This is a genomic window from Rhodanobacter sp. C06, from assembly GCF_002001105.1.
Lineage (GTDB): Bacteria > Pseudomonadota > Gammaproteobacteria > Xanthomonadales > Rhodanobacteraceae > Rhodanobacter_A.
Genome location: NZ_MUNP01000067.1, coordinates 1 through 56671 on the forward strand (window position 1 = coordinate 1; position 56671 = coordinate 56671).

At 68.2% G+C, this 56671-nt stretch carries 51 protein-coding genes (1 of these 51 cut by a window edge); 30 read left to right on the forward strand and 21 right to left on the reverse strand.

From position 1 onward, the window contains the following. Positions 1 to 327 precede the first annotated feature (327 nt). The 4 genes from B0E52_RS14255 to B0E52_RS14270 form a co-directional block, all read right to left on the reverse strand. Positions 328 to 612: an addiction module antidote protein gene (locus tag B0E52_RS14255; RefSeq protein ID WP_077484876.1), complete on the reverse strand. Its 285-nt coding sequence runs from the start codon at positions 610 to 612 to the stop codon at positions 328 to 330. A 255-nt stretch (positions 613 to 867) separates the two neighbouring features. Beyond that, entirely contained in the window at positions 868 to 2073 is a 1206-nt protein-coding gene (locus B0E52_RS14260) for an acetyl-CoA C-acyltransferase (RefSeq protein WP_077484878.1), read from the reverse strand. A 118-nt stretch (positions 2074 to 2191) separates the two neighbouring features. Beyond that, the gene (locus tag B0E52_RS14265; RefSeq protein ID WP_077484881.1) at positions 2192 to 4579 is read right to left on the reverse strand and encodes a 3-hydroxyacyl-CoA dehydrogenase/enoyl-CoA hydratase family protein; all 2388 of its coding nucleotides are present in this window, start codon (positions 4577 to 4579) and stop codon (positions 2192 to 2194) included. A gap of 85 nt (positions 4580 to 4664) precedes the next feature. Continuing rightward, on the reverse strand, positions 4665 to 5282 hold the full coding sequence (locus B0E52_RS14270; protein WP_254426809.1) for a TetR/AcrR family transcriptional regulator: 618 nt from the start codon (positions 5280 to 5282) through the stop codon (positions 4665 to 4667). Positions 5283 to 5508: 226 nt separating this feature from the next. Between B0E52_RS14270 and ndk the strand changes: the two genes are divergently transcribed. From ndk to moeB, 8 genes are all read left to right on the forward strand, one after another. Further along, a complete protein-coding gene (ndk, locus tag B0E52_RS14275; protein ID WP_077484885.1) occupies positions 5509 to 5934 on the forward strand; it encodes a nucleoside-diphosphate kinase in 426 nt (141 codons plus the stop codon). A 75-nt stretch (positions 5935 to 6009) separates the two neighbouring features. After that, complete coding sequence (gene rlmN / locus B0E52_RS14280) at positions 6010 to 7161, forward strand: 23S rRNA (adenine(2503)-C(2))-methyltransferase RlmN (RefSeq protein ID WP_077484887.1); 1152 nt, start codon at positions 6010 to 6012, stop codon at positions 7159 to 7161. Positions 7162 to 7192: 31 nt separating this feature from the next. Beyond that, on the forward strand, positions 7193 to 7963 hold the full coding sequence (gene pilW / locus B0E52_RS14285; protein WP_254426820.1) for a type IV pilus biogenesis/stability protein PilW: 771 nt from the start codon (positions 7193 to 7195) through the stop codon (positions 7961 to 7963). Further along, on the forward strand, positions 7960 to 8979 hold the full coding sequence (locus B0E52_RS14290) for a helix-turn-helix domain-containing protein (RefSeq protein ID WP_254426810.1): 1020 nt from the start codon (positions 7960 to 7962) through the stop codon (positions 8977 to 8979). Before pilW ends, B0E52_RS14290 begins: the two co-directional genes overlap by 4 nt. A 160-nt stretch (positions 8980 to 9139) precedes the next feature. Then, positions 9140 to 9790, forward strand: a complete 651-nt coding sequence (locus B0E52_RS14295; RefSeq protein ID WP_077484890.1) for a tetratricopeptide repeat protein — start codon at positions 9140 to 9142, stop codon at positions 9788 to 9790. Positions 9791 to 9795: 5 nt separating this feature from the next. Then, entirely contained in the window at positions 9796 to 11001 is a 1206-nt protein-coding gene (bamB, locus tag B0E52_RS14300) for an outer membrane protein assembly factor BamB (RefSeq protein ID WP_077484946.1), read from the forward strand. A 22-nt stretch (positions 11002 to 11023) separates the two neighbouring features. After that, a complete protein-coding gene (gene der, locus B0E52_RS14305) occupies positions 11024 to 12424 on the forward strand; it encodes a ribosome biogenesis GTPase Der (RefSeq protein ID WP_077484892.1) in 1401 nt (466 codons plus the stop codon). Positions 12425 to 12656: 232 nt separating this feature from the next. Next, a complete protein-coding gene (moeB, locus tag B0E52_RS14310; RefSeq protein WP_077484894.1) occupies positions 12657 to 13826 on the forward strand; it encodes a molybdopterin-synthase adenylyltransferase MoeB in 1170 nt (389 codons plus the stop codon). Here the strand turns inward: moeB and B0E52_RS14315 are convergent. Beyond that, entirely contained in the window at positions 13787 to 14389 is a 603-nt protein-coding gene (locus B0E52_RS14315; protein WP_254426811.1) for a GNAT family protein, read from the reverse strand. The genes moeB and B0E52_RS14315 overlap by 40 nt on opposite strands. 65 nt (positions 14390 to 14454) lie before the next feature. Between B0E52_RS14315 and folD the strand changes: the two genes are divergently transcribed. The 5 genes from folD to B0E52_RS14340 all read left to right on the forward strand — a co-directional run bounded on the left by folD (position 14455) and on the right by B0E52_RS14340 (position 20536). Further along, positions 14455 to 15303, forward strand: a complete 849-nt coding sequence (gene folD, locus B0E52_RS14320) for a bifunctional methylenetetrahydrofolate dehydrogenase/methenyltetrahydrofolate cyclohydrolase FolD (RefSeq protein ID WP_077484898.1) — start codon at positions 14455 to 14457, stop codon at positions 15301 to 15303. 69 nt (positions 15304 to 15372) lie between these two features. Further along, positions 15373 to 16833, forward strand: a complete 1461-nt coding sequence (gene guaB / locus B0E52_RS14325) for an IMP dehydrogenase (protein ID WP_077484900.1) — start codon at positions 15373 to 15375, stop codon at positions 16831 to 16833. 195 nt (positions 16834 to 17028) lie between these two features. After that, positions 17029 to 18612, forward strand: a complete 1584-nt coding sequence (gene guaA, locus B0E52_RS14330; protein WP_077484948.1) for a glutamine-hydrolyzing GMP synthase — start codon at positions 17029 to 17031, stop codon at positions 18610 to 18612. A 70-nt stretch (positions 18613 to 18682) separates the two neighbouring features. After that, positions 18683 to 19159, forward strand: coding sequence for a tRNA adenosine(34) deaminase TadA (gene tadA / locus B0E52_RS14335; protein WP_077484902.1), 477 nt, complete (start codon positions 18683 to 18685; stop codon positions 19157 to 19159). A 66-nt stretch (positions 19160 to 19225) separates the two neighbouring features. After that, positions 19226 to 20536 carry a divalent metal cation transporter gene (locus B0E52_RS14340; RefSeq protein WP_254426812.1) on the forward strand — a complete coding sequence of 437 codons (1311 nt, stop codon included), beginning with the start codon at positions 19226 to 19228 and terminating at the stop codon, positions 20534 to 20536. Positions 20537 to 20563: 27 nt separating this feature from the next. Here the strand turns inward: B0E52_RS14340 and B0E52_RS14345 are convergent, their stop codons facing one another. The 12 genes from B0E52_RS14345 to B0E52_RS14400 form a co-directional block, all read right to left on the reverse strand. Next, positions 20564 to 23686, reverse strand: coding sequence for a CusA/CzcA family heavy metal efflux RND transporter (locus tag B0E52_RS14345; RefSeq protein WP_077484903.1), 3123 nt, complete (start codon positions 23684 to 23686; stop codon positions 20564 to 20566). Beyond that, on the reverse strand, positions 23683 to 24849 hold the full coding sequence (locus tag B0E52_RS14350; protein ID WP_139351702.1) for an efflux RND transporter periplasmic adaptor subunit: 1167 nt from the start codon (positions 24847 to 24849) through the stop codon (positions 23683 to 23685). Before B0E52_RS14350 ends, B0E52_RS14345 begins: the two co-directional genes overlap by 4 nt. Before the next feature lie 2 nt (positions 24850 to 24851). Further along, complete coding sequence (locus B0E52_RS14355) at positions 24852 to 26300, reverse strand: efflux transporter outer membrane subunit (protein WP_217316699.1); 1449 nt, start codon at positions 26298 to 26300, stop codon at positions 24852 to 24854. A gap of 413 nt (positions 26301 to 26713) precedes the next feature. Continuing rightward, positions 26714 to 27712: a GTP cyclohydrolase FolE2 gene (gene folE2 / locus B0E52_RS14360; RefSeq protein WP_254426813.1), complete on the reverse strand. Its 999-nt coding sequence runs from the start codon at positions 27710 to 27712 to the stop codon at positions 26714 to 26716. 22 nt (positions 27713 to 27734) lie between these two features. Beyond that, positions 27735 to 29033 carry a S8 family serine peptidase gene (locus tag B0E52_RS14365; protein ID WP_077484906.1) on the reverse strand — a complete coding sequence of 433 codons (1299 nt, stop codon included), beginning with the start codon at positions 29031 to 29033 and terminating at the stop codon, positions 27735 to 27737. Further along, positions 29030 to 29662, reverse strand: coding sequence for a zf-HC2 domain-containing protein (locus B0E52_RS14370; RefSeq protein ID WP_077484908.1), 633 nt, complete (start codon positions 29660 to 29662; stop codon positions 29030 to 29032). The genes B0E52_RS14365 and B0E52_RS14370 overlap by 4 nt, the downstream gene beginning before the upstream one ends. Continuing rightward, on the reverse strand, positions 29659 to 30243 hold the full coding sequence (locus B0E52_RS14375) for a sigma-70 family RNA polymerase sigma factor (RefSeq protein ID WP_077484910.1): 585 nt from the start codon (positions 30241 to 30243) through the stop codon (positions 29659 to 29661). Before B0E52_RS14375 ends, B0E52_RS14370 begins: the two co-directional genes overlap by 4 nt. A gap of 47 nt (positions 30244 to 30290) precedes the next feature. Further along, positions 30291 to 31049: a hypothetical protein gene (locus B0E52_RS14380; RefSeq protein ID WP_254426814.1), complete on the reverse strand. Its 759-nt coding sequence runs from the start codon at positions 31047 to 31049 to the stop codon at positions 30291 to 30293. A 91-nt stretch (positions 31050 to 31140) separates the two neighbouring features. Next, positions 31141 to 31575 carry a nuclear transport factor 2 family protein gene (locus B0E52_RS14385; RefSeq protein WP_077484911.1) on the reverse strand — a complete coding sequence of 145 codons (435 nt, stop codon included), beginning with the start codon at positions 31573 to 31575 and terminating at the stop codon, positions 31141 to 31143. 304 nt (positions 31576 to 31879) lie between these two features. Beyond that, the gene (locus B0E52_RS14390) at positions 31880 to 32587 is read right to left on the reverse strand and encodes a c-type cytochrome (RefSeq protein WP_254426815.1); all 708 of its coding nucleotides are present in this window, start codon (positions 32585 to 32587) and stop codon (positions 31880 to 31882) included. Between the two features lie 13 nt (positions 32588 to 32600). Next, on the reverse strand, positions 32601 to 35231 hold the full coding sequence (locus tag B0E52_RS14395; protein WP_077484914.1) for an MtrB/PioB family outer membrane beta-barrel protein: 2631 nt from the start codon (positions 35229 to 35231) through the stop codon (positions 32601 to 32603). Between the two features lie 27 nt (positions 35232 to 35258). After that, a complete protein-coding gene (locus tag B0E52_RS14400) occupies positions 35259 to 36446 on the reverse strand; it encodes a DmsE family decaheme c-type cytochrome (protein ID WP_254426816.1) in 1188 nt (395 codons plus the stop codon). 336 nt (positions 36447 to 36782) lie between these two features. Between B0E52_RS14400 and B0E52_RS14405 the strand changes: the two genes are divergently transcribed. From B0E52_RS14405 to B0E52_RS14445, 9 genes are read left to right on the forward strand one after another with little or no spacing between them, the layout of a single operon-like run. Further along, positions 36783 to 37220, forward strand: coding sequence for an FdtA/QdtA family cupin domain-containing protein (locus B0E52_RS14405; protein WP_077484915.1), 438 nt, complete (start codon positions 36783 to 36785; stop codon positions 37218 to 37220). Then, entirely contained in the window at positions 37205 to 37870 is a 666-nt protein-coding gene (locus tag B0E52_RS14410; RefSeq protein WP_077484916.1) for an acetyltransferase, read from the forward strand. The genes B0E52_RS14405 and B0E52_RS14410 overlap by 16 nt, the downstream gene beginning before the upstream one ends. A gap of 7 nt (positions 37871 to 37877) precedes the next feature. Continuing rightward, entirely contained in the window at positions 37878 to 38831 is a 954-nt protein-coding gene (locus B0E52_RS14415; RefSeq protein ID WP_077484918.1) for a hypothetical protein, read from the forward strand. Continuing rightward, positions 38818 to 39750: a GNAT family N-acetyltransferase gene (locus B0E52_RS14420; protein ID WP_077484961.1), complete on the forward strand. Its 933-nt coding sequence runs from the start codon at positions 38818 to 38820 to the stop codon at positions 39748 to 39750. The genes B0E52_RS14415 and B0E52_RS14420 overlap by 14 nt, the downstream gene beginning before the upstream one ends. After that, positions 39750 to 40877, forward strand: coding sequence for a DegT/DnrJ/EryC1/StrS family aminotransferase (locus B0E52_RS14425; protein ID WP_077484920.1), 1128 nt, complete (start codon positions 39750 to 39752; stop codon positions 40875 to 40877). Before B0E52_RS14420 ends, B0E52_RS14425 begins: the two co-directional genes overlap by 1 nt. Further along, entirely contained in the window at positions 40874 to 42127 is a 1254-nt protein-coding gene (locus B0E52_RS14430; RefSeq protein WP_077484921.1) for an O-antigen translocase, read from the forward strand. Before B0E52_RS14425 ends, B0E52_RS14430 begins: the two co-directional genes overlap by 4 nt. Continuing rightward, complete coding sequence (locus tag B0E52_RS14435) at positions 42124 to 43065, forward strand: glycosyltransferase family 2 protein (protein WP_174575574.1); 942 nt, start codon at positions 42124 to 42126, stop codon at positions 43063 to 43065. The genes B0E52_RS14430 and B0E52_RS14435 overlap by 4 nt, the downstream gene beginning before the upstream one ends. Next, positions 43062 to 44249 (forward strand): hypothetical protein, encoded by a 1188-nt coding sequence (locus tag B0E52_RS14440; protein WP_254426817.1) that lies wholly within the window; start codon positions 43062 to 43064, stop codon positions 44247 to 44249. The genes B0E52_RS14435 and B0E52_RS14440 overlap by 4 nt, the downstream gene beginning before the upstream one ends. Continuing rightward, positions 44236 to 45072 (forward strand): Wzz/FepE/Etk N-terminal domain-containing protein, encoded by an 837-nt coding sequence (locus tag B0E52_RS14445; RefSeq protein WP_077484923.1) that lies wholly within the window; start codon positions 44236 to 44238, stop codon positions 45070 to 45072. The genes B0E52_RS14440 and B0E52_RS14445 overlap by 14 nt, the downstream gene beginning before the upstream one ends. A gap of 182 nt (positions 45073 to 45254) precedes the next feature. On the opposite strand, the gene B0E52_RS14450 is transcribed toward B0E52_RS14445, so the two are convergent. Further along, positions 45255 to 45785, reverse strand: coding sequence for a nuclear transport factor 2 family protein (locus B0E52_RS14450; RefSeq protein WP_077484924.1), 531 nt, complete (start codon positions 45783 to 45785; stop codon positions 45255 to 45257). Positions 45786 to 46172: 387 nt separating this feature from the next. On the opposite strand from B0E52_RS14450, the gene B0E52_RS14455 reads away from it, so the two are divergent. The 8 genes from B0E52_RS14455 (at position 46173) to B0E52_RS14490 (ending at position 54915) form a co-directional block, all read left to right on the forward strand. Next, a complete protein-coding gene (locus tag B0E52_RS14455; RefSeq protein WP_254426818.1) occupies positions 46173 to 46976 on the forward strand; it encodes a class I SAM-dependent methyltransferase in 804 nt (267 codons plus the stop codon). Between the two features lie 267 nt (positions 46977 to 47243). Continuing rightward, a complete protein-coding gene (locus B0E52_RS14460) occupies positions 47244 to 48470 on the forward strand; it encodes an amidohydrolase family protein (RefSeq protein WP_077484927.1) in 1227 nt (408 codons plus the stop codon). Positions 48471 to 48475: 5 nt separating this feature from the next. Then, positions 48476 to 49216: a class I SAM-dependent methyltransferase gene (locus B0E52_RS14465; RefSeq protein WP_077484965.1), complete on the forward strand. Its 741-nt coding sequence runs from the start codon at positions 48476 to 48478 to the stop codon at positions 49214 to 49216. Beyond that, the gene (locus tag B0E52_RS14470) at positions 49213 to 50721 is read left to right on the forward strand and encodes a cobalamin-dependent protein (protein ID WP_077484929.1); all 1509 of its coding nucleotides are present in this window, start codon (positions 49213 to 49215) and stop codon (positions 50719 to 50721) included. The genes B0E52_RS14465 and B0E52_RS14470 overlap by 4 nt, the downstream gene beginning before the upstream one ends. A gap of 3 nt (positions 50722 to 50724) precedes the next feature. Next, positions 50725 to 51861 (forward strand): glycosyltransferase family 4 protein, encoded by a 1137-nt coding sequence (locus B0E52_RS14475; RefSeq protein ID WP_174575575.1) that lies wholly within the window; start codon positions 50725 to 50727, stop codon positions 51859 to 51861. Then, entirely contained in the window at positions 51858 to 52958 is a 1101-nt protein-coding gene (locus tag B0E52_RS14480) for a glycosyltransferase family 4 protein (protein ID WP_077484930.1), read from the forward strand. The genes B0E52_RS14475 and B0E52_RS14480 overlap by 4 nt, the downstream gene beginning before the upstream one ends. Positions 52959 to 52975: 17 nt before the next feature. After that, complete coding sequence (locus B0E52_RS14485; protein WP_168174200.1) at positions 52976 to 54073, forward strand: acyltransferase; 1098 nt, start codon at positions 52976 to 52978, stop codon at positions 54071 to 54073. After that, the gene (locus B0E52_RS14490) at positions 54070 to 54915 is read left to right on the forward strand and encodes a class I SAM-dependent methyltransferase (protein WP_139351703.1); all 846 of its coding nucleotides are present in this window, start codon (positions 54070 to 54072) and stop codon (positions 54913 to 54915) included. The genes B0E52_RS14485 and B0E52_RS14490 overlap by 4 nt, the downstream gene beginning before the upstream one ends. 10 nt (positions 54916 to 54925) lie before the next feature. Here B0E52_RS14490 and B0E52_RS14495 read toward each other — a convergent pair whose 3' ends face one another. The 3 genes in view from B0E52_RS14495 to B0E52_RS14505 are tightly spaced (at most 26 nt apart) and all read right to left on the reverse strand, a layout consistent with a single transcriptional unit that may run on beyond the window. Further along, a complete protein-coding gene (locus B0E52_RS14495; protein ID WP_077484935.1) occupies positions 54926 to 55858 on the reverse strand; it encodes a flavin reductase in 933 nt (310 codons plus the stop codon). Positions 55859 to 55860: 2 nt separating this feature from the next. Next, a complete protein-coding gene (locus B0E52_RS14500; protein ID WP_077484937.1) occupies positions 55861 to 56490 on the reverse strand; it encodes a methyltransferase domain-containing protein in 630 nt (209 codons plus the stop codon). A gap of 26 nt (positions 56491 to 56516) precedes the next feature. After that, positions 56517 to 56671 carry the end of a nucleotidyltransferase family protein gene (locus B0E52_RS14505; RefSeq protein WP_077484938.1) on the reverse strand. 1075 nt of this gene lie beyond the right edge of the window, so the window shows 155 of its 1230 coding nt (coding positions 1076–1230); its start codon lies off the right edge, out of view; its stop codon occupies positions 56517 to 56519.

The following is a 56671-nucleotide window of genomic DNA, read 5'->3' on the forward strand; positions in this document are numbered from 1 at the left end:
GGTCTTCGACCGATACATACGAGAACATGCCAAGCTGCTGGACGTCGGGGCTGCGCATCGGATCGGGCGGTCAGTGATTGAGAACGTCTATGACCGCGGCGGCGCGCGGAGGTTTCTCAACAGCCTGCTAGCCGCGATGGTCTTGTTGCATCTCGGGCGTGTCCTTGCAGAGTGCGCAGTGCTGGCCACGCCTAGCTTGGAAAAATCTGCCAACGGTGAAGACGAGCGCGGAAAGTATGCCCAAGATTGCCACTTGCGTCGCGGAATAGGATACGTCGTGCCCCTTGAAAAAAGTGCCAGGGACAAATTTCAGACTTGGCCCGGTCGCTACGCCGCCTTGGCACTCAGCTTCACCCCCAGCGCTTGCAAGACCTTCATGATGGTGGCGAACTCCGGGTTGCCTTCGGCGGACAGCGCCTTGTACAGGCTTTCGCGGCGCAGGCCGGTGTCGCGTGCGAGTTGCGACATGCCGCGGGCGCGCGCCACAACGCCGAGGCTGTCGGCGATGAAGGCGGGATCGCCGGTTTCGAGGGCGACGGAGATGTATTCGGCTTGGGCTTCGGGCGTGCCCAGGTGTTCGGCGGGATCAAACGGGTGGGTCTTGGCGCGCATGTTTCACCTCACAGGCTGGCAGCCTCATTGCGCAGCGCATCCAGTCATGATGTGAAAGCCTCGGTCCGATGGACTTCGATCATGCGCAGAATGTATCCCTTGGGCAACATATCGCCAACCATGGGATATGCCTGTATCGGGCACAGAACCACCCTCACATAAATAAAGCAACGGCGCTGTATCGCTACGGCGCCGTTGCTGTTTCCAGCGGAAGTCACTGGATGCCAGCGTTCGCTGGCATGACGGTGAGGGAACTCAGAGCGCTTCGAAAACCCCCGCCGCGCCCATGCCCGTACCGATGCACATCGTCACCATGCCGTACTTCTGCTTGCGCCGGCGCAGGCCGTGCACCAGGGTGGCGACGCGCACGGCGCCGGTGGCACCGAGCGGATGGCCTAGCGCGATCGCGCCACCCAGCGGGTTGACCTTGCTGGGGTCGAGCTTGAGATCGCCCATCACGGCCAGCGCCTGGGCGGCGAACGCTTCGTTGAGTTCGATCCAGTCCAGCTGATCCTGGGTGATGCCGGTTTGCTTGAGCGCCTTCGGGATCGCTTCCTTCGGGCCGATGCCCATGACTTCGGGTTTGACGCCGGCGACGGAGAAGCCGACGAAGCGGGCGAGCGGCTTGAGGTTGTATTCCTTGATCGCCTTTTCGCTGGCGAGCAGCACGGCGCTGGCGCCGTCGGACATCTGGCTGGAGTTGCCGGCGGTGACGGTGCCGCCGAACTGGCCGTTGCGGAACACGGTCTTGAGCTTGGCCAGCACTTCCAGCGTGGTGCCGGCGCGCGGGCCTTCGTCGGCGCTGATGCTGCGGCTGTCGGTGATGATCTGGCGGGTGGCGAGGTTGGGGTAATGGTCGTCCAGCGCGAACGGGCTGATCTCGTCGTTGAACTCGCCGGCGGCCTGGGCGGCGAGCGCGCGGCGGTGGCTTTCCACGGCGAACGCGTCTTGCTGTTCGCGGCTGACCTTCCACTGCTTGGCCACGTTTTCGGCGGTGATGCCCATGCCGTAGGCGATGCCGATGTGCTCGTTGCTGAAGATCGCGGGGTTCATCGCGATCTTGTGTCCCATCATCGGCACCATGCTCATGCTCTCGGTGCCGCCGGCGAGCATCAGGTCGTCCTCGCCGAGGCGGATGCGGTCGGCGGCCATCGCCACGGCCTGCAGGCCGGACGAGCAGAAGCGGTTGATGGTGACGCCGGGCACGGTGTCGGGCAGGCCGGCCAGCAGCACGCCGATGCGTGCCACGTTCATGCCTTGCTCGGCCTCGGGCATGGCGCAGCCGATGATGGCGTCGCCGATGCGGTGCGGGTCGATGCCCGGCGCCTGCGCCATCACGGCCTTGATGACGTGGGCCAGCATGTCGTCGGGACGGGTGTTGCGGAACACGCCGCGCGGCGCCTTGCCCACCGGGGTGCGGGTGGCGGCGACGATGTAGGCGTCTTGCACTTGCTTGGTCATTTTGTTCTCCGTTGCCCTTCGCGCGGTGCGCGGGTGCGGGCTGGTGGTTTGGTCGCGGAGTGGGGGACAACCATCCCCACCCCAGCCCTCCCCTTGAAGGGGAGGGAGCAGGGCGCGGTCAGTTCCGCAGCGGCTTGCCGGTGGTCATGGTGTGGGCGATGCGCGCCTGGGTTTTCTCGGTCTTTGCCAGTTCCACGAAGTGCTTGCGCTCCAGTGCGAGCAGCCATTCCTCGTCCACCAGCGAGCCGCGTTCGATGTTGCCGCCGCACAAGGTGTCGGCGATGCGAGTGGCGATTTCCACGTCATGCGGCGAGGCGAAGTAGCCGGCCTGCAGGTTGGCCAGCGAGGCCTTGAAGGTGGCGGTGCCGACGTCGCCGGCGACCGGGATGGCGCGCTGGTACAGCGGCGGGCGGTAGCCGGATTCGGCCAGCGACAGCGCCACGTTCTTGGCCACGTAGAGCAGCTCCCAGGGGTTGAACACCACCACGTCGCTGTCGCGCAGCAGGCCCAGGTTCTTCGCCTCGATCGCGCTGGGCGAGACCTTGGCCATGGCCACCGTCTCGAACACCTTCTTCAGCGATTCGAACGGATCGGCCGGGTTGGCGTGCGCCGCACGCACGGCCAGTTCGTGCAGGCCGCCACCGGCCGGCAGCAGGCCGACGCCGGCCTCGACCAGGCCGATGTAGCTTTCCAGCGCGGCCACGGTGCGCGCCGAATGCATCTGGAACTCGCAGCCGCCGCCCAGCGCCAGGCCGCGCACGGCGGAGACCACCGGCACCAGCGCATGCTTGATGCGCATGCTGGTGCGCTGGAAGTTGGCGACCATCTGCTCGAAGTCGTCGAACTTGCCGGCTTGCAGCAGACCCAGCGCACCCTTGAGGTCGGCGCCGGCAGAGAACGGTTCGCCGGTCTGCCAGATCACGACCGCCTTCAATTTTTCCTCGGCGATGCCGATGGCGTGCTGGATGCCGTCGAGCACCTGGTCGTTGACCGTGTGCATCTTGGTCTTGAACGAGAGGATGCCCACGCCGTCGTCGCCCAGCGTCCACAGACGCACGCCGTCGTTCTCCCACACCGTGCTGCCCTGGTCGAACTGCTCGCCCAGGATGGGATCGGGGAACAGCTGGCGCGCGTACACCGGGTGCGCGGAGCGCGGCTTGGCCTTGCCGTCGGCGGCGGACCACGAGCCGTCCTTGCCGTGCACGCCGGTGCGGCCATCCAGCACCCAGGCGGGCAACGGCGCCTTGCTCATTGCCTTGCCGGCTGCGATGTCTTCCTGCACCCACTTGGCAACCTGTTGCCAACCGGCGGCCTGCCAGGTCTCGAACGGGCCGAGCTTCCAGCCGTAGCCCCAGCGGATCGCGAAGTCGACATCACGCGCGGTGTCGGCAATGTCGGCAAGGTGGAAAGCGGTGTAGTGGAACAGGTCGCGGAACGTGGCCCACAGGAACTGCGCCTGCTTGTCCTCGGAGGCGCGCAGCTTCGCAAACTTCTCGGCAGGGTTCTTGATCGCGAGGATCGTGGCGACTTCGTCCGAAGCCTTCTGCTCGGAGGCGCGGTAATCCTGCTTGGCGAGGTCCAGCACCACGATGTCCTTGCCGGCCTTGCGGTAGAAGCCGGCGCCGTTCTTCTGGCCCAGCGCCCCCTTCTCGATCAGGCCGCTCAGCCACACCGGCGCCTTGAAGTAGGCGTGCCACGGGTCGTCCGGCAAGGTGTCGGCCATGGTCTTGATGACGTGGGCCATGGTGTCCAGGCCGACCACGTCGGCGGTGCGGTAGGTGGCGCTCTTGGGGCGACCCACGGCCGGGCCGGTGAGCGCGTCGACCACGTCGAAGCCCAGGCCGAACTGCTCGGTGTGGTGCATGGTGGCCAGCATCGAGAACACGCCGATGCGGTTGCCGATGAAGTTCGGCGTGTCGCGGGCGATCACCACGCCCTTGCCCACGGTGGTGACGAGGAAGGCTTCCAGGCCCTCGACCACCTTGGCATCGGTCAGCCGGGTGGGGATCACTTCGACCAGGTGCATGTAGCGCGGCGGGTTGAAGAAGTGCACGCCGCAGAAACGGTGGCGCATTTCCTCTGGCAACACTTCGGCGAGGCCGTTGATCGACAGCCCCGAGGTGTTGGAGGCCAGCACCGCGGTGGGCGAGACGTGCGGGGCGATCTTCTTGTAGAGATCCAGCTTCCAGTCCATCCGCTCGGCGATCGCCTCGATCACCAGGTCGACGTCCTTGAGGTGGTCCATGTCCTCGTCATAGTTCGCCGGGATGATCGCGCTGGCGAGGTCCTTGTCGGCCAGCGGCGCGGGCGACAGCTTGGCGAGGTTGGCGATGGCCTTGAGCGCGATGCCGCTCTTCGGGCCTTCCTTCGCGGGCAGGTCGAACAGCACGGTCTCGACGCCGGCGTTGGTGAGGTGCGCGGCGATCTGCGCGCCCATGACGCCGGCGCCCAGCACGGCGGCCTTGCGGATGCGCAGCGTCGGGGTGGTGGTGGATGGAGCAGTCATCGGGTTCTCCAGAGTGATGCGGACACGTAGGGCAAGACGGACATGGAACGCGGCCGGCGGTCAGCGGCCGGTGAAAGGGGCGCGCTCACGCACCGGCGCGCAGGCCGGCGGCGGCAAAACGGGTGAGGTGGGCGACGGTCTGCTCGCGGTGGGTGCGTTCGCTGACATCGCTCTTGCGCTGGATCATGCCGAAGCCGGACATCGCGTGGGTCAGCGCGCCGGTGACCAGGTCGATGCGCCAGTACAGCTCCTCCTTGCTCAGCTGCGGCAGCAGGCGGGCGAACTCGGCGGTGAACTGGCGCATCACGTGGCCGTAGTTCTCGGACAGGAACTTGCGCAGGCTGTCGTCGTGCTCGGCGAAGGCGCGCGCCAGCACGCGCATGAACAGCGAACCGCTGTCTTCGTGCGAGAGTTCGAGGGCAGGGCGGATGAAGGCGTCGAGCACGTCCTCCAGCCGGGTGTCGGGCTGGCCAGCCACCCGGGCCAGCGCGGCCAGGCGCTGCGCGTTCAACGCGTCCAGCCGGCGCCGGAATACCTGCTCGACCAGCTTCTCCTTGGAGCCGAAGTGGTAGTTGACCGCGGCGAGGTTGACCCCGGCGTCGCTGGTCAGCTGGCGCAGCGAGGCGCCGTCGAAGCCGCGCTGGGCGAACAGGGTCTCGGCGGCGGCGAGGATGCGTTCCTTGGTGGAGCCGGAGCGGTTCACGGATCGGGTTTTCCCACGTGGCCAAGCTTGTCGTTCAAACGATCGTTTGAGCATACGCGGGCGGCTTCGCTGTCGTCAAACCGACAGGCCGATCGGCCCGTCGACGACTTGCGAATGGGGTAGAATCTGTCAAACTTCGCGGGCTAAACCCGCATTCCGAGTCGGTTTTGGCCGTTCGCGGCACGATGCCGGCCACTTCATCCATCCCGTTTTCCCGGAGCACACCATGGCGCTGGAGCGCACCCTTTCCATCATCAAGCCCGATGCCGTCGCCAAGAACGTGATCGGCGAGATCTACGCCCGTTTCGAGAAGGCCGGCCTCAAGGTGATCGCCGCCAAGCAGAAGCAGCTGTCGCGCGCCGAGGCCGAGGGTTTCTACGCGGTGCACAAGGAGCGTCCGTTCTTCAAGGCGCTGGTGGAGTTCATGATCTCCGGCCCGGTGATGATCCAGGTGCTGGAAGGCGAGGGCGCGATCCTCAAGAACCGCGACCTGATGGGCGCCACCAATCCGAAGGACGCCGCGCCGGGCACGATCCGCGCCGACTTCGCCGACTCGATCGACGCGAATGCCGTGCACGGCTCCGACGCCGCCGAGACGGCGAAGGTGGAGATCGCGTACTTCTTTGCTGCCACGGAAATCCACAGTCGGTAAGCCGCTACTTGTGCGTTCGTCCATGAACGCGGAGATCAAAAGGCGGCCATCCATGGCCGCACTCTTGAAAAGGACATGACCCAGGTACTCGCCATTCCGTCCGACCAGCCCGGCACTGCCGGCAAGGTCAACCTGCTCGACTTCGATCGCCAGGGGCTGCGCGATTTCTTCGCGCAGCTCGGCGAGAAGCCGTATCGCGCCGAGCAGGTGATGAAGTGGATCTACCATCACCTGGAATCCGACTTCGCGAACATGACCGACGTGGGCAAGGCGCTGCGCGCCAAGCTCGAGGCGAGCTGCCACGTCGGTCCGCCGCAGACCCTGGTGGACAAGGCCGCTGCCGACGGCACGCACAAGTGGCTGCTGGGCATGGATGGTCGCAACGCGGTGGAGGCGGTGTACATCCCCGAGCCCACCCGCGGCACGCTGTGCGTGTCCTCGCAGATCGGCTGTGCGCTGAACTGCCAGTTCTGCTCCACCGGCGCGCAGGGCTTCAACCGCAACCTCGCCACCGCCGAGATCATCGGCCAGATGTGGGTGGCGGCGAAGCACCTGGGCAATGTCACCCACCAGAACCGCCGCATCACCAACGTGGTGATGATGGGCATGGGCGAGCCGCTGGCGAACTTCGACAACGTGGTCAAGGCGATGAGCCTGATGCGCGACGACCTGGGCTTCGGCCTCGCCTCCAAGCGCGTCACGCTGTCCACCGCAGGCATGGTGCCGATGATCGACAAGCTGTCGGACGTGATCGACGTGTCGCTGGCGGTGTCGCTGCACGCGGCGAACGACGAGCTGCGCACCGAGCTGGTGCCGCTCAACAAGCGCTATCCGCTGGCCGAGCTCACCGCGGCCTGCCAGCGCTGGATCGCGCGCAAGCCGCGCACCTCGATCACCTTCGAATACACCTTGATGAAGGGCGTGAACGATCAGCCGGAGCATGCGAAGCAGCTGATCCGCTTCATGCGCCGCCTGCCGACCTGCAAGGTCAACCTGATACCGTTCAATCCCTTCCCCGGCACGCGTTTCGAGCGCTCGGACGCCGCGACCATCCACGCGTTCCAGACCCAGTTGCTCAACGCCGGCATCCTCACCATGCTGCGCCGTACCCGCGGCGACGACATCGACGCGGCCTGCGGCCAGCTGGCCGGGCAGGTGAACGACCGCACCCGGCGCAGCGCCGGGATACGCCAACGTGTGGAGCAAGGGGTGACGCATGCGCCGTAAGCCGCTGCTGGGAGTTGGTCTGTTGTCGCTGGTGCTGGCCGGCTGCGTCACGGTGAATGGCAGCGGCGACAACAACGGCAGTGGGCAGTCGAGCACCGCCAACATCCCGGCGACCAGCAAGGTCGACCAACGCCAGGATGCGGCCCGCATCCACACCGAGTTGGCCCAGCACTACATGGCCGACGGCGACCTGCAGGACGCACTGGCCAAGTTGCAGCTGGCACTGAAGTTCGATCCGAACTACGCGCCGGCCCACACCGTGATCGCGGTGGTCTACGAGAAGATCAACAACCTGCCCGAGGCCGAGGCCCACTACCGCAAGGCGGTGGCGCTGGAGCCGACCAAGGGCGCCCCGAACAACAATCTCGGCCAGTTCCTGTGCCGTACCGGCAAGGTGCAGGAATCGATCGGCTACTTCCGCAAGGCGGTGGCCGACCCGTTCTACGCCACCCCCGACGTGGCGTACACCAACGCCGGCATCTGCCAGCTGCGGGCGAACGACACGGCGGGCGCGGAAACGAGTTTTCGTGACGCAATCGCGCGAAATCCCGTCAACGGCGATGCACTTTTCCATCTCGCCGAAGTACTCTACCGGCAGGGGGATGCGTTTCGTGCTCGGGCTTTCATCCAGCGCTTCGATGCGCTGGGCCAACCCAATGCGGCCGCTCTCAAGCTTGGTTACGATATCGAGTCGCGCTTGGGCAATACGGACGCAGCCCAGACCTATCTCAGGCGTTTGCAGAGCCAGTTCCCGGATTCGGAACAGGCTCGCGCCCTGAAAACCACCGCCAGCAGTCAATGACCACGAAGCAGCCTTTCCAGCCCGGCCAGGATCCGGCCGCGCACGATCTGTTCGCCGATCGGCCGGACCTCATGGAAGCCCCCGCCGCCAGCCATGCGTTCGATCACCACGATGCCGCGTTCGGCAGCCGTCTGCGCGCGGCGCGCGAGGCGCGTGGTGCTGACCTGGAAACCTGCGCGCATGCGCTGAAGCTGCCGCTGCGCATCCTGCGCAAGCTGGAGCAGGGCGAGCAGCAGGGCATCGATTCCAAGGTCTACCTGGCCAGCTACATCGGCAAGTACGGGCAGTACCTGGGCATCGACGCGGCCGAGATCGAGGCCGAACAGGCGCGCATCCGCCAGATCGAGCCGCCGCTGGTGGCCACCGGCGGCATTTCGCATTCGCGCTTCCTGCTAGACCGCTACGCCACCGCCGCCACTTACGTGGTGCTGACCCTGGTGATCGCGGTACCGACGATCTGGTTCGGCGTGCGCAGCACGCTGGATCGCGACCTCAGCCATCTCACTCCGCTGGATGCCTCGCCGGTGGCGCAGCAGGATGCATCGACGCCGGCCGTGAGCGCGGCCAAGACGGTCGCGTCCACCGCACCGGCTTCCGCCACGCCGGCACAGCCGCAGGCTTCGGCGCCGGCTGCGTCGGAGCAGCCGCTGATGGCCTCCATGGCGCCGTTCCCGAATCTCGGCAATGACACCTTGCCGACGCCGCCCACGATCAGCACGCCCGCGACCGTCAATGCCGGCAGCGGCGCGCACAGCCTCAGCCTGAGCCTGTCGGCTGCCAGTTGGGTCGAGGTGACCGGGCAGGATGGCACGCGCATGGAATACGGTCTGCTGCCCGCCGGTACCAGCAAGACCTGGCACAGCGACCAGCCGCTGGACGTGCGCATCGGCAACGTCGGTGGCGCGCAGGTGAGCATCGACGGCCAGCCGGTGACGCTCGACGGTTTTCGTCGCGCCAACGTGGCGCATTTCCGCGTGCAGATCGCGGACGGCAAGGCCGCTGCGGCCACCCTCTGATCGCGACATCGCAGGCGCTCGCCGCGCCTGCGCGCGATCCATTTCGGTTATGCTTGCCCATTCTTCGCCCGGGCACGGGCGAAGGGTGATGGCGAGCCGTTTTTTTCTCGCCTCCGGCCTGCCGGCGCGCGCCGCGCGCGGTACCCACGAACGGTGAAGCATGGCATTTGACGCATACGACGATTACGAACAAAGCGAACGTGTCCAGAAATGGCTGCGCGAGAACGGCCTCTCCATCGCCGTCGGCATCGCGATCGGCCTGGTCGGCATCTTCGGCCTGCAGCAGTGGCGCAAGCACCAGGCGAACAACGAGGCCGCGGCGGCCACCTTGTACCAGCAGGCGCAGGTGGCGCTGGCCAGCGGCAAGCCGACGGCGGCGACCGCCTTCGTCGACGAGCTGATGAAGGACTACGCCAAGTCGCCGTACGCGCTGTTCGCGGTCAGCGACCGCGCGAAACAGCAGGTACAGGACAAGCAGCTGGACAAGGCGATCGCCTCGCTGCAGTGGGCCGAGACGCATGCCGCCGACCCGGCGCTGAAGGCGCTGGTGGAACTGCGCATGGCGCGCGTGCAGCTGGCCAAGGGCGACGGCCAGGCCGCACTGGCCACGCTCGAAGCCATGCCGGCGGGCCAGTACACGGGCCTGAACCAGGAACTCCGCGGCGATGCGCTGGTCAAGCTGGGACGCGCCGACGACGCACGCAAGGCCTACCAGGCGGCGATGACGGCATTGGGTGAGGACGCGCCGCAGCATGCCGTCCTGCAGATGAAAATCGACGATCTGGCCGTGGCCGGAAAGCAGGGTGCATGAAAGTCGTGGTGAAGAAGAGCATTTGGCTGGTCGCCCTGGGTTCGCTGGTCCTGCTGGCCGGTTGCAACTCGTTCAAGAAGAAGAACCTCGAACCGCCAACCCCGCTGGAAAAGCATTTCACCCCCACGGTGCAAGTCAGCAAGGTGTGGACCGCGCGCGTCGGTGACGGCGCCGGCATCAGCGGCGTGCGCCTGCGCCCGACCGTGGCGGACGGCGTGTTGTATGCCGACAGCACCGACGGCAAGATCGCCGCGTTCGACGCCGCCAGCGGCAAGAAGCTGTGGGAAAAGACCACCCGCAGCAGCAAGGGCTGGTTCGGCCTGGGTCACGCGAAGGGCGTCGATGCCGCGTATGCCGGGGGCCCGGCCGTGGCCGGCGACCTGCTTGCGGTTGGCACGCTCGACGGCCACGTCTACGCGATGGGTGCGAAGGACGGCAGCCCGCGCTGGGAGGCCGACCTGGTTTCCGAAGTGATCGCCGCGCCGGCGATCAGCGGCGACCTGGTGATCGTGCGCACCCAGGACGGTCGCGTGTACGGTCTCGACGCCGCCACCGGCAAGCGCCGCTGGGTCTACGACCAGGGCAATGTGCCGTCGCTCAGCCTGCGCGGCAACGGCGTGCCGCTGGCCGCGAACGGCGTCGTGTTCATTGGCACCGACGACGGCAAGCTGGTCGCGCTGCGCCAGGACAACGGCGAGAAGCTGTGGGAGCAGAAGCTCGCCAACGGCGAGGGCCGCACCGACATCGAGCGTCTCGACGATGCCGATGGCGCGATCCTGCTCGACGGCAGCACGTTGTACGGCGCCGCCTACCACGGCAACCTCAGCGCGATCGACGGCCCCAGCGGCCGCCCGCTGTGGTCGCATCCGTTCTCCACCTACACCGCGCTAGCCGTGGGCGGCAACTCCGTCTACGGCGTGGACGACCAGGGCGTGGCGTGGGCGTTCGACCGCAGCGGCGGCGCCGACATGTGGAAGAACGACAAGCTGAAGTACCGCTGGCTCACCGGTCCCGCCGTGCAGGGCAACTACGTGGTGGTGGGCGACGCCTACGGCTACGTGCACTGGCTGCAGGCGGGCGACGGCGCGCTGGCCGCGCGCGTGCGCCTGTCGAAGAAGGCGATCCAGGCCCAGCCGCTGGTGGTGGGCGACACCGTGTATGTCGAGGACGTGAAGGGCCACATCGGCGCCTACCGTCTCGCTGCGCACTGATCGCCGGGAACCATGACCTCTCATGCTGCCCGTCGTCGCCCTGGTCGGTCGCCCCAACGTCGGTAAATCGACCCTGTTCAACGCGCTGACGCGCAGCCGCGACGCCCTGGTGGCCGACCTGCCGGGCGTCACCCGCGATCGCCATTACGGCGTGTGCCGCACCGGCGCGCGCCCGTTCGTGGTGGTCGACACCGGCGGCCTCTCCGGCGTGGACGAAGGCCTCGACGGGCTCACCGCGCAGCAGGTGCGCCTGGCCATCGAGGAAGCGCAGGCGCTGGTGTTCGTGGTGGATGCGCGCGACGGCCTGCTGCCGCAGGATCGCAACATCCTCGACGAGCTGCGCCGCAGCGGCAAGCCGCTGCTGCTGGCGGTGAACAAGACCGACGGCCTGGACCTGCACGAGGCGCTGGCGGAATTCGCCCGCTTCGGCATCGCGACCACGCTGCCGCTGTCCGCCGCGCACAACCGTGGCACCGAAGAGCTGATCGCCGCGCTGCTGCCGGTGCTGCCGGAAGACGCGCACGAGGAACTGGCCGCGGGCGAGGACGGTTCCATCCGCGTCGCCATCGCGGGGCGGCCGAACGCGGGCAAGTCCACCCTGATCAACCGCCTGCTCGGCGAGGACCGGCTGATCGTCTCCGACGTGGCCGGCACCACCCGCGACCCGATCCGCGTGCCGCTGGAACGCGACGGCCGCCGCTACACCCTGATCGACACCGCCGGCGTGCGTCGCAAGGCGCGCGTCGAGGAGGCGGTGGAGAAGTTCAGCGTCATCAAGACCCTGCAGTCGATCGCCGCCGCCCAGGTGGTGGTGATGCTGATCGACGCGCGCGAGAACCTCGCCGACCAGGATCTCACCCTGATCGGCCATGCGATGGACGAAGGCAGGGCGCTGGTGATCGCGGTGAACAAGTGGGACGGCCTGGACGCCTACCAGCGCGAGCAATGTGAGCGTGCGCTGGATCGCCGCCTGCAGTTCGTCGACTGGGCGAAGACCGTGTTCATCTCCGCGCTGCACGGTTCCGGCTTGCGCGAGCTGATGCGCGCGGTGGTGCGTGCGCATGCCGCAGCGACGAAGGAACTGAGTTCCTCCGACCTGACCAAGACACTGGAAAAAGCCTACGAGAGCTACCAGCCGCCGCTGGTGCGCGGGCATGCGCCGAAGCTGCGCTTCGCGCATCCCGGCGGCAACAATCCGCCCACCATCGTGATCCACGGCAGCCGCACCAAGCACATCGCGCCGGCCTATCAGCGTTACCTGGAAAACTTCTTCCGCAAGCGCTACAAGCTGGAAGGCACGCCGGTACGCATCAGTTTCCGCGAAGGCGAGAACCCGTACGCCGGCAAGAAGAACGTGCTCACCGAAGCGCAGCAGCGCAAACGCCAGCGCATGATCCGCGAGATGAAGAAGCGCGGGAAATAAACTCGTGGTTTGTCCGGAGCGCGATGGACAATTCGCGTACTGACCAGCATGAACACGAACCCGCACGGCCCGTTCGCCTCCTCTCCCCTTTGGGGAGAGGATTGAGGTGAGGGGTGGGTGCTTGCCGCAGTACTCATCGAAAATCGGCCTTGCTGGTGAAAGTATCGCCAGTATGTCCCCTCACCCCGACCCTCTCCCCGGAGGGGAGAGGGGGAAAGGCTACACTCTTGCCATGCCTCTTCCATTTGACCGCGACACCTGGCTCGCCGAGCTGCGCAGCCGCATTCCCGAAATCGCTCCCGCCGAGGCGCTGGGGCGCCAGGCGCAGGGCGCCTTGCTGATCGACGTGCGCGAGGACGGCGAACGCGCCGCCGGCATGCCGGCCGGTGCGCTGGGCTTGTCGCGCGGTTTCCTTGAATTGCGCATCGAACAGGCAGAACCGGATCGCGCGCGTCCCGTCCTTGCCCTCTGCGGCAGCGGCACACGTTCGCTGCTGGCGGCCGAGACCTTGCAGCGGCTGGGTTATCGCGACGTGCGTTCCGTGGCCGGCGGCTTCGAGCGCTGGAAGAGCGAAGGCCTGCCGATTGTCGCGGGTGCGCTGGATGCGGACGCCGCCGAACGCTATGCGCGCCAGCTGCGCCTGCCGCAGGTGGGCGAGGCGGGGCAGGCGCGGCTGGGGGCCGCGAAGATCGTGTTGCTCGGCGCCGGCGGCCTCGGTGCGCCGTCGGCGCTGTACCTCGCCGCGGCCGGCGTCGGCCAGCTCACCCTGATCGACGACGACCGCGTGGAACGTTCCAACCTGCATCGCCAGGTGATCCACGCCGATGCGCGCGTGGGGATGGCCAAAACCGAGTCGGCGCGCATCGCGCTGAATGCGCTGAACCCGCGCGTGCGCATCGCGCTGCGCGACGAGCGGCTGCGCGCCGACAACGTGGAGCGCCTGCTCGACGGTCATGACCTGGTGATCGATGGCGCCGACAATTTTCCCGCGAGGTACCTGCTGGCTGCTGCCACGCAGCGGCTGAAGCTGCCGATGGTCTATGGCGCGGTGGAGCGCTTCACCGGGCAGCTCAGCGTGTTCGACCCGCGCCGCGACGACTCGCCGTGCTACCGCTGCCTGTTCCCCGAGCCGCCCTCGGCCGCCGAGGCGCCGAACTGCAGCGAGGCGGGCGTGCTCGGCGTGCTGCCGGGCATCGTGGGCCTGCTGCAGGCCACCGAGGCGTTGAAGCTGATCCTGGGACTGGGCGAGCCGCTGGTCGGCCGGCTGCTGTCCTTCGACGCGCTGGGCATGCATTTTCGCGAGACGCGCCTGCCGCGCGACCCGGCCTGCCCAGGCTGCGGCGCGACCGCGCGCTTCGCTGGTTACGAGGATATCGCTGCGCTTTGCGCGGCAGCCGGCTGATCGAGGTCGGCGGGAATCAGCGCATATACCGCGGCGTCGTGGGCGCGATCCCAGGCCCACAACCGCTGCCGTGCCATCGCCTCGAACACGGCGCCCGACTTCTCCGCCACGCGCCGGCTGGCATGGTTGTCGGGCAGGGTGACGATCTCGATCCGGATCAAGCCCAGCTCGGCGAAACCGAACCGCGCCACCAGCCGCGCGGCCGCGGCGGCGAGGCCCTGGCCGTGGCGCGAGGCACGTATCCAGTAGCCGAGGTTGGCACTGCGATGCAGCGGATTGATCTGGTTGAGTCCGCAGCCACCCAGGAGTTCGCCGCCAACCGCGTCGCGCACGGCGAACGCGAATTGCGTGCCGGTCCGCCAGGTTTCGTGGCAATGCCTCGTCCACGCCCCGGCCCGGTCCATGTCGTAGTCGGCGCGACACCACGGCAGCCAGCGGCCCACGCTGGCGACCGATTCCTGCACGGCGGCATGCAATTCGGCGACATCCGTGTCGCGCCATGGCCGCAGCACCAGGCGGCCGTCGGCGAGTGAAGGCGTAACGTGGGTCATTGCTTCGGCCATGGTTTGGCGTTTGTGCGCTGCGGTTGGAGCTTGGATAATGTCCCGTCCTTCGCCCCGGTATCAACATGAGCGCACGCATCCTCGACGGCAAACGCATCGCGCAGGAACTGTTGGAGCGGATTGGCCGACGCGTCGCCGAGCGCAAGGCGCAGGGTCACGCCGCGCCCGGCCTCGCCGTGGTGCTGGTGGGCGACGACGCCGCCTCGTCGGTGTACGTGCGCAACAAGCGCAAGGCCTGCCACCAGGTCGGTTTCCGCTCCTTCGACTACGACTTGCCGACGCGCACCACGCAGGAAGAACTGTTCGCGCTGATCGACCGGCTCAATGCCGATCCGGCCGTGCACGGCATCCTGGTGCAGTCGCCGCTGCCGGAGCACATCGACGAGGACGCGCTGGTCGACCGCATCGACACCGGCAAAGACGTGGACGGCTTCCAGGCGGTGAACGTGGGCCGCCTCGCGCTGCGCCGCTTCGGCCTGCGCCCGTGCACGCCGAAAGGCGTGATGACCCTGCTCGGCCACACCGATCGTCCGGTGCGCGGCCAGCATGCGGTGGTCGTCGGTGTATCCAACCACGTCGGACGGCCGCTGGCGCTGGAATTGCTGATCGCCGGTTGCACCACCACCTGCTGCCACAAGTTCACCCGCGACCTGGAAGGCCACGTGCGCCAGGCCGACATCGTGATCGTCGCGGTGGGCCGGCCGGGCCTGGTGCAGGGCGAATGGATCAAACCCGGCGCGGTGGTGATCGACGTGGGCATCAACCGGCTCGACGACGGCCGCCTGGTGGGCGACGTGGAATTCGCGCCGGCCTCCGAACGCGCCAGCTGGATCACCCCGGTGCCCGGCGGCGTGGGCCCGATGACGGTGGCCACGCTGATGGAGAACACGCTGGAAGCCGCCGAAGCCAGCTGACTTTGTCGCACTGGTCTGGCGACATGCTGCAGTGCCGCGTATAATCCTCTCTTTGCAGCGGGGCTCACCATGCGCATTCTCGCCGAGGCTCTCACCTACGACGACGTCTACCTCGTTCCGGGCCATTCCACCGTGCTGCCACGCGACGTGGATACCTCCACCCGGTTCACCCGCGGACTGCGCCTGAACATCCCCATCGTGTCCGCCGCGATGGACACCGTGACCGAAGCGCGCCTCGCCATCACCATGGCGCAGCAGGGCGGCATCGGCATCATCCACAAGAACATGACGCTCGAACAGCAGGCCGCCGAAGTGCGCCTGGTGAAGAAGTTCGAGGCCGGCGTGATCCGCAGCCCGTTCACCGTGGGGCCGGATACGTCCATCCGCGACGTGCTCAAGCTCACCCGTGCGCACAATATCTCCGGCGTGCCGGTGGTGGAGGGCGAGAAGCTGGTGGGCATCGTCACCAGCCGCGACATGCGCTTCGAGCGCAAGCCCGAGGACCCGGTGCGCAACATCATGACCCGCCAAGAACGACTGGTGACGGTGAAGGAAGGCGCCAGCCAGGACGAGGTGCTGCAGCTCTTGCACAAGCACCGCATCGAAAAGGTGCTGGTGGTCAACGACGCGTTCCAGCTGCGCGGCCTGATCACCGTGAAGGACATCCAGAAGGCGCGCGACAATCCCCATTCCGCCAAGGACGCCAACGAGGCGCTGCTGGTCGGTGCGGCGGTGGGCGTGGGCGGCGACACCGAGCGTCGCGTCGAGGCGCTGGTCGAGGCCGGCGTGGACGTGCTGGTGGTCGACACCGCGCACGGCCATTCGCAGGGCGTGATCGACCGCGTGGCCTGGGTGAAGAAGAGCTTCCCGCAGGTGCAGGTGGTGGCCGGCAACATCGTCACTGGCGATGCCGCGCTGATGCTGCGCGACGCCGGCGCCGACGCGGTGAAGGTGGGCGTGGGCCCGGGCTCGATCTGCACCACCCGCGTGGTGGCCGGCGTGGGCGTGCCGCAGATCACCGCGATCGACATGGTGGCCACGGCGTTGAAGGATTCCATTCCGCTGATCGCCGACGGCGGCATCCGCTATTCCGGCGACATCCCCAAGGCGCTGGCCGCCGGCGCGTCCACCGTGATGCTGGGCTCGATGTTCGCCGGTACCGAGGAATCGCCGGGCGAGGTGGAACTGTTCCAGGGCCGCTCGTACAAGAGCTATCGCGGCATGGGTTCGATCGGCGCGATGCAGCTCGGCTCAAAGGATCGCTACTTCCAGGACAACGAGGCCGACGCCGACAAGCTGGTGCCCGAAGGCATCGAGGGCCGCGTGCCCTACCGCGGCCCGCTGCGCAACATCATCCACCAGCTGATCGGAGGCCTGCGCGCCTCGATGGGTTACCTGGGCGCGGCCACGGTCGAGGACGTGCGCGCGAAGGCGCAGTTCGTCAAGGTGACCAGTGCCGGCGTTACCGAGGCGCATCCGCACGATATCCAGATCACCAAGGAAGCGCCGAATTACCGGCTGAATTCCTGACGAATGCGGGAGCGCTCGCGCTCCCTCGCGTCATTCCGGCGCAGGCCGGAATCCAGTAGCGGCGAGGCACACGGTTTGCCCGGCCGTGCCAAGCGTGATCCGGAACGCATCCGCGGCAACCGGAATACGTTGCAACTGGATTCCGGCCTGCGCCGGAATGACGACAACCGACTCCAGCCTTCCTTGCTGCCGCCCATGACCACCAACATCCATAGCGACAAGATCCTCATCCTCGACTTCGGCGCGCAGTACACGCAGCTGATCGCCCGCCGCGTGCGCGAGCTGGGCGTGTATTGCGAGATCTGGGCATGGGACCACGAACCGGCCGAGATCGCCGCGTTTGGCGCCAAGGGCATCATCCTGTCCGGCGGCCCGGAATCGACCACGCTGCCGGGTGCACCGAAGGCGCCGCAGGAAGTGTTTGATTCGGGCCTGCCGATCCTCGGCATCTGCTACGGCATGCAGACGCTGGCCGCGCAACTGGGCGGTGCCACCGAAGCGGCCGATCAGCGCGAGTTCGGTCATGCCGAAGTCGACATCGTGGCGAAGAGCCGGCTGTTCGACGGTCTCAGCGACCACGCTGGTGCGCACAAGCTCGACGTGTGGATGAGTCATGGCGACCACGTCAGCAAGGCGCCGCCGGGTTTCGCCATTACCGGCTCGACCTCCCGCATTCCGGTAGCGGTGATGGAGAACTGGGCCAGGCGCTGGTACGGCGTGCAGTTCCATCCCGAGGTGACGCACACGAAGCAGGGCAGTGCGTTGCTCCAGCGCTTTGTCACCGGGATCTGCGGCTGCGCCACGCTGTGGACGGCGGCGAACATCATCGAGGACCAGATCGCCCGCGTGCGTGGGCAGGTCGGCGGCGACCATGTGCTGCTCGGCCTCTCCGGCGGCGTGGATTCCTCGGTGGTCGCCGCGCTGCTGCACCGGGCCATCGGCGACCAGCTCACCTGCGTGTTCGTGGACACCGGCCTGCTGCGCTGGCAGGAAGGCGACCAGGTGATGGCCACCATGGCCGAGCACATGGGCGTCAAGGTGATCCGCGTCAACGCCGCCGAGCGCTACTTCAAGGCCCTCGAAGGCGTGGCCGATCCGGAAGCCAAGCGCAAGGTCATCGGCCGCCTGTTCGTGGAGATCTTCGACGAGGAGTCCGCCAAGGTCACCGCGGCCGGCCACGGCCAGGTGAAGTGGCTGGCCCAGGGCACGATCTACCCCGACGTGATCGAGTCCGCCGGCAGCAAGACCGGCAAGGCCCACGTCATCAAGAGCCATCACAACGTGGGCGGCCTGCCCGCGCACATGAAGCTCAAGCTGGTCGAGCCGCTGCGCGAGCTGTTCAAGGACGAGGTGCGTCGCATCGGCGTGGAACTCGGCCTGCCGCGCGAAATGGTCTACCGCCACCCGTTCCCCGGCCCGGGCCTGGGCGTGCGCATCCTGGGCGAGGTGAAGCGTGAGTATGCGGAACTGCTCGCTCGCGCTGATGCGATCTTCATCGAGGAGCTGCGCAAGGCCGACCTCTACGACCAGACCAGCCAGGCCTTCGCCGTGTTCCTGCCGGTGAAATCGGTGGGCGTGGTAGGCGACGCGCGCGCCTACGAGTGGGTGATCGCGCTGCGCGCGGTGGAAACCATCGACTTCATGACCGCGCATTGGGCACACCTGCCGTACGACTTCCTCGGCAAGGTCTCCAACCGCATCATCAACGAACTGCGTGGCGTCTCCCGCGTGGTCTACGACATCAGCGGCAAACCGCCGGCCACCATCGAGTGGGAGTAGGTCGGGATTCATCCCGACCGCACCGCCTCGTCGGATTGAAGCCCGACCTACGTGCCGGACCCATGTTGAAATGATCGAAGTCAGGCCGCCCTTCACCCCCGAAGACGAAGCCCACATGCGCCGTGCCCTGCAGCTGGCCGCGCATGCCCGCGACGCCGAGAACGAGGTGCCGGTTGGGGCGGTGCTGGTGCTGAATGGCGAGATCGTGGGGCTGGGCTGGAACCGCAACATCACCTTGCACGACCCCACTGCCCACGCCGAGGTGATGGCGCTGCGCGCAGCGGGAGAAAAACTCACCAATCACCGGGTCGTCGGCGCCACCTTGTACGTGACCCTGGAGCCCTGCACGATGTGCGCGATGGCCTTGATCCACGCCCGCATCGGCCGCGTGGTGTACGCGGCGACCGATCCCAAGACCGGCGCCGCCGGCAGCATGTTCGACACCTTGATCGACCCGCGCCACAACCATCGCCTGGCAGTGCAGGGCGGCCTGCTGGCCGAGGAGTCGGCCACGATGCTGCGCGAGTTCTTCCGCGCCCGGCGCTGAGCGCGACGCGGCCCGCGGCAGCGCCCTGACCTGCATCAGGAGGGCCCGAAAAGCCGCATGGTACAAATGCGAATCATTCTTGATTCCGTACTGACCATGCCGCTGGATACGCATACCGTTGAAGTGTTGCCACGCACGGAAGCTGCCGCCGGCAGGCGGCGGTCGCGTTGGCTGCGTCTGCTCGCGGTGGCCGGCCCTGGCATGGTGGTGATGCTGGCGGACACCGACGCGGGCAGCCTCGTCACGGCGGCACAGAGCGGTGCGGAATCGGGCTATCGCCTGTTGCTCCTGCAGATAGTGATGGTGCCGATCCTGTTCATCGTGCAGGAGCTCACGGTGCGCCTGGGCATCTTCACGGGTCACGGGCACGGGCATGCGATCCGCCTGCATTTCGGCCGTTTCTGGGCCTGGGTGTCGGTGGCCACTCTGTTGCTCGCCTGCGTGGGTGCACTGGTCACCGAGCTGAGCGGCATCGCCGGCGTGGGTGCGCTGCTGGGTATCCCGGCCTGGCTCAGCATGCTCATCGTGGCGGCCGGGCTCACCGCGATGGTGTGCAATGGCTCCTATCTCACGGTGGAGCGCATCGCGCTGGCCATCGGCCTGTTCGAGTGCGTGTTCCTCGTCGTGGCCTGGCAGGCTAAGCCGGATCTGTCGGCGGCATGGACGCAGATCATGCAGGTGCCGTTCGCCGACCACCGCCATCTCTACCTCGTGGCCGCCAACATCGGTGCGGTGATCATGCCGTGGATGGTGTTCTACCAGCAGTCGGCGGTGGCGGAGAAGGGACTGACCGCCGCCGACCTGCGCGCCGCGCGCTGGGATACCGCGATCGGTTCGGTGCTGACCCAGGCGGTGATGGCGGCGGTGCTGGTCGCCGTGGCGGCCACCATCGGGCGAACGCAGCCGGGCAAGCCGCTGGATACCGTGCAGCAGATCGTGGATGCGCTGACGCCCTTCCTCGGCCGCTGGGCGGGCACGCTGATGTTCGCGCTGGGCATGGTCGGCGCCGCGCTGGTGGCCACCATCGTGGTGACGCTGACCGCGGCGCGCGCGCTGGGCGAGGTGATGGGCTTCGAACACTCGCTGCGCCACAGACCGCAGGAGGCACCGTGGTTCTACGGCGCCTGCGCACTGATCCTGGCACTGGGCGGCGTGCTGGTCGCCTCGGGCGTCGACCTGGTGGAACTGAGCGTGGGCGTGCAGGTGATGAACGCGCTGCTGCTGCCTATCGTGCTGGGTTTCCTGTTCCTGCTGGCGCGGCGCGTGCTGCCCGCGCCGTACCGCCTCAAGGGCGCTTACGCCGTGCTGGTCGGCGCCACCATCGCGCTCACCGCCGGGCTTGGCCTGTATGCCGGCATCGTCGGGATGCTGTCGTAGCGGCAGGCCTCCGCGGCAGCGCCCGGTTCATACCTGCAGCCGGTCGTTGTTGCGCGCCACGAGGCTGTACAGCGCCGGCATCAGGAAGATGCTGATCGCCAACCGCGTGAACAGACCGCTGACGATCACCAGCGCGAACGGCTTCTGCGTATCGGTGCCGACGCCGACGGCAATGGCGGCCGGCAGCAGGCCCAGCGCGGCCACGAGCGCGGTCATCATGATCGGGCGCAGGCGCAGGATCGCGCCCTCCCGGATGGCCTCGTCGATCGGAGTGCCGCTCAATCGCAACTCGTTGACGTAGGAGATGTAGACCACGGCGGTCTGCACCGACACGCCGAACAACGCCAGGAAGCCGATGCCGGATGAAACGGAAAACGGCGTGTGCGTGATCCACAGCGCGACGATGCCGCCGATCGGCGCCGACAGCAGCACGCCGAGCACGGTGATCAACGGGAACTTGAAGTTTCCGTACAACGCGAACAGCAGCAGGAAGATGACGGCCAGCGTGAGTGGCAGCACGATGTTCAGTTGCCGGTGCGAGGCCGCGTATTCCTTGTATTCGCCGCCCCAGTCGAGGCGATAGCCCTGCGGCAGTTTCACCTGCTTCGCGACTTGCGCCATCGCGTCCTGCACCGTGCCGGCGAGGTCGCGGCCCTGCACCGAGAACTGCACGCCGATGTAGCGCGAATCGTTTTCGCGATAGATGAAGGAGGCACCGTTCTCGACCGTGATGCTGGCGAACTCCCGCAACGGGATTTCCTGGCCGCCCGGCGTCGCGACCGGAATGTTGCCGATCTGCTGCGGGTTGTTGCGGTACTGCGGCAGCAGGCGCACCACCAGGTCGAATTGCTTCTCGCCCTGTACCACCTCGGTCGCGACGTTGCCGCCGACGGCGGCCTCGATCAGGTTGTTGATGTCGTCCACGTTGATGCCGTAGCGCGCGATCTTGGCGCGGTCGATCTTGATCGCGAGGTTGGGCTGGCCCAGTTCGTGCACCAGGGTCAGGTCGGCGATGCCGCGCACCTTCGCCATCGCCGCCTTGATCTGCTTGCCTTTCTCCTGCAGCGTACGCAGGTCCGGTCCGTACACCTTCACCGCCAGCGCGCTCTTCAGGCCCGTCTCGGCTTCGTCCACCGCATCTTCGGCGGGCTGGGAGTAGTTGAACTGGATGCCGGGGAATTTCCGCAGCTTCGCGTCGATCGCGTCGATCAGCGCCTGCTTGTCGCGGTAGGCGCCATGCCATTCCGAATACGGTTTCAGGCCCACGAAGAATTCGTCGTTGAAGAAGCCCGTGGAGTCGGTGCCGTCGTCGGGACGCGCCAGCTCGGATGCCACCGTGGTGACGACCGGGAACGAGCGCAGCACCTTGCGGATTTGCGGGGAGATCTTCGCGGCCTCGTCGAACGAGATGGTGTATGGCATCGTCGCGCGCACCCACAAGGCGCCTTCGTCGAGCTGCGGCATGAATTCCGCGCCCATGAACGGCACCAGCAGCAGCGACAGGCCCAGCAACACGCCCGCGGCAACCGTGATGCGCCACGGATGCGCCAGGCAGGTGTCGAGCCATCGCGCATAACGCGTCTTGATCGCCTCGAAGATCGCGTTGCGCCGCTCGCGCACGCCCTTGCGCATGAACCATGCGCACAGCACCGGCAACAGGGTCAGCGTGACGATCAAGGAACCGACGATCGCGAAGATCATGGTGTCGGCCATCGGCTTGAACAGCGTGCCGGAAGGGCCGCTGAGCACGTAGATCGGCAGGAAGCCGGCCACGATGACTCCTACCGCATAGAACAGCGGGCGATCGACCTCGGCGGCCGCGTCGCGGATGACGGCGGTGATGTCCAGCGGGGCGCCCTCGCGCAGGGCAAGCTGGCGGTAGATGTTCTCCACCATCACCACCGCGGCATCCACCAGGATGCCGAAGTCCACCGCGCCGATCGAAAGCAGGTTTGCCGAGGCGTTCTGCAGGTGCAGCCCGCAAAATGCGAACAGCAAGGAGAGCGGGATCGTGACCGCGACGATCAGGCCGGCGCGCAGGTCATACAGGAAGAACACCAGCACCGCGATCACCAGCAACATCCCGACCAGCAGGTTGTGCCGCACCACCTCCTTGGTCTGCTGGATCAGGTCGGTGAGATCGTAGAACGGGTGGATCTTGACGTCTTTCGGCAGGATCTCGTCGTTGAGTTCCCGGGTCTTGGCCTCGACGCGTTTCAGCACGTTCTGGGTCTTCGCTCCGGTGAGCGTCAGGATCACGCCCTCGACCGCATCGTCCTGGTCCATGTAGCCGAACTCGCCAAGGCGCGGCGCGATGCCGATCTTCACCGTGCCGACATCCTTCACCAGGACCGGCGTACCGTTGTGCATGGCCAGCACCACGTTGCCGATGTCCTGCAGAGTCGCGAGCCGCCCGAGTCCGCGCACGTAGAAGAACTGGCCGCCCTGCTGGTAGAAGCCGCCGCCGGCATTGCTGTTGTTCGCGGTCAGCGCGGCCTCGATCTGCGTCACGCCCAGGCCGAGCGCCGCGATCTTCACCGGATCGAGCAGCACCTGGTACTGCATGTTGCCGCCGCCGAACGCGGAATCGTCGGCTACGCCAGGCACCGACCGGTACTGCGGCGCGATCACCCAGTCCTCCAGCGTCTTCAGCTCCATCGGCGAGCGGTCGGAGCTCTGCAGCACGTAGCGATAGGACAGGCCGGACGGCGGCGACATCGGCGACAGCGAGGGCGTGACGCCGCTGGGCAGCGTGATGCCGGGCAGGCGGTTGTACACCTGCTGCTGCGCGAAATAATCGTCGACGCCGTTCGCATAGGTGAGAGTGACGTCCGACAACCCGTACAGCGAGATCGACCGCTTGGTCACCAGGCCCGGGATCGCGTTCATCCCCAGCTCCACCGGCACCGTGATCAGGCGCTCGACTTCCTCCGCCGAATGGCCTGGCCACTGGGTGATGATTTCCGCCATCGGTGGCGACAGGTCGGGATACGCATCCATCGGCAGCGAGTTGTAGGCCCAGATGCCGGCGACCGTGAGCGCGCACGACAGCAGCACGACGAGCAGCCGCTGTTCCAGCGCGAACGCGACGATGCGGTTGATGATCGAAGCGTCGCGCTTCGATGCGTCTGGCGGGAGCGTGGCGCTCATTGGGTCTGGATGAAATTGAGGAAGATCGCCCCGTCCACCACCACCTTGTCGCCGGCGTGGACGCCCTGCGGAATCACGTAACGGTCGCCGATCCGCTTGCCCAGCGTCACCGGCGTGCGCGCGTAGCCGCCATCCGCCGCGACCACGTAGACGAACGGCAGGTTCTCGTCGTCGCGCAGCACCGCCGACACGGGAATCAGCATGCCCGTTCGCTCGTCGCGCGACTGGATCCGCACCGACACGTACATCTGCTGCTTCAGCGCACCAGCCGGATTGTCGACCGCGACGCGCGCGCTCACCGAGCGCGTATTCGGATCGATCACCGCGCCGACATTGCTGACCGTGCCGGTGATCGCCTTGCCGCCGTCGCCGGTATCGATCTCGGCGGGATCGCCCACCTTCACCGTGTCGATTTCATGGCCGAACAATTGCGCCATCACCCACATCTTCGAGGTGTTGGCGATGGTGAAGCAGTCGGTGGTCCCCGCCGACAACAGCTGTCCCGGCGTAATCGACTTGACCACCACGGTGCCGGCGATCGGCGCGCGGATCGCGCCTGGGCCGCCTGCTGGTGTCCGGCCGACCTGGATGTCGGCGATGCTCCGCGGATCGACATGCAGCCCGACCAGCGCCTGCAATGCGGCGTTGCGATCGGAATCGGCGCCGATCGCGTCGGATTGCGCCTGCGCGTATTCGCGCTGCGACACCGCCTTGTGCGCGTAGAGGTCGCGGTCGGTCGCGGCGATCTGGTCGGCCGCCTTGGCCGCGGCAACGGCCTTGCGATACGTACCTATGGCAGCGGCGAAGTCGGGCGAGTCCACCAGCGCCAGCGCCTGTCCCTGTTTCACCGTCTGGCCCAGTGTCACGAGCAGTTTCGCGACCGGGCCCGAGATCGGCGCGAGCACGTCGGTGGAGCGGTTGTGGTCGAAATCCACCACACCGTTGGTGTCGGTCACGGTCCGATAGGACGACGGTTCGACCGTGTAGAAATGGATGCTCCGCTGCTGAGCCTGGGTCAGCGTCACGTTGTGCGGCGTCGTGTTCGCGGACTCCGGTGCGCCCGAACCGGACGAACAGGCGGCGAGCGTGGCGGTCGCCATCAGCGCCACGAGCACGACGCCGTGGCGGAAGGAGGCGGGGCAGGGTAGTGCTGGCTTGTTCATCGTCACTGCTTGCTCAGTTCGGAGTGGTGCCACCAGCCGCCGCCCAGCGCCTGGTACAGCGCGACGGTGTCGGCGAATCGGTTGGCCTGGGCTTGCACGAGGGCGATCCGTGCTTGCTGCCAGGTCTGTTCGGCGGTCAGCCATTGCAGCTGGCTGGCGTAGCCGTCCTTGAGCTGGCGCTGGGTGAGGTCCAGGGTCAGTTTCGCTGCCTGCTCGGCCTTCGCCGCGGCCTGCAGCGCGTTCGCGTCCTGATCCAGCTCCACCAGCGTGTCGGCCACGTTCTGGAACGCGTTGAGCACGGTGCTGCGGTACTGCTCGGCGGCTTCGGCATAGGCCGCCTTCGCCGCGCGTTGCTGGTGCAGCAAGGTGCCACCCTCGAAGATCGGCGCGGTCAGCGTGCCGGCCACGTCCCAGAAGCCGGTGCCGCCGGTGAACAGCTTGGAGAATTCCAGCGCCGTGCTGCCGGTGTCGGCACTGAGCGTGATGTTCGGCAAGCGCGCCGCGGTGGCGACGCCGATCTGCGCGCTGGCGGCATGGAGGTTCGCCTGTGCCTGGCGCACGTCCGGCCGCTGCTGCACCAGCGCCGACGGCAGGGAGAGCGGCAGTTCCGCGGGCAGTTGCAAGCCGTCCAGCGTGATCCGGTCGTCCGCGGCCTGCGACGGGAAGCGCCCGGTCAGCACTGCGAGTTGGTCGTGCTGCTGCGCCAGTTGCTTCTCCAGCGGCGGCAGCGTGGCGCGAGTCTGCGCCAGTTGCGATTCCTGCGCGGCGAGATCGACCCGGCTCGCGTAGCCCTTCGCATATTGGTAGTGCAGGATGCCCAACATCTTCTCGCCTGCGGCAATGGATTGCCGCGTCGTGTCGACCTGCGCTTGCAGTGCGGCCAGCTGGATCGCCGCCACCGCCACGTTGGACGCCAACGTGTTCCAGGTCGCGATCATCTGGAAGCGCGCGGCCTGCTCCTGGGCCTTGAGCGACTCCGACGCGCGGCGGTTGGCACCGAATACGTCCGGCGTGTAGGAAATCGAAAGCTGTGGCGTGTACAGGTTGTACTGGAAGGCGTTGGAGTTCGGCACCGGCGCCAGCGAGCCGGCCTGGCGTTGGTGGCTGGCCGAGAAGTTCGCCGACACGCTCGGCAGGAACGCGCCGCGCTGCGCCAGCATGTCCTCGTGCGCCACGCGCAGCGCCGCCTGCGCGGCCTTCAGGTCGTGGTTGTGCGCCAGCGCCTGCTCGATCAACGCATTCAACGGCGCGGAATGGAACAGCGTCCACCAGTCGCCGGGGATGTCCGCGCCCGATGCGAGGTGCTGGGCCGCGCCCGCCGTCACGCCGGGCGCGGCGGTCGTCGTCGAAACCGGATGCGGCGTGTAGCCGCCGACCGCAGGCGGGGCGGGTGCCTTGAAATCCGGCCCCACCGCGCAAGCGGCGAGCAGCATCGCGGCGACCATGGGCATGGCCCATCGCAAGGCGCGCGACGCGGATGTCTGGACAGACGGAATGGAAACCATGCGGAGCCCGTATTCGTTGCTGCGCGCTGTCCCGACAGCGGGTATTCCGCGCTACATGACGGGTGAAAGTACGTTATAACATTGCCATCGGCAACGCTGTATTTTCTTGCGGCACGGCCGGTACACAATGCTCTCCACGATCGCGGCCTCATCACGAAGACCCCGCTCCCCGACGCCGATCCAGCCAGCGAAGGCGCCAACCGGTCAATGCGGATGGGCAATCGCAGCAGCACGCCTGGCTTGCGAGCGGTGATTCGAGCCGGTCCGCGCGCGGCGCTGGTCCGTCGTGGTGAACTCCCATGCTGCGTCTAGCTTCCGCTGCAAGACGCTCGCTCGCCATGTGTCTGGCTACGGCCGTATCAGCGTGCAGGATCCGCAGCCTGCTCAAGCATGGTCGCCCAACTCGATGGCGGAGCATCCGCCGGCCGTGTTTTTCCGGGCATCGACTTGCTCGCCTGCGCCACGGCGTCGTGCGGATGCAGGCTTTCCCGGTGCTCGAGACGGACGTGGAAGTCCGCGATGCTGTCGTCGTCATCCAGCGCGTGCTGGATGCGGCGCGCGGCGTCCTCGCAGAACATCGGGTTGGCGCCGTTGGCGCGCGCGAAGGCCTGCTCGTCCTCGCGCTTCACAGCCGTTTGCACCGGCGTGCCCAGCGCCTGTTCGACGCGGTCGATCGAGGCGATCAGATTCAGCGGCACGCCGTCGACGAAGCGCACGGCGAGCCGCGCCACGCTGCGCTGCGCGTGCGGGGTGGCGACGATGCCGCGCTCGCTGCCCAGCCACGCCAGCACGGCCGCATGCTCCAGCGGTGCGGTCGCGTCGAAATCGCGCGCGAACTGCTGCTGGATCAGCTGGCGCGACAGCGCCGCCGAAGCGGGGCAGGTGGAGGAGTACGTCACTTCCGTGCCCAGCTCCAGACGGAAGCCGGCGGCGTCCAACTGGGCGTCGATGAACACCGGGTAGGCGCGCCAGCCCGCATGGTCGCTGCGCAGTGCGGCGCGGCGCACGAGCAGCTCGAAGCGCAGGCTGGCGCGGGCACGCCGGGCCAGGCCTTGCTGCGAAACGAGGAAGGCGCGCAGCAGGGATTCGAGCAGCGGCGCATCGAGCGGTCGTGCGGCCAGGTATTCGTCCGCCAGCAGGTACAGGCGCGACATGTGGATGCCGCGCCGGTCCGGTTGCGCGAGATCGACGAAGGCGCCGACCCTGGCGCTGGCGCGCTGCACGTCGCCGTTGCCGGCGTCGAAGCGCACCGGCATCTCGATGCCGTCCATGCCCACCCAGTCCAGGACGCCACCCGGATGCGAATGGGCATGGACGGCGACGTCCGGCAGCGGGCGCACGAAGTCGCCCGTGGCCACGGAGCCGTGCCGGCTGTCGGCCTCAGGGTGTGTTTCGCCGCGCGCCACGCAACTGCTCCACCGCCGCAGCGGCATTCACCTGCAGCAAACCGTCGGACACCTTGCTGCTGCCCAGCAGCAGGGCGCGGACCCTGTGCGCGTCGAGTTCCGGGGCGAGCGCGAGCAGCAAGGCGACGATACCGCTCACGTGCGCGGCGGCCATGGACGAGCCGGTGGTGAAGTCGTAGCCGTCGCCGGGCTGGGTGGTGAGGATGTCCGTCCCCGGTGCGCTCAGCACACCGGGCGGAGCCACCGCGGCGTCGGCCACGCGCACCACGATGACGCCCGGCACGTCGTTGGGAAAGCCGTCGGGCTTGCCGTCCGGCGGCATGGCGGCCACCACGATGCGACCCTGATCGAGCAACTGCGCCAGCAGCATGCGCAGCAACGGATCGGCCGGGCCGCCGAGGCTCAGATTGACGATGCGCACCCGGGTATCGAGGATCGCCGCCAGCGCCTTGGCCAGGGTGAAGGAGTTGCAGCGCGCGCCGGCGCCCGCCACCGGCGGATACCAGCAGGCCTTGTAGACGCTGAGCGTGGCCTCGGGGGCGATGCCGACGATGCCTTGGCGGTTGTTGCCGTCGGCGGCGACGATGCCGGCCACTTCGGTGCCGTGAGGGTCGGCGTCGAACGCGCCATCGTCATTGTCCACCAGGTTGTGCACGTCGCGGATGCGTCCCTGCAGTTCGGGATGGCGCTGGTCCACGCCGGTGTCGACGATCGCGATGTCCACGCCCTTGCCTTGGCTGAGCGCGTGGGCACGGGCGGCGGCGGTTTCGACGAAGCCGCGCTGGAGATCCACGTAGGGGTCGTTGTAGCGGGGCGCAGGCGCGTCCTGCTGCGCGTAGACGGCGAAATCCTGCAGCGGCTGCGCGAGCCGCACGCGCGCGTCCGCGGCGAGCGTCTTCAGCAGGTCGTCCCGGGTCGTGCCAGGCGGGGGTTCGAACACGGCGCAGTACAGGCCCAGCGGCTTGATCGGCCAGCCCGCGATCTCGCGCAGGCCATAGTGCCGTTTCAGCGCATCCATGACGGACAGCGCGCGCTGCCCGGCACCGTAGCGCGCCGGCGGGGTGTAGCCCAGCAGGCTGGAGCCGGCGCGTGTCGAGGGTGGTTCCTGCTCGTTGGCGACCGCCAGCACGATGTCGCGGTGCGCATCCATCGCCGCCGCCGTCGTGGTCGCAGCGCTTCCGTTGCCGGGGTGTCCATCGCTGGCCACCGCCCGCTGCGCCGGCGCGCCCAGGGCGATGGCCAGCGCGAGTAGGACAAGCGCACGGCCGCTCATGGCGTGGCGCTGATGGGTTCGGCCAGGCGGATGCCGCGGGCGGCGCGGAGCTTCGGCAGGATCTGCCCGGTCGTCGCCGCGGTGTCCGTCGGCACCACCGTGTAGGCCCCGACGCTGTTGGGGCCGTGCACCACCTGCAGGCGCAGGGTATGCAGCAATGCGTTCCAGTCGGCCAGCGTCATGCCCGTATCGGGCACCACGCGGATCGCGCCGGGCGGCATGGGCGATGGCGTCTCGCTGAGCGTGCGGTACGCCGGATTCTCGACGGCGTCCAGCTTGACGCCCAGCACGCCGAGGCCGACCGCCTGGGCGACCACGGCGGCGGCCAGCGCCCGCACCAGCCAGACTCGCGATCGCGGCTGGCGGGGGGCTTGCTGGGGATCGGAGGCATCGAGCCGGGCCAGCAGGCGCTGCAACCCGACCTCCGCATCGAGCGGCCGCTCCGACGGCAGCGACAGCGCGAGCCGCAGGCGGCTCTGCTGCGCAAACTCGGCGCGGCACGACGCGCAGCCGGCCAAGTGGTTCTCCAGCCAGGCAGCCTGTTCCCTCGCGGCGCTGTCCTGCAGCACCCAGGGCATCAGTTCCCAGGCGTGCGGGCAATCCACGCCGGGGTTCACCGTGGTCCTCATGACGTACCCTCCTTGCAGGCGACCGGGTTGCCGGCCAAGGCGGGCAGCACGTTGCGCAGCTTGACCCGGGCATAGAACAGCCGCGCCTTCACCGTGCCCAGTGGGCACTGCATGATGGCCGCGACATCGTCCAGCGAATGCCCCACGCCGTAGACCAGCTCGATCACCACGCGCTGATCCGCCGACAGGTGCTCGAGTCCCTTGCCCAGCCAGTCGCGCAATTCGCGGTCTTCGTCCGGATCGCTGGACACGAGGCGCTCGTCCGTCGACATCTCGTATTCGACGGGTTCGTCGCCGTGCTGCCGCAACGCCTTGAGGCCACAGCGGTAGGCGATGCCCATGATCCAGGTGGAAACGCGCGAGTCGCCGCGGAACTCGCCTGCCTTCTGCCAGGCGATCCAGAAGCAATCATTGACGACCTCTTCGATGACATCGCTGCGTCGGGTGAGGCGGGACAGGAAGCGGCACAACCGGCCGTGGTAACTGCGGTACAAGGTCGCCAGCGCGGCGCGGTCGCCCGTCGCCATGCGCTGGAGCAGCAGGCGGTCGATGACCTCGGCGTCGGTGTCGGCTTCGTTCATGGGCTGTCAGTTTGGTGCCGTCCGGACGCGAAAAGGTTGCCCCCGGATCAAAAAGACCACGAAACCGTCGCAACCCATGGGGCGGCCTCCCGTTGCCGGCGCATGCGCGGGCCGGTCACGATGCGCTCGAGTTCCATGCGCCAATCCCCCATGGCCCAGATCAGGCCCGCATGCCCGTAGCGATAGGAGCCATGGCGTTCACAGCCGTAATAAGGGCGTCCGTATTCGAGGTCGTGCCAGGAATCCGCGTGCTCGTAGACCCGGCAGGGCATGGCGGGAATCTGGGCGATGCCCGCACCGGCGGAAAGATAGAAATGCCGCGGCAGCGGCCAGTGGAAATCGAGATCGGCCGCACCCCGCACCCGGCCATCCCGCGCGCCAAACATGCGTACGGCCGACAGTCCGAATGTCAGCACGTCGCGGTACGTCCAGTGGATGCCCGTCTCGGCCCGATCGTAGGCGCGCGTGCGGGCAGAGCCGGAGTAGTGGTAATACAGCAAGTCTGTTTGCATCTGCCAGTCGCCGGACAGCGGCCAGTAACGCGCGACCTGGACGGAGGCTTCGGCAAGTTGGCCAGGCGCACGCAACTCGGTACCCGCCGACAGGCCCAGCAGCCAACCGGCCGGCGAGGTCCATGTCACGTCTCCCTGCAGGGTCGGCGTACTGGCGGTGATCGCCTGTCCACGGTCGACCAATTGCGAACTGAGCGCAACAGTACCGCCGAAGGCCGCCGACTGGGCGTGCGATGCCCACGGCAGACAGGTGCCCAGCACCAGCGTTGCCAAACCGAAGCCGGATCGGTTCATGGGATGAATGGTCCGCCCCAAGCCACCTGGGTGGTTCCCGGGTTTGCGCAGCCTAGCGCGAATCCGGGGCGGTGGTCCTGCGTGCCGTTCCTCACGTATTCCCCGACGGGGTGACGGCGCTCGAATGCGCGGCCACGCACATCCAGCGTCCGTGCAGCTTCACCCACACGTCGGTGGCGCGACCGGTTTCCTCGCCGGTTTTCCCGTCCAGCACGTAGACCACCTGGAACCGCTCGGTGACCACGGCCGTATCGCCATAGCGGTCGGTGCGCTCGTCATTGACATGGAGCGAAACGATCTTTGCGCGGCTGCGGGCCACTTTCGCCAATTGTTGCCGCTTGGTGGCGAAGCCGCCGGCCTCGTTGGTGTCGACGAAGCTTGCAGCCCAGACGTCATCCAGCAATTTCGTGTCCGCGGTCAATACGCCGCGGGTGTACTGGTTCTCGCGCGCCTGCAGGTCGCTGGGTGCAGGTGGGGGAGGCGTGGCGGCGGAGGCCAGCGCCAAGGCAAGCGGCAACGGAAACATGAAAACCTCGCTCGGTGGATGAGTGTCCGCCCGACGCGAGCACCCTGATGTTCAAACACGCTTCCGGGTTCGGCGAACACCGCAACCCCGGGAGGTTCGCGCCCCTAACCTGCCGCATCCCGCGACGCCTCGCCCGTGGCGAAATCGCTGGGTATCCGCGAAATGCGCATGCTCGCCGAATCAGATTCGTGCGCTGGTATTGCGCTTGCCAGTGTGTGAAGTCACACGTCATGGCAACGAGCGGCATTCGTTGGCGGATGCCGGGAAGCACCGGGCCGGCTGAGCGTTGGACGAGGGGCATCGGTCATTGCGTCGCGATGTAGCTCGACAGCGCCAGGATGTCCGCATCGTCGAGTGTCTGTGCCACGCCGTGCATGATCCGCGCGTTGCTGCTGCCGCTGCGCGCACCGCTCCTGAAATCGCCCAGTGCCTTGGTCACGTAGACGGCGGACAGGCCATGCAGGCGCGGAAAAGTCGCCCAGGGCGGCTGGGGCGCATCGCTCGGGTAGACCCGCGGCCCGCGCCCGGTCGGGCCGTGGCAAGCCTGGCAGGGAGGGATGCCCCGCGCCGGATCGCCGTCGAGAAAGAGCTGCCCACCGCGGGAGGCGGCATCGGCGCGGCCGGCCGGCTTGGCCGGGAGCGAGGCGTAATGGACGGCGAGGTTGCGCATGTCCGCGTCGCTCAGCGTGGCGGCCTGGCCGCTCATGACCGGGTCGCGGCGCTGGCCGCTCTTGAAGGTTTTCAATTGCATGTAGAGATAAGTCGCCGACTGCCCGGCCAGGTCCGGGAAGTTCGGCGCGATGGCCAGGCCCTGCGGCCCGTGGCAGGCCGCGCAGACAGCCGATCGTGCCTGACCGGCCCGGGCGTCGCCGGTGATCGGCGGCTGCCCGCGCAGGTCGACCCATGCCGCCGGTTTGTGCGCCGCCGCGCCGTCGGCTGCGGCCGTCGAAAACGCGGGTGCCCACAGAATGGCGAGCGCCACCAGATGAAGCAGACGAGGCATGGCAGACATCGCGGCGTTTCCCTCAGAGCTTCACGGTCACGAAGGCGCCCACCAGCAGGACATGCCAATGCGGCTGCGGCCCCAGCTCGGTGAAGACGCGGTTGCCGACGATCAGCTCGGCAGGCATGTCGAAACCGGCGTAGTGCCAGTCGGCGTAGTTGCCGAATTCGTATTTCCCGTACAAGGCCAGGCCCAGCTTCCGGGTCAGCGTCAGGTTCAGGCGGGCCGTGAGCGTCTGCATGCGGTAGACATTCACGGGAAAACTGCTACCAACATCCGCCGCGCTCAGGATCGACTGGTATACCGTGGAGATCGCCGCCAGGCTGGCATAGCCGTAGCTGTCGAGGCCGCGCGACCAGGTGTAGTCGTAGTCGAGGTCGAGCCTGACGCGCGGCGAGAAGACGTGCCTGAAATGCGTGCCGGCGTCGACGTTGCGCTCGTTGTCCGTCGCCGTCCAGAAGTTGGCATACGGGTAGAACGGGCCACCGAACTGCATGTCGGCCTGTTGCGGCGAGGAAAAGGTCAGCGCCTCGTTGTCGTTGACGTTGCCCTGCTTGAGCCGGCTCGATGCCATGCCCGCGTAGACGCTCATCGAGGTCGCCGCCCCCGGTTCCCAGTCCCAGGACAGGTCGGCGCCGGTCGTGCCGACGGATTGCCGCCCGATGTCCGCGCCGTAGCGCTTCCGGTTGCCGTACAGCGTGGCGCTGAGGGTGGCGGTGGTGCCCAGCGGCATGGTCAGGATCGCCTTGAGCTTGCTCGCCTCGAGGTTGCTCATGTCGTATTTGTACATCTGCGCGACGGTGAACGCGGTGTAGCCCACCGCAGGCAGCACATAGCCGGGCATGGACGGCGAATACGCGGCGAGGTACGGGTCGGGGTTGTAGCGGCCGCCCGTGCGCTTCTCGTATTCGTAGCTGAAACGCAGGGTCGCGTTGCCGAAGGCCCTGGTGTCCCAGCCCAGCTTGAGGTGCTGGTCGTCGATGTACGTGCGTTCGCGCGGACGCGGCGTCTGGTGGTCGAGCAGGTAGCTCGCGCTCAGCGTGTTGTACCGGTCAATCCGGTAGCTGCCGCCCAGTTCCGCCTTGCGGTCGTTGGTGCTGAAGGGAATGCTGGCGATCTGCGCGAAGTTCGACTGGTACAGCGGGCTGCCGGGCTGGAACAGTTCGGTTCCACCGGTGACGAGCGGCTCCGCGCCGTTCTCGGGAACGTAGCCGTACTGCCCGGTCAACGGGTTGACCATGGTGTAGCGCGTCATGTTGTCTTCGTCGCGCTGGCGCAGGTTGAGGTGCCAGCTGAGCTTCGCGGTGGGCCGGAAATCCACGCGCAGGTTCAGCAGGCCGGTATCGATGCGCGCATCGCCGTTCTGCCGCGACAGCGCGGCTGTGGTGTTCCAGTCCGCGCAAGCGATGCCGGTGCTGCCGATGAACTGCCCACTCGGGCAATACATCGGACTGAGCGGTGCCTGCAGTGCATCGTTCTGCCGCATGCTGCCGTAGGAGGCCGAGACGGAGAACTGGCCGTGCCAGAGCTTCAGCGGATGCGAGGCCTCCAGGCGCACGTGGTAGTAATCGTTGTTGGGCTCCAGCGACCAGGTGCCGCCGGTGATCACCGAGGCGTAGCCCGGCGCCGCGGCAAACGGCACGGCATAGTCCAGCGTGCGCTTGTGGTCGCGAAAGAACGAGCCGGTCATGCCGAGGTTGAACAGCCAGCCCGAGGCACCACCCTGGTTGCGCAGGCCCAGGTTCACGTCGGTGGTGGTGAAGTCGACCGGACGCACCGTTTCGTATTGCCCGCCGAACGTACCCGGCACGCTCGGCGTGCCCGCACCCCCCGGCCCGGGGGCCACGAAGAAGTAGGTCAGGTACATCGGGCCGCCCCAGTCGCGGTCGCCGGTGCGGTTTTCGTTGGTCACGCCGGCGTAGCCGATCCAGTGGCGGATCAGCGTGCCCTCCCAGCTGACGCCCGTGCTCTGGCGCGTTACCGACAAGGTCCGGCGTGGCCGGTTCGCCTCCACGGCCTGCACCTGGGCCGGCGTGCTGCCGGTGGCGAGGCCGCCGGGCAAGGTCAGATCGGTGGAGCCCGCGCCGTTCCACAGCGGATACGCCGTCGTGCTCAGGGTGTGCGGGATGTCCCGGTAGAACGCCTCGACGCGATAGTCGCCGTAGCGACCGCTGCGCAGGCGGTAGTACTGATCCTGGCTGCTGATGCGGCTACCGCGAAACTCGACGTACCGGCCGGTTCGATGGTTCAGCGCGGAAAACGCGAGCATGCCCAGCGCGGCACCGTTCTTCCAGCCGGAATACATCCGGAAGAACTCGTCGTTGCGGTCGCCGCTGGCATGGAGGTAGCCGAGCTCGGCCAGCAACTCGTACGTCCAGTCGCCGCTGCCTAGCCTGGCCTCGTCGGGTAGCTGGCGCGGCCAGGGGTAGAGCACGCCGGTCGGCGTGCGCAGCTGGCCGGCGTGCAGCCAGGACATGCCGGCCGGGTCCGGTGCGTCGAACATCGCCCAGCCGGTGGGATCGAGGCTGTTGCCGAACTGGGTGTTGCCCACGCGCTGGCTGTCGCTGGTATCGCTCTGCGCCAGCACCGGTGCGGGGCCTGCGACGCCGAGTGCCAGCCCAAGCAACGCAGTCAGGGGTTTGTGCTTCAGCATCGCTCTCCGCCTTCGCCGGATGGCGGGTCACTGGTGGAACTTGGCACCGTTGGGGTTGTTCGAGCCGTGGATGTTGCTGTGGCAGCTCAGGCAGGCGCGCTCCATCACGCGCTCGTCCGGCACCAGTCCGCTGCGCAGGCTCTGGCGCGTCAGCAGATCGTTGACGTGGTCATCGTTCGTGTGGCACTGCTGGCACAGCATCGGCACCGGCAGGGCCAGCAGGTTTTCCTGGTTCGAGCCGTGCGGGGTGTGGCAGTTGATGCAGTTCTCGGCCACCGGCGCGTGCTCGAACAGGAACGGGCCGCGCTTCTCGGCGTGGCAGGTCGTGCAGGTCTCGTTGACGGTGTCGGTCTTCAGCAGCGGCCGGGTGATGCTGCCGTGCGGGTTGTGGCAATCCACGCAGGACATCTGCCCCTCCGGCAGCGGCATGTGCGAGCGGCGGTTGAACTGGGCGCGGATGTCCTGGTGGCAGGTCGCGCACACCTGGTTGATGGACTCGTTCGCCAGCACGCCTTCGGCCGACAGCCGCGTCATCGGGTTGTGGCAATCGGTGCACGACAGTCCGCGCTCCTGGTGCACCGAGCCGATCCAGTGCTGGCGCGCGCCGCCGACGTGGCAGCTCAGGCAGGTGCGCGTCTGCACGTCGACCGGGGTTTTCGCGTCGTGCGTGTAGGCGATGATCAGGCCCGGCGCCGCGGGGTTCTTCGCATGCTCCGAGCCGGGGCCGTGGCAGGCCTCGCAGGCGGCCTGCGGTCCGCTGTTGGCGCTGCCGGCGCGGAACGACGCCACGTGCAGGCTGTGCGCAGCCTGCATGCTCTCCAGCGCATGGCAGGCGGCGCAGCTCTTCGCGCCGATCGCATCCGCGTCGGGCGCCAGCGGATTCCGCGGGATCGACGCCGCATCGAACGGCGTGGCGGGGCCGTCGTCGGACGCGTCCACGCGAGCGTCGTGGCGCATCGCCGCGCCGGCACCCATGTCGGTGGCCGGCAGCATGCGCGCGATGTCGCTCTCGGTCAGGCGGCTGGACGGCTGGTGCGCGACGGACTGGCCGGTGTTCGCGTCGTCGCGCTGCTGCGCCCGCGCGACGGACGACCACAGCAGCGCGTTGCCGAGGCCGACGATCATGGCCAGCAACGCCCACAGCGACAGCGCCGTCAGGCGAATGGCTCGTCGTCCCCGCGCCAGGCCCGGAATGTCTTTGCGCGTTGTCGTCATCCAGTCGATCCCATGCATGTCCCCAAGACTTGCTTCATGCCGAAGCGAGGCTCATGCGCGTGATGCATCAGGGAGCCCTGCGATACGGAGTGCCGGCCGGGCGCCGAAAGGTTGCATCCGGCAATCGCCAAGCCTGGAAATCACCGGTGCCTCGAAGCGCCACTTCGGCATGGCCGGAATCAGGCCGCGTCGAAGCGTCGGTGGCCATCGCAGGCAGGTCGCCGCAGAACGAACCAGCACGCCTGCTCGCTCTCGTTTGCGGCACAACCTTTCGCCAACCGGACGACACTCAGGTGTCGTGGGTCACATCCATGAACTCAGGGGTTGGTCCGGTACATGGAAATCGAACGCATCCGGTTGCAAGAACATGGCGACGATCGCGGCATGCTGATCGCCTTGGAACAGGATCGGAACGTGCCCTTCGTGATCCGGCGCGTGTATTACCTGTACGCCACCCATGGCGGCGTGCACCGCGGCATGCATGCGCATCGCCACCTCAACCAACTGGCGGTGGCGGTACGCGGCTCCGTCACCTTCCTGCTGGACGACGGCAGCGGACCGGTGCGAGTGGTGCTCGACGATCCCTCGTACGGCCTGCACCTCGGCAGCATGGTGTGGCGCGAGCTGTACGACTTCAGCGAGGACTGCGTGCTGATGGTGCTGGCCGACCACGTGTACGACCCGGCCGACTACATCACCGACTACGCCACCTTCCTGCGCGAGGTGCGCGGCCCGGTGTACCAGGAGGGCATGGCGGCATGCCAAGGCCTCTAGTCCTCGTCGGCGCGGGCGAGTTCGCGCAGATCGCCTGCGAATACTTCGAATACGACAGCGACCACGACGTGGTCGCCTTCAGCGTCGAGCGCGAGTACCTCGCACAGACCCAGCTGGCCGGCCGTCCGGTGGTGGCGTACGAGACCCTGGAGGCGAGCCATCCGCCGGCGGAGTTCGACGTGTTCGTCGCGGTGCCTGCCAGTCAGCTCAACCGCCTGCGCACGCGCCTCTATCGCGATGCGAAACGCCGCGGCTACCGGTTCGCCAGCTACGTCAGTTCGCGCGCCTTCGTGTGGCGCAACGCCGAGGTGGGCGAGAACAGCTTCATCTTCGAGGGCAACGTGGTGCAACCGTTCGTGCGCATCGGCAACAACTGCGTGCTGTGGAGCGGCAACCACGTGGGGCATCGCACGGTGGTGCACGACCACGTGTTCGTCGCCTCGCACGCAGTCATCTCCGGCTACTGCGAGATCGGCGAGAGCAGCTTCGTCGGCGTGAACACCACCTTCAACGACCACGTGAAGGTCGCCCCCGACAACGTGATCGGCGCCGGCGCGCTGGTCACCCGCGACACGGAACCGGGCCGTGTCTACGTCGGCTCGCCGGCGCATGCGGTGCCCGACCGCACGAGTTTCGACGTGAGGCTTTGACGAGCGCATGTCCGCATGGAGCAAGCAAGGGCTGGTATTCGACACCGCGCGGCAGGGCGTGGGCGGCTGGATGCGTCACTCGGCGCTCACGCCCACCCCGTATCGCCTCGACGACGAGCTGATCCGCGTCTATGCGGGGTTTCGCGATGCCGAGGGCGTCAGCCGCATCGGATACGTCGACGTGCGAGCGGACGATCCCGCGGCGGTCGTGCGGGTCAGCGCCGAACCGGTGCTCGACATCGGCCGGGCCGGCTGCTTCGACGACAACGGCATGATCCTGGGTGACGTGGTGGACGCGCCAGGCGGCCTGCACCTGTTCTATGTCGGCTTCCAGCGCGTGGCCAGGGCCAAGTTCCTCGCCTTCAGCGGTCTGGCCGTTTCGCGCGACGGCGGCAACTGTTTCCGGCGCGTGCAGGAAACCCCGATCCTTGATCGCGCGCCCGGCCGCAGCAGCATAGCCGCGGTGCATACGGCCATGTACGAAGACGGCCGCTGGCGGCTGTGGTACGCGGTGGGCGACGACTGGGAGACGATCGGCGGCCAGCCGTTTCCGCGCTACCACATCCGCCATGTCGAAACGGGCGATCTCGCGGTGATCCCGCGCGAAGACCGGGTCTGCCTGCGTCCGCAGGGCAGCGAATACCGCATCGGCCGGCCGCGCGTCTATCGTCGCGACGGCGGCTACGTGATGCTCTTCACGCGGGGCAATGTCACCGGCGAATACTTCCCCGGTGTCGCCACGAGCGACGACGGTATCGCCTGGGAACGCCACGACGAGATGCTGGGCATCGCGCTGTCCGCCGACGGCTGGGATTCGCGCACGCTCTGCTATCCCGCGCTGATCCGCCAGCGCGACAAACTGCTGATGTTCTACAACGGCAACGACATGGGGATGGACGGCTTCGGCGTGGCCGAGGCCGACGCGATCCATTTCGACGGTGGCGCGCATGTTCGCGGTTAGGCCCTATGCCGCGGCCGACGCAAACACTTGGGATGCGCTGGTCGAGCGCTCCCGCAACGGCAACCTGCTGCACCGGCGCGGCTACATGGATTACCACGCCGACCGCTTCGTCGACCAGTCGCTGATCGTCGAGAAGCACGGCGAGGCGGTGGCGGTGTTTCCCGCGAACATCCAGGACAAGCTGGTGACCAGCCACGGCGGCCTCACGTACGCCGGGCTGATCAGCACGGCCGCTGTGCGCGCCGAATCGACGCTGGCCGTGTTCGGGCAGATCGCCGACCACTACCGCGCGCTGGGCGTGGAGCGGGTGATCTACAAGGCGGTGCCGCACATCTTCCACGCCTGCCCGGCCGAGGAGGATCTGTACGCGCTGCATCGGCTGGGTGCACGGCTGCGGCGTCGCGATCTCTCCTCGGTCATCGCGCTGCGCGAGACGTTCCACTTCACGCAGGAGCGCCAGCGTGAAGTGAACAAGGCGCGCAAGTCCGGCATCGACCTCCGGACCGGCGTCGATCCGGCGGACTTCCACGCGCTGCTGACCTCGGTGCTCCACCAGCACGACACCCGGCCGACCCACAGCCTCGCCGAACTGCGCCTGCTGCAGGCGCGCTTCCCGCAACACATCGTGCTGCACGAGGCGCGCCACGAGGGCGCCTTGCTGGCGGGGGCGCTCGTCTACGACTTCGGACGGGTCGTGCACACCCAGTACCTGGCCGCTTCGGAGGAGGGGCGACGCCTGAACACGCTCAGCCTGCTGCTGGCGGAGCTGATCGGCGGCGTCTACGCGAACCGCAGCTATTTCAGCTTCGGCATCTCGACCGAACACGAGGGCAGGGTGCTCAACCGCGGCCTGGTCGCGCAGAAGGAACGCTTCGGCGCACGCGCCATCGTGCACGACTTCTACGAGTGGCTGCTGTGATGGACACCCGGCTGAGGGAAGTGCCGTTCCTCGACCTCAGGGACGTCCATGCGCGCTACGCCGACGAGCTGAAGGCGGCGGCCGCGCGGGTGATCGATTCGGGGCACTACGTGCTCGGCGAGGAACTGGCGGCCTTCGAGCGCGAGTTCGCGGCCTGGTGCGGCGTGCGCCATGCGTTGGGCGTGGGCAGCGGGCTCGATGCGCTGGCGCTGATCCTGCGCGGCTATCTGGGGCTGGGTGTGCTGGCCGAAGGCGACGAGGTGATCGTGCCCGGCAACACCTTCATCGCCAGCTTCCTCGCCGTCAGCGCGAACCGGCTGGTGCCGGTGCCGGTGGAGCCGGATGCGGCGAGTTTCAACCTCGACCCGGCCTGCGTGGCGGCGGCGATCGGGCCGCGCACGCGCGCGATCATGGCCGTGCACCTGTACGGTCAGCTGGCTGACATGCCGGCGCTGGTCGCGCTGGCCAGGCGGCACGGCTTGCTGCTGATCGAGGACGCCGCGCAGGCGCACGGCGCGACGCGCGACGGGCGCAAGGCCGGCGCGTTCGGCGACGCGGCCGCCTTCAGCTTCTACCCGGCCAAGAACCTCGGCGCCTTGGGCGACGGGGGCGCCGTCGTGACCGGCGACGCGCGACTGGCGGAGCGTGTCGCGGCGCTGCGCAACTACGGCTCCGACACGAAGTACCACCACCTGTTCCAGGGCGTCAACTCGCGACTGGACGAGATCCAGGCCGCGCTGCTGCGGGTGAAGCTGCGCCATCTCGACGAGGATATCGCGCGGCGCCGGCGCGTGGCGCAGCGTTATCGCGAAGGTATCCGCCATCCGCAGATCGGCTTGCCGCAGGTGGCGTGCGAGGAGCGGCACGCCTGGCATCTGTTCGTGGTGCGCTGCCATCGCCGTGACGCATTGCAGCGACACCTGCAGGCGCAGGGCGTGCAGAGCCAGGTGCATTACCCGGTGCCGCCGCATCGCCAGCCGGCGTACGCCGAGCTGCGCGAGGCATGGCTGCCGCTCACCGAATGTCTGCATGAGGAGGTGCTGAGCCTGCCGCTGGGGCCAAGCCTCGGCGAGGACGCGGTGGCGCGCGTGATCGCGGCCTGCAACGCGTTCGAGTGCCCGCCATGAACATCGTGCGCGCGGGCTTCTATTCCTCGATCGCCACCGCGGCACGGCTGTTGGCGGCGCTGGTGGTGATCAAGCTGGTGGCGTGGCTGGCCGGGCCCGCGGGGGTGGGCAAGCTGGGCCAGTTCATGAGCCTGATGTCGTTGCTGGCCGTGCTGGCCGGCGGTGGCATCAGCGCCGGCATCGTGAAGTATGTCGCCGAATACCGGGACGACCCGCAGCGCCTGGCGCGCCTGTTGGCTGCCGCGCTCTGGTATGCGTTGTGTGCCTCGGTCCTGATGGGTTGCGTGGCCTTGCTGTTCAGTCGGCAGCTGGCGCTGTGGCTGCTGGACGATCCCGCCTACGCGGGCCTGATCCGCCTGCTCGCCGTGGCCCAGCTCGGCATCGCGCTGGTCAACTACATCCTGGCCGTGATCAACGGCTTCATGGACGTGCGCCGGCTGGCGCTGATCCAGGTGCTGGGCTCGATGCTGGGCACCGTGGCGGCGGTCTGGCTTGCCCGCTGGCTGCACCTGTACGGCGCGCTGCTGGCGCTGGTGCTGGGCCAGTTGCTGTGGCTGCTGGTCGGCCTGCCGGCGTGGTGGCGCAGCCCGTACTTCCGGCGCAGCATGCTGCGGCTGCGCTTCGACCGCGAGATGACGCTGCGGCTGGCCGCCTTCTCGGTGATGACGCTCAGCTCCGCGCTGGTCTCTCCGCTGGTGAACATCGCGGTGCGCGACCACCTCGCGCAGCAGCTCGGCTGGGGGCAGGTCGGCTACTGGCAGGCGGTGAGCAAGGTGTCGGACGCCTACCTGCTGTTCCTCACCACGGCCATCAACATCTATTACCTGCCGAAGCTGGCCTCGATCCGCGAGCGCGGCGCGCTGGTGCACGAGTTGCGCCAGGCGTATCGCCATCTCCTGCCCGCCGTGGTGGTGCTGGCGGCGGCGGTGTACCTGCTGCGTGGATGGGTGACGCGCCTGCTGTTCAGTGCGGACTTCGCGCCCGCCAACGCGCTGTACGGACCGCAGCTGGCGGGCGACGTGGTCAAGATCGCCGCCTTTGTGCTGTCCTACGTGATGCTGGCCAAGGCGATGACGCGGCTGTTCGTGCTCTCCGAATGCGCGTTCGCGGCCAGCTACCTGGCGCTGGTCTACCTGTTCACCGCGCGCTTCGGTCTGGTCGGCGCGATGTACGCCTTCGCGGTCAACTACCTCGGCTACCTCGCCTTCAACGTGCTGGTCGTGCGGCGCTACCTCGGCACGGTGCGATGACGGCCCACGACGCGATGCAAGATACGGCGGCGCCGCTGGTCTCGGTGCTGATCCCCGCGTTCAACCACGAGCGTTACGTGCTGCGCTGCCTGGACAGCGTGCTGGAAGACCCCTATCCGGCCAAGGAGCTGATCATCATCGACGACGGCTCGACCGACCGCACCGGCGCGCGCATCGCCGACTGGGTGGCCACGCATTGCATGGATATCCCCATCGAATACGTTCGGCGCGAGCACCGCGGCATCGCCGCGACCCTGAACGAGCTGGCGGCGCGCGCGAACGGCGAGTTCCTGCGGCCGGGCGCCAGCGACGACTACCTGTTGCCCGGCGGCCTGGTCGCGCAGGTCGACTACCTGCTGGCGCATCCGCGCAAGGTGGTGGTGATCGGCGACTCGGTGGTCGTGGACGGCGACGGGCACAAGCTGCACGACAGCGGCATGTGCGACCTGCACGGCGCCGACAAGAGCCTCTACCACTCCGACGACGGCATCCGCCGCGCGGTGATCCGGCAGTGGGCCATCGGCGGGCCGGTCGCCCTGATCCGCAAGGGCGCGCTGGACACCGCCGACCGCTGGAGCGAAGGCCTGCGCATCGAGGACTGGGACCTGTTCCTGCGCCTGGCGGCCCGCGGCGTGCTCGGTTTCATCGACGTCCATGTGTGCGCCTACCGCCTGCACGACGCGAATGCGAGCCGGACGCGGCATACCGGGGCCCGCATCGCGAACCTGGCCGAGTCGCGGCACGTGGCGATGCTCCGGACCGGGCTGTTCGAGGAGCCGTACCGCACCCTGCTGCGGGCGCAGTCGCATTACATCGACGCCAAGATCTCGTTCCTGGAGCGGCGGCCATGGTCGTTGCTGCATCACTTGGCGGCGTATCTCGCGCTGGCCGCCAGGGCCAGGCTGGCGCCCGCGGGACCGCATGCGGAGGGAACATGAAGCGGCTGCTGCGATTGCCCTCCACCTGGCTGGGGCTGCCGATCCTGTTCGCCTGCGGGCTGACCTGGTTCACCTACGAGCTGCCGGCCGACTACCTCGAAGGCCTGCTCCTGCTGGTGGTGACCGCGTCCGCGATCATGCTGCTCGACGTGCAGGTGGGCGTGCGCATTCCGGATACCGCGCACTTCCGCGCACGCGACTACACCGGTACCCGTGATGCGTTCGTGGCACTGGCCTTCGCCGGCCTGATCCTGCTGTTCTGCCTGCTCGACCTCGCGCTGTTTCCGATCCCGCTGTTCGACAAACCTTCGGCCTACGCCTCGATGGCGGGTGGCCGCGAACATATCCGGCACGTCTCCGACATGTGCTGGGTGCTGCCGCCGATCGGGCTGCTCTGCACGCGGCGCCGCTGGCTGCGCAACCTGCTGATCGTCGTCGGCTTCGTGTTCCCGGTGCTGGTGATCGACCGCAACCGACTGTTCGCCGCGGTGTTCTCGTTCGCGCTGCTGATCCTGCTGCGGCGGGACGAGGCGCGGCCGCTGCCGTGGAAGGCCGTCGGTGCGCTGGCGCTGGCGGGCGTCAGCGTGTTCTCGATCCTCGGCATCGTGCGCTCCGGCACGCTGCAGTACGTCACGCTGCCGTTCGGCGCGATATACCGCGCCGCGCCGCAAGGCATCAAGTGGCTGCTGCTGTACGGCAGCGCGGGCCCCTACAACTTCAGCGCGATGCTGGCCAAGCACTACGTCAACGCGGACTTCCTGATCAACCAGATCGTTCCCCTGCACGGCTCCATCGCGACGGCCGGCACGGGCATTCCGCTCGATGCGCCGAACATCAACGTGGGCACGGAGTTCTTTCCGTTCCTGCTCGCGCTGGGTCCCTGGGGCGCGGTGGCTTCGGCGTTCGCGCTGTACGCGCTGTTGCTGTGGAGCGTGCAGCGGCTGCGCCCGACGGTGCCGCTGTTTTCCCTGCTGATCTTCCTGCGCATGTCCTATGTGTGCGTGATGTCGCCGTTCGCACCGCAGGCCTTCACGTGGACGAACGCCGGCTTCATCGGCATCTGCCTCTTCCTGCAGCTGTTCGCGGCCTGGCTGCCGAACCGAAGGGCAGGGGGCGCCGCGATGGCCGCGCAGGCCGTGTCTTCACTATCTCACCAGCGAGTACGGAACCATGCAACAAGATGAGATCTATCTGGTCGACCTGTGGCGGATCTTTGTACGCGAGTGGAAGTGGTTCGTGCTCGTGCTGGTGCTGACCCTGGCTTGCACCTATGCGTTCGCGCATCTGGCGAAACGGCAGTGGGAGGCGACCGCCTGGATCCAGATCGCGCAGGTCGGGCAGGTGCCGGCCGGTCAGGATCCGAAGGTCGAGCCGCTGCAGCGCGTGACCGAGCGCCTGCAGCTGGTGCCGTTCCAGAACGAGGTCCTGCAGGGCGCCGGCTATGCGCCGACTTCGTCCGTGGCCGGGCTTTATCGCAAGAGCCTGAAACTGGAACCGATGCTCTACGCAGGCTCGCTGGTCAAGTTGACCGTGCGGGCGTATTCGCGGCAGCAGGCCAGCGAGCTGGCCGCGGCGACGGTCGCCCGATTGCGTCTGGTCCACCAAGGTCTCGAGGAGGCGCCGCTGGCGGCGGCACGCGCACGCCTGGCCCAGATCGATGCCGGGTTGCAGGCCGCGCTGTCCGACCAGGCCCGGTATCGCCAGGCGGCCGCGCCGGGAAACGGGAACGGCGCGGGTGGCGAGGACATGGCGAATCCGGTACTCGCGAGCCTGCTGCTGGCCAACAAGGATGACGAGATCCGTGGCCTGCGGCAGGCGAAGAACGATCTCGTCGAACGCCTCGGACCCACCTACACCTACGAAACATCGACGGTGTGGCCGATCTATGTACCGGAGGGACAGGCCTTCCCGAATCCCGCGCTGACCTGGGGCATCGGCCTGCTGCTGGGGATCTTCCTGGGCGTATCAGCAAGCGTTGCGCGCAGCACCGCACGGCGATCTGCATAGGGCTGGCACGGCTACGCCCAGGGAGTAGGGCCGGGTCACCCGATCGCGGGAGGTCGGAAGGCCTGCCGTGCCGAACTTCTCACCACATGGCATCCATCCGGCTGGCGCTTCCGGGCAGGCCGCAACCGCGCTGCGCGAAGCTGCATGAGGCCGAACATGGCTCGAACGGACCCGGGCAATACTCAGCTCCGGTCCACGTAGAAGATGACTTGCTCGCCCTTGATCTTGCCCTGTCCATCGAGCAGGTAGAGGCGCGCCATCGGCAGCGTCTTCGGCGTGCCGAGGCCGAGAAACGCCTTTACCTTTACCGTCACCATGACGAGCGCGTCGCGCTCATCGCCGATGCTCGCGATCACGCGGGCACTACCCGGTACGACGGCCTGCGCGAACCGGACCAGACCCGTCATGTAGTTGTCGATGCCGACGAGATCGGTCGGCGTCATGGCGGGTTGCATGCTCGTTGCGGTGAAGTGGATGTCGCCCGCAAGGCTCTTCCGCGCCGATGCAAAGTCGTGGTTGCTCCATGCCTCGATATGGGCGCGGGCAATGATGACGGCGGGGGAATCCGACTTGGTCGATGCAGGGTCTTGCTGCTCTGGCGCGAGGCCGGCGATGGATGGGCTGCGCTCCGTCATGGCCATTCCGGCGAACGGCGCCAGCGCGAGACTGGCCACTAGCCCTTGCAGGAACCCTCGTCGATCCAACTGGCTCATCGATCCGACTCCCGTCGCCGCGCGCAAGACGTGCGTGCCATCCCATCGATCAATGGTTGCGCCTACAAGAAAGGGTGGCAGGCAGCCGATTCCGTTTCGATGACTCTGCGGTCGGGCGCAGCCTTCTGCTGCAGGGCGGGCACACGCCCCGAAATTTCCGCAGCCACTCAACCAAATCCGCTCGTGGCAGCACCTATCGAGCGGGTCGAGACACATTGACTGCGACGGGCACCGCCGGTCGGCGACTGTCCTTGGCCATGGTGGCGATCAACGAGCTGCGCTGGGTGCAACAGGGATCGACTCGACATGAGTGGACAACACGGGCTTGAAACAGGGTGCCCGGTCGAACCCGGCCACGGTGCTCGCCGGCATCGATCGGGGGCGCCCTTGAGCGAGGCGCAACTGCTCGACACGCAGCGCGCCTTCGACAGCGTGGCGGCCGACTACGACGGTCCCCGCGGCAACAACGAGCTGATCCAGCGCATGCGCGCGACGTTGTGGGATACCGTATGCCGCGAACTTCCCGGTGGCGGACGTTTGCTCGACCTGGGCTGCGGCACCGGCCTCGACGCGATCGAATTCGCGGGGCGCGGCTACCAGGTCGTCGCTACCGACTGGTCGCCGCAGATGGTCGCCCGCACCCAGGTGCGCGCCGCCGCCGCGGGCATGGAGGCGCGCGTCGCCACGGCGCACCTCGGCATCCAGCAGCTCGACCGGCTCGACGACGCGTTTGACGGCATCTACTCGAACTTCGGCCCGCTGAATTGCGCGCCGGACCTGCACGCGGTCGCGGCCGAATGCGCGCGCCTGCTGCGGCCGGGCGGCCGGCTGGTGTTTTCGGTGATCGGCCGGATCTGCCCGTGGGAGCTGGTGCATTACATGCTGCGCGGCCGCTTCCGCCGGGCCGGCGTGCGCGCCGCGCGTGGCGTCACCGCGGTGGGCATGAACCGCCACACGATCTGGACCAGCTACTACCTGCCGCGCGAATTCCACCGCGCCTTCGCCGGGCAGTTCGCACTGGCAGGCTATCGCGCGCTCGGCCTGTTCCTGCCGCCGCCCTACCTGGTGGACTACTACCGCCGCCACCGTCGCCGCTGCGCATGCCTGGGCTGGCTCGACGATCGCCTCGGCGCGCTGCCGCTGTTGCGCGACATGGGCGACCACTTCCTGATCGTGATGCGCAGGCGCTGACGCCATGGGATTAGAGCCTGTTCATGATCTCTCCGTGGCTCGCGTTGCCTTGCCATGGTCGTCAGGTGGTAGTGCGTGGCGCAGCGCCTGCCTGGCTGGCAGGCCAAGCCGCGCGCTGCCGCATGGCGGCCATGGCGAGGCAACCCGAAGGGCCGGGTCTGTTTGCCCACATGCCGGCGTCATCACTCGGTCGTGGACGGACGTCCACTCCCTCCTTCTTCCTTGGCCTGCGCGCAAACAGCTCCCGGCGCGAGCTACGGAGAGGTCATGAACAGGCTCTTGCAGGCCGCGCTGGACATCAGCCTGTGCCGTGCGATCACGGTCGCGCCGGCCGGCATCTCGCACGCGCCGCTGCCGATCCGGGCTGCACGGATCGGCGCCTCGCTGGCCGCGCGGGCCTGGCGCATCGACTTGCGCGACCACCTGATCTTCCCCGGCCTGATCAACGCGCACGAGCACCTGCACGTCAACGCCGTGCCGCCGTTGCCCGCGGATACGCCGTTCGCGAACAGCTACGCGTGGATCGCCGCGTTCCAGGCACATTTCGCCGAGCCCGCCGTGGCCGCCGCGCTGCGCGTGCCGAAGGCGCTGCGGATGCGCCACGGCGCGCTGAAGAACCTGCTCGCCGGCGTTACCTGCGTGGCGCACCACGACCCCTGGCACCCGGCGCTAGATGCGCTGGATTTCCCGGTGGCCTTGCTGCGCGACTACGGCTGGAGCTACGCGCTGGGTTGGCCCGGTTACGGGCCGCCGGTGCCGGCGAGCTTCGCCGCCACGTCGGCGGGGCGGCCTTGGATGATCCACCTGGCCGAGGGCACGGATGCGACCGCGCAGGCGGAGCTGGCGCAGCTCGACCGGCTCGGCTGCCTGGCGGCGAACAGCGTGCTGGTGCATGGCGTGGGCCTGCGCGAGCGCGACATCGACCGCGTGATCGCCAGCGGCGCCGCGGTGGTGTGGTGTCCGACCAGCAACCGCAGGCTGCTCGGGCGCACGCTCGATCCGCGGCGCCTGTGCGCGGCCGGTCGCCTCGCGCTGGGCAGCGACTCGCGACTCAGTGGCGCGCGCGACCTGCTCGACGAAATGCGCGACATCGCCACCCGCGGCGAGCTCGCGCCCGCGCAGATCCTGGCGCTGGCCACGACCGCGGCGGCACGCATCCTGCGCCTGCCGGGGCGTGGCCACCTCGCGCCGGGCGCAAGGGCGGACCTGGTGATCGTCGAGGACCGCGGCGGCGCGGCGCGCAGCCTGACCGACCTCGGGCGCAGCGACATCCGCGCGGTGGTGCGCGACGGCGTGCCGTGCATCGCCGATCCCGATTTCGCCGAATGGTTCGCGGTCGCCGGCGTGGACACCGTGCCCGCGCTGCTGGACGGACGGCCGAAGCTGCTGGCCGCGCCGCTGGCCGAGCCGGACCTGCTTGCGCTCGAGCCCGGGCTCGAACTTGTCGCCGCATGCAACGCGCCCGAGCGCGAGTGTGCCGTGGAAGCGCGATGACGATGATGACGCGCCCGCCGCTGCTCGAACCGACCGAGGCCTACGCGCTGTGGGCAGCGGAGTATCCGGCGCACGCCCACAACCCGGTGATGTGCGCCGAGGAGCGCGCGATGCTCGCGTTGATGCCAGCCTCGCTGCGCGGGCAGGCGGTGCTCGACGCCGGCTGCGGCAGCGGGCGTTATCTGCTGCACGCGCTGCGGCACGGCGCGGCGCACGCGATCGGCGTGGACCTCTCGCCGCCGATGCTGGAACGCGCCGCCGCGGAACTGGGCAGCTTGCGCACCGGCGCACAGGTCTCCCTGCTGCAGGGGAACCTGCTGGCCCTGCCGGTGCCGGACGCCCAGGCGGACCTGACGGTCTGCGGCCTGGTCGTCGGGCACCTCGATGACCTGGCGCAGGCATTGGCCGAGCTGCGCCGGGTGACCCGGCCCGGCGGCATCCTGCTGTGCAGCGACGTGCATCCGATCGGGCACGCGCTGGGCTGGCAGCGCGATTTCAAATCCGCGGGACGCCGCTACGCCGTGCGCCACACGTCGCACCTGTACGGCGATTGGCACGCCGCCTGCGCCGCGCTCGGGCTGCGCATCGAGCAGGTGCTGGAACCCATGCTAGCCCCCGCCGACATCCCCGCCGGCGCGCACTTCGATCCCCGGGCGCTGGAGGTCCCCGTCGCGCTGGTGTTCCGCTTGCGGCGCGCACCCGGTTCCGCCGGCGCCGATCCCGCTTGCACGCAGGCCCGCCCATGACCGCTCCGCGCACCTTGCTGATCAACCCGACCGTCACCTCGCGTTCCAGCGCGCGCTTTCCGCTCGGACTGCTGCAGCTGGCGGCAGCGCTGGACCGCAGCGGCAGCAGCCGCATCATCGACGGCAACGTGGACCGCGACTTCGTCAACGACAGCCTGCGCGCGATGGAACAGGAGCGCTTCGACGCCGTCGGCGTGGGCGTGATGGGCGGTCCGCAGGTGGCCACGGCGATCGCCGTGTCCAAGGCGATACGCGAACATTTTCCGGCGACGCCGATCGTCTGGGGCGGCTACTTCCCGACCCTGCACACGGACGCCACGCTGGCCGCGCCCTATGTGGATTACGCGATCCGCGCGCAGGGCGAGCAGGCCTTGCCCGAGCTGGTCGCCGCGCTCGCCGGCGACCAGCCCGCGCTGGAGCGGATCGCCGGGCTGTCGTGGAAACGTGCCGGCACGGTGGTGCACAACCCGGCGCGGCCCATCATGCGCCACGACCCCGCGGGGTTGCTGCCCTACGACAAGCTCGGCGATCCGCGCCGCTACCTGGCGCGCACCTACCTGGGCCAGCGCACCGTCGCCACCCAGGCGGCGATCGGCTGCCGCTACCACTGCACCTTCTGCGGCGTGGCCGCGATGTTCGGCGGTGCGACCCAGCTGCCGGCCGCGGCACGGCTGGAACGCGAGCTGGCGTATTTCAAGCACACGCTGGGCGCCGATGCGGTGCAGTACTTCGACCACAACTTCTTCGACCGCGAGGCGGACATGCTGCCGCTGCTCGAGGTGATGGCGCGGTTCGAGTTGCCGTGGTGGTGCTACGCCCGTTCCGACGCGCTGCTCAAGCTCTCGGAGCATGCGTGGAAACTGGTGCGCCGGAGCCGGCTGCGCATGGCCTACATCGGCGCGGAATCGCCCAGCGGCCAGATGCTGCATGACATCCGCAAGGGCACGCGGCCGGACCAGACCCTGGAGGTGGTCGAGCTGTGCCGCCGCCACGGCGTGATCCCGGAGTTGTCGTTCATGGTCGCGCCGCCGGAGCACACCGAGGAGGAGACCGAACGCACGTTCGAGTTCATCCGCGAGATGAAGCGGATCAACCCGCAGGCGGAGATCATCATCTACATCTACACGCCACTGCCGGAGCACAGCCGCCACGAGAAGGACCGCAGCAAGCGGCCGGGCGCGCCGCTGCTGGACCTCCACGGCGAGCCGGTGGTGTTCCCCGCGACGCCGGACGAATGGGCCCAGCCGCGCTGGGTCGATTACGCCTGCCACATGGATGCGCCCTGGCTCAGCGACCGGCTGCGCCGCCGCATCAACGACTTCGTCACCGTGCTGCGCTGCCGGTATCCCACGGTGCAGGACTTGCGCGCGCCGCCATGGGCCAAGCGCAACCTCAGCGCGATGGCCGGCTGGCGCTACCGCTTCCGCCGGTACGACCGGCCGTGGGAGCTGAACCTGGCGAACCGGCTGGTGCGCCTGCGCATGCCGCAGGTGTCAGGCCTGTAGGTCGTGCCGGTGTACGTGGCGCAGATCAATTTCCTGCCCGCCCCCCCCGGCTTGGGCCTCGCGGCCCTGCTCGAACGCTGGCCGTCGCTGGCGGACATCGCGGAGCTGGTGGCGGGCGCCGGCGTCCGGGTCACCGTGCTGCAGGCGGCCGCGCATGCCGAGCGCCTGACGCGCGCCGGCGTGGACTACCGCCTCGTCGATCTGCGCGGAACATGGACGGTGCAAGGCCGGGGCCGCCGTTTCGCCGATGCGCTGGGCGGTGGCGACATCGACCTGCTGCATGCGCACAGCCTGGCCTGGGTCGACGATGCGTTCGCCGTTGCCGGCAACCTGGCGCCGGGATTGCCGGTGGTTCTGCAGGACCATGCCGATCGACTACCGCGCTGGTGGCGGCGGCCGCGTCACCGTCGTCGCTTCGCGACAGCAGCCGGCGTGGCCTTCACGGCAGTCGAACTTGCGCGGCCCTTCGTCGCCGCCGACGTATTCGACCCGACGACGCGGCTGTTCGCGATCCCCGAATCCAGCAGCCGCTTCACGCCGGGCGATCGCGCGCGCGCACGCGCAGCGACCGGTGTGCACGGCAATCCTTGCGCACTGTGGGTGGGGCGCCTGAACCGCGGCAAGGATCCACTCACGGTGCTCGACGGCGTCGCGCTGGCGGCGGAGCGCATGCCCGGCCTGCAGCTGTGGTGCGCCTTCGGCGAGGCGCCGATGCTGGCCGAGGTGCGGGCGCACATCGATGCCGATCCGCGGCTGGCCGGGCGCGTACACCTGCTGGGCAAGGTGGCGCATGCGCAGGTCGAGACGTTGATGCGCGCCGCCGACCTGTTCGTCTCCGGCAGCCGCGCCGAGGGCAGCGGCTACGCGGCGATGGAGGCGCTCGCCTGCGGACTGACGCCGGTACTCACGGACATCCCGGCGTTCCGCGCGCTGACCTGCAACGGTCGCATCGGCCGGCTGTGGCCCTGCGGCGATGCGCCGGCGCTGGCCGCGGCGCTGGTCGATGCCGCGGCGAACCGTCCTTCGCCGCAACAGGTGCGCGCGCATTTCGACGAGACGCTCTCGTTCCAGGCGGTGGGGCGGCTCTGGGCCGAGGCCTATGCACGGGTGCTCGACGACCGCCGCGGGAGCGCGCCATGAAACTCGCGCTGGTGGTTCCCGGCGGAGTGGATCGCAGCGGCGAGTTCCGCGTGATCCCGGCCCTGCTGGCGCTGATAGTGCGGCTGGCACGCACGCACGAGGTGCACGTCTTCGCGCTGCACCAGGAGGCGGCGCCGGCTTGCTGGGAACTCGCCGGCGCACATATCCACAACATCGGCGAAGGCCGGACGCGGCTGCGCGCGATCGCGGGGATCCGCGCCGAGCACAGGCGAGCACCGTTCGATGCGATCCACGCGATCTTCTCCGGCTCCTGCAGCCTGGTTGCCGTGGCGGCGGCGAAGCTGTTGCGGCGGCCGAGCCTGGTGCATGTCGCCGGCGGCGAGCTGGTCGCGTTGCCCGCGATAGCCTACGGCGGCCGACGCACGTGGAAGGCGCGGCTGCGCGAAGCGGTGGTGCTGCGCGGCGCCGATGCGATCACCGCCGCCAGCGCGCCGATCCTCGAGTCGCTGCGCGCGCTCGGGCTCGAAGCCCGACGCGTACCGCTGGGCGTCGACCTGCTGGCCTGGCCGCCACGCGCGCCGCGCGGGCGCGACAGGGGGCCGGCCCGGTTGATCCACGTGGCCAGCCTCAACCGCGTCAAGGACCAGCCGACCCTTCTGCGCGCGCTGGCGATCCTGGCCGGGGCAGGGCCGGACTTCGAAATGGACATCGTCGGCGTGGACACCTTGCAGGGCGAGATGCAGCGGCTCGCCGGCCGGCTCGGGCTGGATGGACGGGTGCGCTTTCTCGGCTTCAAGACTCAGCGCGAACTGCGCCTGCTGATGGAGTCGGCCGACCTGCTGGTGATGTCGTCGCTGCACGAGGCCGGCCCGCTGGTGGCGCTCGAGGCCGCTGCCGTGGGCGTGCCCACGGTGGGCACGGCGGTAGGGCACATTGCGGAGTGGGCGCCGGCGGCGGCGCTGGCCGTGCCGGTCGGTGACGCGTCGGCGCTCGCGGACGCGATCCGCTGCCTGCTCGGCGACGAGGAACTGCGGCTGCGCCTGGCCGCGGGTGCGCAGCTCCGCGCGCTGTGCGAGGACGCCGACCACACCGCGCGCGCGTTCGAAGCGCTCTACCTGCGCCTGCGCGCCGCATGAACACGCAAGGCACCTGCATGCCTTCGCTGGACGGACTCCGGGCGATCTCGATCCTGATGGTGTGCTACGGGCATCTCTGCGGGACGCGGCGTTTTCCCGTTTCCATCGCACAATACGGCCGCTGGTGCGGCGACGTCGCCCATCTCGGCGTGCTGGTGTTCTTCGTGATCTCCGGTTTCCTCATCACCTCGCTGTTGATGGGCGAGCGCGAGGCGACGGGGGAGATTTCGCTGAAGCGGTTCTACCTGCGCCGAATCCTGCGCATCTTTCCCGCGTTCTACGCGTTTATCCTGGTCATGGCGATCGCGACGGCGGCGGGCGCGGTGCAGTTGAGCGGCCGCGACTTTGCCTACGCGCTGACCTACACGGTCAACTTCGAGTCGGGCTGCTCCCTGCAGATCGGACACCTCTGGTCGCTGTCGGTCGAGGAGCAGTTCTACCTGCTGTGGCCGCTGACCCTGCTGGCCCTGCGCGAGCGTCGCGCCTTGCTCGTCGCGGTCGCGGCGATCTGCATCGGTCCGCTGGTGCGCTGGGGCATCCATGAATGGATATTCCACGTCGATCCGCGTTTCCCGAGCGGCATGCTGACCAGCTTCCCCGCGATGTTCGATTACCTGGCCACCGGTTGTGCATTGGCATTGCTGCGGCCATGGCTGCTGACCCGCACGTGGTACCTGCGCCTGACCGACAGCCGCTGGCTCGTGCTCGCGATCCCCGTGGTGCTGCTGATCAACCGCATGGGCAGCCATCCCGTGGCGATCCTGCTGGGATCACCGCTGATGAACCTGTGCCTCGCCGTGCTGATCGAGTCGAGCACGCGTCATGCGAACTCGCTGGCCGGACGCTTGCTGAACTGGAAACCGATCGTATTCATCGGCGTACTGAGCTACTCGCTGTATCTGTGGCAAATGCCTTTCCTCGACCATCGCTCCGACGTGTGGATGCATGCATTCCCGCAGAACCTGATGTTCGTTGTTCTCGCGGCGCTGTCGTCCTGGTTCCTGGTCGAGCGCCCGTTCAACCGTCTGCGCCGGCGGCTGCGACATGGCAACGAGCTGCCCGCCATCACGCGGACGCGGCACGGGTGCCGCACGGCCACAGGCTCGCTGCGATGAACAGGACACAGGCCGTGGCCGGACTGCTCGGTGACACTCCGCAGCGCGACTACACGGAGAAGCTCCGGCTGTTCAACGCGTTCGCGCGGCCGGAGTTGAGCGAGGTGATCGCCGCGCTGGCTTTGCAGGCGGATGCGCGCGTGCTCGACGCCGGTTGCGACACGGGCGAGGCGGTCGGCTGGTTCCAGGAATCCTCAGGGGATCGCGCACTGGTGGTGGGGATGGACCTTGCGAGCGCGCATGTCCGCGCCGCCCGTCGCAGCGCACCGGCGCAAGCGACCATCCTGCAGGCCGACATGCTGCGACCGCCGCTGGCGGACGGCAGCTTCGACCTGATCTGGGCCGTCAACGCCGTCAACCATCTGCACGATCCGTTCGCCGGTGTGCAGGTCCTGGTTACGTTGCTGCGTCCGGGCGGCCGCCTTGTGCTGGGCCAGAGCTCGCTGGTGCCGGACATGGTCTTCGCGTGGGACGCCCGTCTCGAACGCTGCGTCAACGACGCGGTGCGGACGTATTACCGCGAGCGCTACGGCCGCAGCGAGCGCGAATTCACCGCGGCGCGTGCGCTCGTCGGCTGGCTACAAGCGGCAGGCCTGCCGCAGGTGGCGGTGCGCACGCGGATGATCGAGCGCATCCAGCCGCTCGCGGAGGCGGACGAGCGCTACCTGCGCGACGCGATCTTCCGGGGCACCTGGGGCGAGCGCCTGCGGCCCTACCTGCAGCCGGAGGATTTCGACACGCTGGCACAGCTGTGCGATCCGGACGATGCTCGCTACGCGCTGCGGCGACCGGATTTCCACTTCCTGCAGAGCCTGACGATTGCGGTGGCGACGAAGGCGTGAGCCTGCACGCTCAGGCGGACCGTGCCTCGGCGAAGGGTAAGCCGCGCCGGCGGCGCCAGGCCTGGTGAAAGCCCGCCGTGTGGTGCAACTGGGTGTCCTGCGTCTGGGCTTCCTCGGACACGATGCGGCCGACGAACAGTGTGTGCGAGCCGACTTCCTCGCTGTGCACGATATCCAGCTCGCGGATGCGCAGCGCGGCGGCTACCGCGGGTATGCCGAAGGCACGCGAGCGCCGGACCGGGAAGGGCAGTGCCGCCCAGTCCGCGAGCGGCTGCTTGTGATGCACGCTGAGTGCGTAGACGGCATCCTTCATCGCCGCCGGCATGCAGGAGAGGGCGACCCGGCGCTGCTCACGCATGATCGGCATGGAAACATTGGTGCTGCGCAGAGCGAGCGTGAACAGCCCGCTGCGCCCTAGCGGGCCGATCAGGTCCATCGGGAAGATGTTGTGGTGGTCCGTCGCATCGACGGAGACGAGCACGACCGGCCGCGGGCACAGGTAGGCGATCATCAACTGCTGGGTCGCGGCCGGTGCCATGAGGGAGTGGGACGACGAAGTGTTCTGCTGCATCAGGCGGTTCTGCAGCCAGGCGTTCCATGGACGCAGTGGCCAGGCCAGACAGCGGTGTCCGCCGGCCGCGACGTGATAGAGGGCGAGCGTGCTGCCTTCGGTGCTGACCGTCGTTGCGCGCACCAGGCGCAGTTCCCCAAGCAGCCGGCCGCTGACGCGATCGCGGTACTCGAGAACGGGGTGCGGGCCGGCGTCCAGGCTGGTCGCAATGGTGAGCGGCCGTAGCGATGCCACGGTGTGGTCGGTGGTGACATCCGCGGTGGCCTTGCCCCAGCGCAGGCTGGCGACGACCGTCTGCTGCGGCGGCGCGACGGCGACCACCGACCATTGCGGCAACGGACGAACGAATGGCCTGACCCAGTCCTTCCACATCGTCAGACTCTCCGGAACAGCAGGAACAGGTAAAGCTGGCTCGCGAGCGCAAGGCCGCCGGGCATCCGGCGCTCCAACCGGAAATGCGGCGCCGCCGCCTGCGCCACGACCCGCGGCGTGAAGCGATGGATGCGGCTTTCGCTGGCGATGGCGTAGTGGCCGTGGCGCACGAGGTTCACCAGGTTCGCTCGCCACCAGCGGTAGCGCGCGTCGGCGAGGCAATAGGGGTTGAGCATGCTGGCCAGCACGAAGCCGCCGTGCCGGACCACGTATGACAGTTGCTCGAACAGCGCGGCATGATCCGCGAAGTGATTGAAGACCGCGAAGTTCGCGGTGACCGCCTGCACCTTGCAGGCAAGCGGCGAGGTGACCGCGACGACGGTCTTGTGTTCGATCTCGTCGCGGCAGTGCCGCAGCAGGCAAGCGTGCATCGCCTCCGAAGGCTCGAATACGAAGGTCGGATGTCCGTGGGCGGCATAGGTTTTCGCATCGATGCCGGTGCCGGCGCCGAAGTCGAGCACGGCCGCTCCCGCAGGCAGCAGGTCCAGCGCCAGTTGCTGGAACCTGGCGCGCACGCTTCGGTCCCGCGGCGAGGCCAGCATGAATTCGTGGTACTGCTCGCCGGTGTGCATGTCGTCGATGGCCTTGCGGACGTCCGCTATTCGCTCGCCGATGAGGCGCGCGGCTCCAGCGCCGCGCGCACCACGTACAAGGTGTCCATGCGCGGCACCGGTCGCACGAGCCAGGTCAGCGCGCGCCGGCGCCGGGGCGAGGTGACCCAATCCTGTCCCTGCAGCCAGAGCTGGGTGCGCG

What these genes read in the sequence shown, in the direction of transcription:
- B0E52_RS14385 (WP_077484911.1), bottom strand. Translation starts at nt 31,575, where the DNA reads ATGTTTCCGTTGCCGCTTGCCTTGGCGCTGGCCTCCGCCGCCACGCCT.
- B0E52_RS14495 (WP_077484935.1), bottom strand. Translation starts at nt 55,858, where the DNA reads ATGTGGAAGGACTGGGTCAGGCCATTCGTTCGTCCGTTGCCGCAATGG.
- B0E52_RS14340 (WP_254426812.1), top strand. Translation starts at nt 19,226, where the DNA reads ATGCGAATCATTCTTGATTCCGTACTGACCATGCCGCTGGATACGCAT.
- B0E52_RS14425 (WP_077484920.1), top strand. Translation starts at nt 39,750, where the DNA reads ATGGACACCCGGCTGAGGGAAGTGCCGTTCCTCGACCTCAGGGACGTC.
- B0E52_RS14450 (WP_077484924.1), bottom strand. Translation starts at nt 45,785, where the DNA reads ATGAGCCAGTTGGATCGACGAGGGTTCCTGCAAGGGCTAGTGGCCAGT.
- B0E52_RS14500 (WP_077484937.1), bottom strand. Translation starts at nt 56,490, where the DNA reads ATGCACACCGGCGAGCAGTACCACGAATTCATGCTGGCCTCGCCGCGG.
- B0E52_RS14465 (WP_077484965.1), top strand. Translation starts at nt 48,476, where the DNA reads ATGACGCGCCCGCCGCTGCTCGAACCGACCGAGGCCTACGCGCTGTGG.
- B0E52_RS14315 (WP_254426811.1), bottom strand. Translation starts at nt 14,389, where the DNA reads ATGGCCGAAGCAATGACCCACGTTACGCCTTCACTCGCCGACGGCCGC.
- B0E52_RS14460 (WP_077484927.1), top strand. Translation starts at nt 47,244, where the DNA reads ATGAACAGGCTCTTGCAGGCCGCGCTGGACATCAGCCTGTGCCGTGCG.
- B0E52_RS14260 (WP_077484878.1), bottom strand. Translation starts at nt 2,073, where the DNA reads ATGACCAAGCAAGTGCAAGACGCCTACATCGTCGCCGCCACCCGCACC.
- B0E52_RS14410 (WP_077484916.1), top strand. Translation starts at nt 37,205, where the DNA reads ATGCCAAGGCCTCTAGTCCTCGTCGGCGCGGGCGAGTTCGCGCAGATC.
- folD (WP_077484898.1), top strand. Translation starts at nt 14,455, where the DNA reads ATGAGCGCACGCATCCTCGACGGCAAACGCATCGCGCAGGAACTGTTG.
- B0E52_RS14415 (WP_077484918.1), top strand. Translation starts at nt 37,878, where the DNA reads ATGTCCGCATGGAGCAAGCAAGGGCTGGTATTCGACACCGCGCGGCAG.
- B0E52_RS14445 (WP_077484923.1), top strand. Translation starts at nt 44,236, where the DNA reads ATGCAACAAGATGAGATCTATCTGGTCGACCTGTGGCGGATCTTTGTA.
- B0E52_RS14435 (WP_174575574.1), top strand. Translation starts at nt 42,124, where the DNA reads ATGACGGCCCACGACGCGATGCAAGATACGGCGGCGCCGCTGGTCTCG.
- B0E52_RS14395 (WP_077484914.1), bottom strand. Translation starts at nt 35,231, where the DNA reads ATGCTGAAGCACAAACCCCTGACTGCGTTGCTTGGGCTGGCACTCGGC.
- B0E52_RS14390 (WP_254426815.1), bottom strand. Translation starts at nt 32,587, where the DNA reads ATGTCTGCCATGCCTCGTCTGCTTCATCTGGTGGCGCTCGCCATTCTG.
- B0E52_RS14405 (WP_077484915.1), top strand. Translation starts at nt 36,783, where the DNA reads ATGGAAATCGAACGCATCCGGTTGCAAGAACATGGCGACGATCGCGGC.
- ndk (WP_077484885.1), top strand. Translation starts at nt 5,509, where the DNA reads ATGGCGCTGGAGCGCACCCTTTCCATCATCAAGCCCGATGCCGTCGCC.
- B0E52_RS14345 (WP_077484903.1), bottom strand. Translation starts at nt 23,686, where the DNA reads ATGAGCGCCACGCTCCCGCCAGACGCATCGAAGCGCGACGCTTCGATC.
- der (WP_077484892.1), top strand. Translation starts at nt 11,024, where the DNA reads ATGCTGCCCGTCGTCGCCCTGGTCGGTCGCCCCAACGTCGGTAAATCG.
- B0E52_RS14430 (WP_077484921.1), top strand. Translation starts at nt 40,874, where the DNA reads ATGAACATCGTGCGCGCGGGCTTCTATTCCTCGATCGCCACCGCGGCA.
- B0E52_RS14470 (WP_077484929.1), top strand. Translation starts at nt 49,213, where the DNA reads ATGACCGCTCCGCGCACCTTGCTGATCAACCCGACCGTCACCTCGCGT.
- B0E52_RS14420 (WP_077484961.1), top strand. Translation starts at nt 38,818, where the DNA reads ATGTTCGCGGTTAGGCCCTATGCCGCGGCCGACGCAAACACTTGGGAT.
- B0E52_RS14375 (WP_077484910.1), bottom strand. Translation starts at nt 30,243, where the DNA reads ATGAACGAAGCCGACACCGACGCCGAGGTCATCGACCGCCTGCTGCTC.
- B0E52_RS14290 (WP_254426810.1), top strand. Translation starts at nt 7,960, where the DNA reads ATGACCACGAAGCAGCCTTTCCAGCCCGGCCAGGATCCGGCCGCGCAC.
- B0E52_RS14440 (WP_254426817.1), top strand. Translation starts at nt 43,062, where the DNA reads ATGAAGCGGCTGCTGCGATTGCCCTCCACCTGGCTGGGGCTGCCGATC.
- B0E52_RS14380 (WP_254426814.1), bottom strand. Translation starts at nt 31,049, where the DNA reads ATGAACCGATCCGGCTTCGGTTTGGCAACGCTGGTGCTGGGCACCTGT.
- B0E52_RS14480 (WP_077484930.1), top strand. Translation starts at nt 51,858, where the DNA reads ATGAAACTCGCGCTGGTGGTTCCCGGCGGAGTGGATCGCAGCGGCGAG.
- B0E52_RS14485 (WP_168174200.1), top strand. Translation starts at nt 52,976, where the DNA reads ATGCCTTCGCTGGACGGACTCCGGGCGATCTCGATCCTGATGGTGTGC.
- B0E52_RS14355 (WP_217316699.1), bottom strand. Translation starts at nt 26,300, where the DNA reads ATGCCCATGGTCGCCGCGATGCTGCTCGCCGCTTGCGCGGTGGGGCCG.
- B0E52_RS14265 (WP_077484881.1), bottom strand. Translation starts at nt 4,579, where the DNA reads ATGACTGCTCCATCCACCACCACCCCGACGCTGCGCATCCGCAAGGCC.
- tadA (WP_077484902.1), top strand. Translation starts at nt 18,683, where the DNA reads ATGATCGAAGTCAGGCCGCCCTTCACCCCCGAAGACGAAGCCCACATG.
- guaB (WP_077484900.1), top strand. Translation starts at nt 15,373, where the DNA reads ATGCGCATTCTCGCCGAGGCTCTCACCTACGACGACGTCTACCTCGTT.
- guaA (WP_077484948.1), top strand. Translation starts at nt 17,029, where the DNA reads ATGACCACCAACATCCATAGCGACAAGATCCTCATCCTCGACTTCGGC.
- rlmN (WP_077484887.1), top strand. Translation starts at nt 6,010, where the DNA reads ATGACCCAGGTACTCGCCATTCCGTCCGACCAGCCCGGCACTGCCGGC.
- B0E52_RS14295 (WP_077484890.1), top strand. Translation starts at nt 9,140, where the DNA reads ATGGCATTTGACGCATACGACGATTACGAACAAAGCGAACGTGTCCAG.
- B0E52_RS14255 (WP_077484876.1), bottom strand. Translation starts at nt 612, where the DNA reads ATGCGCGCCAAGACCCACCCGTTTGATCCCGCCGAACACCTGGGCACG.
- B0E52_RS14350 (WP_139351702.1), bottom strand. Translation starts at nt 24,849, where the DNA reads ATGAACAAGCCAGCACTACCCTGCCCCGCCTCCTTCCGCCACGGCGTC.
- B0E52_RS14365 (WP_077484906.1), bottom strand. Translation starts at nt 29,033, where the DNA reads ATGAGCGGCCGTGCGCTTGTCCTACTCGCGCTGGCCATCGCCCTGGGC.
- B0E52_RS14370 (WP_077484908.1), bottom strand. Translation starts at nt 29,662, where the DNA reads ATGAGGACCACGGTGAACCCCGGCGTGGATTGCCCGCACGCCTGGGAA.
- B0E52_RS14490 (WP_139351703.1), top strand. Translation starts at nt 54,070, where the DNA reads ATGAACAGGACACAGGCCGTGGCCGGACTGCTCGGTGACACTCCGCAG.
- B0E52_RS14400 (WP_254426816.1), bottom strand. Translation starts at nt 36,446, where the DNA reads ATGACGACAACGCGCAAAGACATTCCGGGCCTGGCGCGGGGACGACGA.
- moeB (WP_077484894.1), top strand. Translation starts at nt 12,657, where the DNA reads ATGCCTCTTCCATTTGACCGCGACACCTGGCTCGCCGAGCTGCGCAGC.